49 protein-coding genes, 3 rRNA genes and 1 pseudogene (2 of these 53 only partly in view) are annotated in these 57,671 nt (G+C 68.0%); 18 read left to right on the top strand and 35 right to left on the bottom strand.

The annotated features are described in order from the left end of the window. Positions 1–772, top strand: partial view of a 3-phosphoshikimate 1-carboxyvinyltransferase gene (gene aroA / locus CVV72_RS03290; RefSeq protein WP_219150971.1) — the 3' portion only. It extends 515 nt beyond the left edge of the window; only the last 772 of its 1,287 coding nucleotides appear in the window; the start codon falls outside the window, past its left edge; it ends in the stop codon at positions 770–772. On the opposite strand, the gene CVV72_RS03285 is transcribed toward aroA, so the two are convergent. Beyond that, positions 769–1,704 carry an aminoglycoside phosphotransferase family protein gene (locus CVV72_RS03285; RefSeq protein WP_219150970.1) on the bottom strand — a complete coding sequence of 312 codons (936 nt, stop codon included), beginning with the start codon at positions 1,702–1,704 and terminating at the stop codon, positions 769–771. The genes aroA and CVV72_RS03285 overlap by 4 nt on opposite strands. A 23-nt stretch (positions 1,705–1,727) precedes the next feature. Beyond that, positions 1,728–2,405, bottom strand: a complete 678-nt coding sequence (locus tag CVV72_RS03280) for a GntR family transcriptional regulator (RefSeq protein WP_219150969.1) — start codon at positions 2,403–2,405, stop codon at positions 1,728–1,730. 148 nt (positions 2,406–2,553) lie between these two features. On the opposite strand from CVV72_RS03280, the gene CVV72_RS03275 reads away from it, so the two are divergent. Together CVV72_RS03275 and CVV72_RS03270 are read left to right on the top strand one after the other, a co-directional pair. Continuing rightward, positions 2,554–3,996: an NCS1 family nucleobase:cation symporter-1 gene (locus CVV72_RS03275; protein ID WP_219150968.1), complete on the top strand. Its 1,443-nt coding sequence runs from the start codon at positions 2,554–2,556 to the stop codon at positions 3,994–3,996. Further along, positions 3,996–4,739, top strand: coding sequence for an aspartate/glutamate racemase family protein (locus CVV72_RS03270; RefSeq protein WP_219150967.1), 744 nt, complete (start codon positions 3,996–3,998; stop codon positions 4,737–4,739). The genes CVV72_RS03275 and CVV72_RS03270 overlap by 1 nt, the downstream gene beginning before the upstream one ends. A gap of 20 nt (positions 4,740–4,759) precedes the next feature. On the opposite strand, the gene CVV72_RS03265 is transcribed toward CVV72_RS03270, so the two are convergent. The 13 genes from CVV72_RS03265 to CVV72_RS03205 all read right to left on the bottom strand — a co-directional run bounded on the left by CVV72_RS03265 (position 4,760) and on the right by CVV72_RS03205 (position 21,628). Then, a complete protein-coding gene (locus CVV72_RS03265) occupies positions 4,760–5,707 on the bottom strand; it encodes a copper transporter (protein ID WP_219150966.1) in 948 nt (315 codons plus the stop codon). After that, entirely contained in the window at positions 5,704–6,888 is a 1,185-nt protein-coding gene (gene steA / locus CVV72_RS03260; protein ID WP_034322271.1) for a putative cytokinetic ring protein SteA, read from the bottom strand. Before steA ends, CVV72_RS03265 begins: the two co-directional genes overlap by 4 nt. A gap of 263 nt (positions 6,889–7,151) precedes the next feature. Further along, positions 7,152–8,948: a DNA repair protein RecN gene (gene recN / locus CVV72_RS03255; RefSeq protein WP_219150965.1), complete on the bottom strand. Its 1,797-nt coding sequence runs from the start codon at positions 8,946–8,948 to the stop codon at positions 7,152–7,154. A gap of 104 nt (positions 8,949–9,052) precedes the next feature. After that, positions 9,053–9,964 carry an NAD kinase gene (locus tag CVV72_RS03250; RefSeq protein WP_219150964.1) on the bottom strand — a complete coding sequence of 304 codons (912 nt, stop codon included), beginning with the start codon at positions 9,962–9,964 and terminating at the stop codon, positions 9,053–9,055. Beyond that, the gene (locus tag CVV72_RS03245) at positions 9,961–10,776 is read right to left on the bottom strand and encodes a TlyA family RNA methyltransferase (RefSeq protein ID WP_219150963.1); all 816 of its coding nucleotides are present in this window, start codon (positions 10,774–10,776) and stop codon (positions 9,961–9,963) included. The genes CVV72_RS03250 and CVV72_RS03245 overlap by 4 nt, the downstream gene beginning before the upstream one ends. Before the next feature lie 4 nt (positions 10,777–10,780). Further along, on the bottom strand, positions 10,781–10,987 hold the full coding sequence (locus CVV72_RS03240) for a hypothetical protein (protein WP_370641947.1): 207 nt from the start codon (positions 10,985–10,987) through the stop codon (positions 10,781–10,783). A gap of 58 nt (positions 10,988–11,045) precedes the next feature. Beyond that, positions 11,046–12,035: an HAD-IIA family hydrolase gene (locus CVV72_RS03235; RefSeq protein WP_219150962.1), complete on the bottom strand. Its 990-nt coding sequence runs from the start codon at positions 12,033–12,035 to the stop codon at positions 11,046–11,048. Beyond that, positions 12,028–13,983, bottom strand: a complete 1,956-nt coding sequence (locus tag CVV72_RS03230; RefSeq protein ID WP_219150961.1) for a hypothetical protein — start codon at positions 13,981–13,983, stop codon at positions 12,028–12,030. The genes CVV72_RS03235 and CVV72_RS03230 overlap by 8 nt, the downstream gene beginning before the upstream one ends. Positions 13,984–14,146: 163 nt before the next feature. Then, a 5S ribosomal RNA gene (gene rrf, locus CVV72_RS03225) occupies positions 14,147–14,263 on the bottom strand. An 85-nt stretch (positions 14,264–14,348) separates the two neighbouring features. Next, positions 14,349–17,485: ribosomal RNA gene (locus tag CVV72_RS03220) — 23S ribosomal RNA — on the bottom strand. 318 nt (positions 17,486–17,803) lie between these two features. Next, positions 17,804–19,320 (bottom strand): 16S ribosomal RNA (locus tag CVV72_RS03215). Together the 16S, 23S and 5S rRNA genes form the textbook arrangement of a ribosomal RNA operon. A 365-nt stretch (positions 19,321–19,685) precedes the next feature. After that, positions 19,686–20,960, bottom strand: a complete 1,275-nt coding sequence (gene tyrS / locus CVV72_RS03210; protein WP_219150960.1) for a tyrosine--tRNA ligase — start codon at positions 20,958–20,960, stop codon at positions 19,686–19,688. 32 nt (positions 20,961–20,992) lie between these two features. Next, entirely contained in the window at positions 20,993–21,628 is a 636-nt protein-coding gene (locus CVV72_RS03205) for a DNA-3-methyladenine glycosylase (RefSeq protein ID WP_219150959.1), read from the bottom strand. Positions 21,629–21,687: 59 nt separating this feature from the next. On the opposite strand from CVV72_RS03205, the pseudogene CVV72_RS41475 reads away from it, so the two are divergent. Together CVV72_RS41475 and CVV72_RS03200 are read left to right on the top strand one after the other, a co-directional pair. Then, positions 21,688–21,738: pseudogene (locus tag CVV72_RS41475) on the top strand (hypothetical protein); the annotation flags it as partial. Positions 21,739–21,774: 36 nt separating this feature from the next. Then, positions 21,775–22,164, top strand: coding sequence for a hypothetical protein (locus CVV72_RS03200; RefSeq protein ID WP_255632487.1), 390 nt, complete (start codon positions 21,775–21,777; stop codon positions 22,162–22,164). Between the two features lie 50 nt (positions 22,165–22,214). Here CVV72_RS03200 and argH read toward each other — a convergent pair whose 3' ends face one another. From argH to argC, 8 genes are read right to left on the bottom strand one after another with little or no spacing between them, the layout of a single operon-like run. After that, positions 22,215–23,630 (bottom strand): argininosuccinate lyase, encoded by a 1,416-nt coding sequence (gene argH, locus CVV72_RS03195; RefSeq protein ID WP_219150958.1) that lies wholly within the window; start codon positions 23,628–23,630, stop codon positions 22,215–22,217. A 27-nt stretch (positions 23,631–23,657) separates the two neighbouring features. Then, the gene (locus CVV72_RS03190; protein WP_219150957.1) at positions 23,658–24,011 is read right to left on the bottom strand and encodes an argininosuccinate synthase domain-containing protein; all 354 of its coding nucleotides are present in this window, start codon (positions 24,009–24,011) and stop codon (positions 23,658–23,660) included. Further along, the gene (locus CVV72_RS03185) at positions 24,001–24,522 is read right to left on the bottom strand and encodes an arginine repressor (protein ID WP_034321647.1); all 522 of its coding nucleotides are present in this window, start codon (positions 24,520–24,522) and stop codon (positions 24,001–24,003) included. The genes CVV72_RS03190 and CVV72_RS03185 overlap by 11 nt, the downstream gene beginning before the upstream one ends. After that, a complete protein-coding gene (gene argF / locus CVV72_RS03180; RefSeq protein ID WP_219150956.1) occupies positions 24,519–25,445 on the bottom strand; it encodes an ornithine carbamoyltransferase in 927 nt (308 codons plus the stop codon). The genes CVV72_RS03185 and argF overlap by 4 nt, the downstream gene beginning before the upstream one ends. Positions 25,446–25,461: 16 nt before the next feature. Continuing rightward, positions 25,462–26,601: an acetylornithine transaminase gene (locus CVV72_RS03175; protein ID WP_255632751.1), complete on the bottom strand. Its 1,140-nt coding sequence runs from the start codon at positions 26,599–26,601 to the stop codon at positions 25,462–25,464. Positions 26,602–26,651: 50 nt separating this feature from the next. Then, a complete protein-coding gene (argB, locus tag CVV72_RS03170; protein WP_034321637.1) occupies positions 26,652–27,572 on the bottom strand; it encodes an acetylglutamate kinase in 921 nt (306 codons plus the stop codon). Continuing rightward, a complete protein-coding gene (gene argJ, locus CVV72_RS03165; RefSeq protein WP_219150954.1) occupies positions 27,569–28,729 on the bottom strand; it encodes a bifunctional glutamate N-acetyltransferase/amino-acid acetyltransferase ArgJ in 1,161 nt (386 codons plus the stop codon). Before argJ ends, argB begins: the two co-directional genes overlap by 4 nt. After that, entirely contained in the window at positions 28,726–29,754 is a 1,029-nt protein-coding gene (argC, locus tag CVV72_RS03160; RefSeq protein ID WP_219150953.1) for an N-acetyl-gamma-glutamyl-phosphate reductase, read from the bottom strand. Before argC ends, argJ begins: the two co-directional genes overlap by 4 nt. 166 nt (positions 29,755–29,920) lie before the next feature. Between argC and CVV72_RS03155 the strand changes: the two genes are divergently transcribed. Continuing rightward, positions 29,921–30,886, top strand: coding sequence for a YafY family protein (locus CVV72_RS03155; RefSeq protein ID WP_219150952.1), 966 nt, complete (start codon positions 29,921–29,923; stop codon positions 30,884–30,886). A gap of 42 nt (positions 30,887–30,928) precedes the next feature. Here CVV72_RS03155 and CVV72_RS03150 read toward each other — a convergent pair whose 3' ends face one another. Beyond that, positions 30,929–31,423 (bottom strand): helix-turn-helix domain containing protein, encoded by a 495-nt coding sequence (locus tag CVV72_RS03150; protein ID WP_219150951.1) that lies wholly within the window; start codon positions 31,421–31,423, stop codon positions 30,929–30,931. Between the two features lie 215 nt (positions 31,424–31,638). Here CVV72_RS03150 and CVV72_RS03145 point away from each other — a divergent pair, with 215 nt between their 5' ends. Beyond that, positions 31,639–32,088, top strand: coding sequence for a DUF6294 family protein (locus tag CVV72_RS03145; RefSeq protein WP_219150950.1), 450 nt, complete (start codon positions 31,639–31,641; stop codon positions 32,086–32,088). 251 nt (positions 32,089–32,339) lie between these two features. On the opposite strand, the gene CVV72_RS03140 is transcribed toward CVV72_RS03145, so the two are convergent. Further along, positions 32,340–33,926 (bottom strand): alpha/beta hydrolase, encoded by a 1,587-nt coding sequence (locus CVV72_RS03140; protein ID WP_219150949.1) that lies wholly within the window; start codon positions 33,924–33,926, stop codon positions 32,340–32,342. A gap of 195 nt (positions 33,927–34,121) precedes the next feature. Between CVV72_RS03140 and CVV72_RS03135 the strand changes: the two genes are divergently transcribed. Continuing rightward, positions 34,122–34,814, top strand: coding sequence for a DNA alkylation repair protein (locus CVV72_RS03135; RefSeq protein ID WP_219150948.1), 693 nt, complete (start codon positions 34,122–34,124; stop codon positions 34,812–34,814). Here the strand turns inward: CVV72_RS03135 and CVV72_RS03130 are convergent. The 7 genes from CVV72_RS03130 to infC form a co-directional block, all read right to left on the bottom strand. Continuing rightward, on the bottom strand, positions 34,795–38,166 hold the full coding sequence (locus CVV72_RS03130; protein ID WP_219150947.1) for a tetratricopeptide repeat protein: 3,372 nt from the start codon (positions 38,164–38,166) through the stop codon (positions 34,795–34,797). The two genes, CVV72_RS03135 and CVV72_RS03130, sit on opposite strands and share 20 nt — an antisense overlap. 88 nt (positions 38,167–38,254) lie before the next feature. After that, the gene (pheT, locus tag CVV72_RS03125; protein ID WP_219150946.1) at positions 38,255–40,822 is read right to left on the bottom strand and encodes a phenylalanine--tRNA ligase subunit beta; all 2,568 of its coding nucleotides are present in this window, start codon (positions 40,820–40,822) and stop codon (positions 38,255–38,257) included. Then, the gene (pheS, locus tag CVV72_RS03120) at positions 40,823–41,887 is read right to left on the bottom strand and encodes a phenylalanine--tRNA ligase subunit alpha (RefSeq protein ID WP_219150945.1); all 1,065 of its coding nucleotides are present in this window, start codon (positions 41,885–41,887) and stop codon (positions 40,823–40,825) included. It abuts the gene before it with no gap. Between the two features lie 237 nt (positions 41,888–42,124). Next, positions 42,125–42,787 carry an RNA methyltransferase gene (locus tag CVV72_RS03115; protein WP_255632486.1) on the bottom strand — a complete coding sequence of 221 codons (663 nt, stop codon included), beginning with the start codon at positions 42,785–42,787 and terminating at the stop codon, positions 42,125–42,127. Positions 42,788–42,954: 167 nt separating this feature from the next. Further along, complete coding sequence (gene rplT / locus CVV72_RS03110) at positions 42,955–43,332, bottom strand: 50S ribosomal protein L20 (protein ID WP_005163284.1); 378 nt, start codon at positions 43,330–43,332, stop codon at positions 42,955–42,957. 62 nt (positions 43,333–43,394) lie between these two features. Further along, complete coding sequence (rpmI, locus tag CVV72_RS03105; protein WP_007028043.1) at positions 43,395–43,589, bottom strand: 50S ribosomal protein L35; 195 nt, start codon at positions 43,587–43,589, stop codon at positions 43,395–43,397. A 70-nt stretch (positions 43,590–43,659) separates the two neighbouring features. Beyond that, on the bottom strand, positions 43,660–44,235 hold the full coding sequence (gene infC / locus CVV72_RS03100; protein ID WP_051071860.1) for a translation initiation factor IF-3: 576 nt from the start codon (positions 44,233–44,235) through the stop codon (positions 43,660–43,662). Positions 44,236–44,503: 268 nt separating this feature from the next. On the opposite strand from infC, the gene CVV72_RS03095 reads away from it, so the two are divergent. The 3 genes from CVV72_RS03095 (at position 44,504) to CVV72_RS03085 (ending at position 46,596) form a co-directional block, all read left to right on the top strand. Beyond that, positions 44,504–44,863, top strand: a complete 360-nt coding sequence (locus CVV72_RS03095) for a DUF1844 domain-containing protein (RefSeq protein ID WP_005163289.1) — start codon at positions 44,504–44,506, stop codon at positions 44,861–44,863. 102 nt (positions 44,864–44,965) lie between these two features. Then, complete coding sequence (locus CVV72_RS03090) at positions 44,966–45,604, top strand: GntR family transcriptional regulator (RefSeq protein ID WP_219153792.1); 639 nt, start codon at positions 44,966–44,968, stop codon at positions 45,602–45,604. Further along, a complete protein-coding gene (locus CVV72_RS03085) occupies positions 45,601–46,596 on the top strand; it encodes a 1-aminocyclopropane-1-carboxylate deaminase (protein ID WP_219150944.1) in 996 nt (331 codons plus the stop codon). Before CVV72_RS03090 ends, CVV72_RS03085 begins: the two co-directional genes overlap by 4 nt. Before the next feature lie 159 nt (positions 46,597–46,755). Here CVV72_RS03085 and CVV72_RS03080 read toward each other — a convergent pair whose 3' ends face one another. The 3 genes from CVV72_RS03080 to CVV72_RS03070 are packed head-to-tail and all read right to left on the bottom strand — an operon-like array spanning position 46,756 to position 48,838. Next, positions 46,756–47,139 (bottom strand): RidA family protein, encoded by a 384-nt coding sequence (locus CVV72_RS03080; RefSeq protein ID WP_034321592.1) that lies wholly within the window; start codon positions 47,137–47,139, stop codon positions 46,756–46,758. Beyond that, positions 47,136–47,900: an IclR family transcriptional regulator gene (locus tag CVV72_RS03075; RefSeq protein WP_034321589.1), complete on the bottom strand. Its 765-nt coding sequence runs from the start codon at positions 47,898–47,900 to the stop codon at positions 47,136–47,138. Before CVV72_RS03075 ends, CVV72_RS03080 begins: the two co-directional genes overlap by 4 nt. Continuing rightward, positions 47,897–48,838, bottom strand: a complete 942-nt coding sequence (locus CVV72_RS03070) for a sugar kinase (RefSeq protein WP_255632750.1) — start codon at positions 48,836–48,838, stop codon at positions 47,897–47,899. The genes CVV72_RS03075 and CVV72_RS03070 overlap by 4 nt, the downstream gene beginning before the upstream one ends. 150 nt (positions 48,839–48,988) lie before the next feature. Here CVV72_RS03070 and CVV72_RS03065 point away from each other — a divergent pair, with 150 nt between their 5' ends. The 7 genes from CVV72_RS03065 to CVV72_RS03035 form a co-directional block, all read left to right on the top strand. Then, positions 48,989–50,293, top strand: coding sequence for an amino acid deaminase (locus tag CVV72_RS03065; RefSeq protein ID WP_219150942.1), 1,305 nt, complete (start codon positions 48,989–48,991; stop codon positions 50,291–50,293). A gap of 210 nt (positions 50,294–50,503) precedes the next feature. Then, positions 50,504–52,099, top strand: a complete 1,596-nt coding sequence (locus CVV72_RS03060; RefSeq protein WP_219150941.1) for an amidohydrolase family protein — start codon at positions 50,504–50,506, stop codon at positions 52,097–52,099. Next, the gene (locus CVV72_RS03055; protein ID WP_219150940.1) at positions 52,096–53,484 is read left to right on the top strand and encodes a GntP family permease; all 1,389 of its coding nucleotides are present in this window, start codon (positions 52,096–52,098) and stop codon (positions 53,482–53,484) included. The genes CVV72_RS03060 and CVV72_RS03055 overlap by 4 nt, the downstream gene beginning before the upstream one ends. 27 nt (positions 53,485–53,511) lie before the next feature. Then, positions 53,512–54,642 (top strand): lactonase family protein, encoded by a 1,131-nt coding sequence (locus CVV72_RS03050; RefSeq protein ID WP_219150939.1) that lies wholly within the window; start codon positions 53,512–53,514, stop codon positions 54,640–54,642. 12 nt (positions 54,643–54,654) lie between these two features. Beyond that, entirely contained in the window at positions 54,655–55,938 is a 1,284-nt protein-coding gene (locus tag CVV72_RS03045) for an extracellular solute-binding protein (RefSeq protein WP_219150938.1), read from the top strand. Beyond that, a complete protein-coding gene (locus tag CVV72_RS03040) occupies positions 55,939–56,898 on the top strand; it encodes a carbohydrate ABC transporter permease (protein ID WP_219150937.1) in 960 nt (319 codons plus the stop codon). Then, positions 56,889–57,671, top strand: partial view of a carbohydrate ABC transporter permease gene (locus CVV72_RS03035; protein WP_219150936.1) — the 5' portion only. It continues 93 nt past the right edge of the window; 783 of the gene's 876 nt are visible here — the first part of the coding sequence; its start codon is at positions 56,889–56,891; its stop codon lies off the right edge, out of view. The genes CVV72_RS03040 and CVV72_RS03035 overlap by 10 nt, the downstream gene beginning before the upstream one ends.

The following is a 57,671-nucleotide window of genomic DNA, read 5'->3' as shown; positions in this document are numbered from 1 at the left end:
GGCGTCGAGCCAGTTCCTGTCCGCGCTGCTGCTCGCCGGGCCGTCGTTCCAGCAGGGTGTCACCGTGCGCCTCGTGGGCGGCCAGGTGCCGAGCGAGCCGCATATCGCGATGACCGTCGAGATGCTCCGCCGGTTCGGGGCCACTGTGGACCGGGAGGGCGCCGAGTTCCACGTCGCACCGACACGGCTTTCCTGCCCCGAGTACATCGTCGAGCCGGATCTTTCGACGGCGGCGCCGTTCGTCGCCGCCGCGATCGCGACCGGCGGCACGGTGCGCGTCGCGGGCTGGCCGCAGCGGACGACACAGCCCGGGGACTGGCTGCGCAGCCTGGCGCCCGTCCTGGGTGCCACCGCCGAACTCGACGCGGCGGGCCTGACGGTCACCGGCAGCGGCACGATTCCCGGCGTCGAGCTGGACCTGCACGACGTCGGCGAGCTGACGCCGGTGATCGCGGCGCTGCTGTGCTTCGCCGAGGGACCGTCGGTCATCTCCGGGGTGGCGCATCTTCGCGGCCACGAGACCGACCGGCTGACCGCGCTCGCCACCGAACTGTCGTCGCTGGGCGGCGACGTCCGCGAGACCGAGGACGGGCTGCGGATCACGCCTGCGCCGCTGCACGGCGGGAAGTTCCGCACCTACGACGACCACCGGCTGGTGATGGCCGCCGCGGTGCTCGGCCTGAAGGTCGAAGGGGTCGAGGTGGAGAACCCGGGGACGGTCGGGAAGACCTTCCCCGGATTCGCCGAAGCCTGGACCTCGATGCTCGGCTAAGCGAGCCCGCCCGCGAACGGGGTCGCCCGCCACTGGTCGATCATCGGTTTCATGCCGTCCACCAGCATCGGGAGTTCGGGCGCCATCGACAGGCACGCGACCACCTGAAGCAGGCCCAGCGCTTCGAAGGTTCGAAGGACGCCTTCGTCGACCTTGCGCAGTCCGAGTTCCGCGGCCGCGGCGTTGTAGGCCGCGACGCCTTCGGGACCGTTGAAGGCGAGGTCGCGTTCGATCGGACCGCGGTTGACGAGTTCGAAGTCGGAGTACAACTCGCCTTCGGTGGTGACGATCAGGTTGTAACCCGGCGCGTCACCGTGGACCGGCTGGACGGTGGCCCCGGGGAACGCCTCGGCGAACGCCTCTTCCGAGGCCAGCATCGGCCGGAAGATCTCCCATTCGCGGCGGGCGCGGTCGAGGTCGCCCGCGTCGAGCAGGTCCGGCCGCCTTTCGAGCTGGGCGAGGCCGTCGGGGATGAACGGGTCGAGACCGTTCAGGAACGCCAGGTCGCCGGGATAGTCACGGAGCGCGGCGTGCAGCTTCGCGACGAGCTTCGCCGAGTGCTCGACGGCGAGGTTCGCGTCCTCGACGAACTCGATGAGTTCCCAGAAGGTCATCGAGAAACCGTCGCGCTGCACGGGTTCCGCCGGCACCAGCGGGCTCGGCTTGACGACCGGAAGCCCCTTCTCGCCGAGCCAGACGGCGACGGCGAGTTCGCGTCGCTGGTCGGTCAGCTGCGTCTCCAGTGTGGTCGTGCGCGGCAGCACGGTCGGCACGCGCACGACGACCGGTGAAGGCGCCAGCCGCACGATGACGGAGAAAACGTCGTACAGGACCTCGGGTTCGGTGACGGCGATGCCGAGGTCGCGTCCCGCGGAAACCGCGGCGGCCACCGCCCGCGCGGTGCGGGCGGCCCGTTGTTCGTCGGTGATCATGCCGCGAGTCTGACATGTCCGCTTCACCCGGCGGAGCGTTCTCCGTCATCTTCGGGGAACAGCGCCTTCAGCGTGACCTCCCGGTTCACCCGCACATGCTCGACGGCGTGGGCCCGCGCGCGGTCGGCGTCGCCCGAGGCGATCGCGTCGTAGAGGCGGCGGTGCTCGTCGAGCAGTTCACCCCAGTGCTCGTTCTGGCTGGTCAGCCAGCGCAGCCTGCCCTCGAGCGGGCGGAGGATCTCGTGCAGCAACCCGTTGCCGGCGAGCGCGACGATCTGATCGTGGAAGCGGGTGTTGAGCGAGGTGATCCGGGCCGGGTCACCGCTTTCGGTCGCGCGGGCGGCTTCGGCGAGCAGCCGTTCGAGCGCGCGGAGCCCCGGTTTGCCCGCACGTTCGGCGGCCAGCCCGGCGGCGAGCCCTTCGAGCGCCTCGCGGACGTCGAACAGCTCCTCGACGTCGGCCTTGGCCAGCTGGCGCACGACGATGCGCCGCGGCGACTGGACGGCGAGGAACCCTTCGGCCTCCAGGCTGCGGATGGCCTCGCGCACCGGGACCCGCGAGACTCCGAGGTCCTCGGCGAGCTCGCGTTCGACCAGCCGGTCCCCTGGCTTCAGCCGTCCGGCGAGGATACGTTCACGCAGCTCGTCGCGGACCCGCTGCCGGGTCGCGGCCAGCGGCTGACGCGGTCCTTCCTCGGCCACCTGAGCCCCCTTCACCACCGCTGTAACAGCTTGTAACACCGAGTTTATCGGCAGAAACCTTGACGGCGGGCCACCGCGAGGTGATATTTGGGATGCCAAATTTTGGGATACCAAATCGACCGGACGTCCCCGTCGATCGGAGGCCCGCATGACCGCCGCCCCAGCAACCCGGTCCGAAGCGCCTACCACCGAGAACGCCGATCCCCGGCTCTGGAACGAAGATCTCGCCCCGGCGAAAGAACGCCGCTGGAAGGTCTACGACATCTTCGCGCTGTGGATGTCGGACGTGCACAACCTGGGCAACTACACCTTCGCGGCGGGCCTGTTCGTCCTCGGGCTCTCGGCCTGGCAGGTGTTCACCGCGCTGCTGACCGGTTTCGTGCTCATCTACTTCGGCATGAACCTGATGGGCCGGATCGGCCAGAAGACCGGCGTCCCCTTCCCCGTGGTCGCCCGCATCAGTTTTGGCACTTTCGGCGCGAACCTGCCGGCGTTGATTCGCGCGATCATCGCGATCTTCTGGTACGGCATCCAGACCTATCTCGCGTCCGTGGCCATCACGCTGCTTGTGCTCGCGATCGATCCGGGCCTGAAACCGTTGACAGAGGTGGGTTTCCTCGGCCTGCACGCCCTCGGCTGGATCTGCTTCCTCGCGTTGTGGCTCGCGCAGGCGCTCGTGCTCACCCGCGGCATGGAAGCCGTGCGCAAGTTCCAGGACTGGTGCGGTCCCGGTATCTGGGTCGTGATGATCGCGCTCGCGGTGTGGATCCTGGCCGCCGCCGACTGGAACATCTCCTTGACGAGCAACCCGAAGGCACTGTCCACAGGGGAGCAAGTGCGGCAGTGGTTCGGCGCCGTCGGCCTGATCCTGTCCATCTACGGCACCCTGATGCTCAACTTCTGCGACTTCTCCCGGTTCGCCCCCAACCAGAAAACGGTGCGGCGCGGCAACTTCTGGGGCCTGCCGATCAACTCGACGGCGTTCGCGCTGCTGTCGGTCCTGGTGACCGCGGGCAGTCTCCAGGTGTTCGGCGAAGCCATCACCGACCCGGCCGAACTGCTGGCCCGCATCGACAACACCCCCGTGTTGATCATCGGAGCGCTGACCTTCGCGATCGCCACCATGGGCGTGAACATCGTCGCGAACTTCGTTTCGCCCGCCTACGACCTGGCCAACATCTGGCCGAAACGGATCACCTTCACCATCGGCGGGATGATCAGCGCCGTCGCGGCGTTGTGCGTGCTGCCGTGGAAGCTGTACTCCTCCCCCGCGGTGGTCAACTACTTCCTCGGCGGCCTCGGGGCCTTCCTCGGCCCGCTGTTCGGCATCATGATCGTCGACTACTACCTGGTGAAACGCGGCCGGATCGACGTCGGCAAGCTGTTCGTCGCCGGACCCGATTCGCCGTACCACTACAAACGCGGGTTCAACCCGAAGGCGATGATCACCTTTCTGCCCACGGCGGCGTTGTCCGCGATCATCGCGCTGGTGCCGTTCTTCGCCCCCGCCGCGCCGTACTCGTGGTTCATCGGCACCGATTCGGCGGCGGCGCTGTACTTCGCCGTGACGCGGAAGCAGCGGGCCGCGTGATGCGGATCCTGGTCACCAACTGCAACACCACCGAGGCGATGACCAAGGAGATCGAGGCGGGCGCCCGCGCCGCGGCGAGCCCCGGCACCGAGATCCTGGCCAGAACCCCGTCGTGGGGCCCGGAATCCGCGGAAGGCTGGCTGGACAGCTTCCTCAGCGCCGCGGCCGTCCTCGACCTGCTCGACGGGCTGGACGAGCCGTTCGACGCGCTCGTGATGGCCGGTTTCGGCGAGCACGGCCGGGAAGGCGCCCGGGAACTGCTCGACGTCCCGGTCGTCGACATCACCGAGGCCGCCGCGCATCTGGCCTGTCTGCTGGGAAGACGCTACGGCGTCGTGACCACATTGGACCGGACGTGCGGGCTCATCGAAGACAGCCTGCACGCCGCGGGCGTCGCGCGGAACTGCGTCGGCGTCCTCGGTGCCGGGCTCGGCGTCCTCGAACTGTCCGATGAACGCCGGACGGAATCGGCGCTGCTGACCGCCGGACGGCGCGCCCGCGACGCGGGAGCGGAGGTCCTCGTCCTCGGCTGCGCGGGGATGACCGGCCTCGATCGCCGCATCTCGGCGATGCTGGACATCCCGGTGATCGACGGCGTCGCGGCGGCGGTCCGGCTGGCCGAATCCCTGGTCGCTCTCGGCCTCAAGACCAGCCGGGCCGGCTCCTACGCCCGCCCGCTTCCCAAAACCCGCCTCTGGCCCCGCAATTCGTCACCTACTTGCGATGGCCACGATCGCAAGTAGATGACGAATTGCGATGGAGGCTAGTTGCCGTCGGCCGCGATACCGGGGGCCGGAGCCTGGGCGTTACCCGCGATACCGTAGCGGCCCGCGCCGCCTTCGAGCTGTTCGCGCAGCGCCAAGATCGTGGTGACCCGGCCCGCCGCGGTCTCCGCATTGTCCACAGTAGACAGGATCGAGGTCGACGAGGTGTCGGCGCGGACGACGCCGATCGCGCCGGTGCCGTCGGCGGATCCCGCGTCACCGGCCAGGACGGTGCCCGCGCCGGAACGGTCCAGCTGCGCGGCGAACCGCGCGATGGTCGAGGCACGGTCACCGGCGCCGTCCCCGGTGTACTTGGTACCGGTGAGCACGATCGCGAGCTGCGCGGGCTTCACCTCCCCGCCGGTCTTGAGGAAACCGCCGTCGGTGAGCCCGCCGAGCGCGGCCGCCAGCTCCACCGGTGTGGACTGCGGCTGCGCGTTGTCCTTGTTCAGCAACGCCACCGAGCCGAGCAGAGCGCCCGCGAGGGTGCCCGGGTCGCCCGCGGTCGGGAACTGGACACCGGCGGGCTGGAGCCGGGAAACGACGTCGCGCAGCTGATCGGACCGCATCGGGTCGGAGAACGCCTCGGTCAGCTGGATCTCCCCGGTGACGGCGGCGCCGGCCTGACCGACGAGCTGCTTGAGCGCGTCGCGGTCCGCGGGCTTCGCGTCCTCGGTGGTCACCAGCACCACCGAACGCTTGTCCAGCTGCCCGGCGACGACCTTCGGCCCCATCGCGCCGGCGAACGCGTCCGCGTCACCGAGCCTGGCGTTGAGCGTGTTGCGCTGTGCCTCCAGATCCGCGACCTGGGAACCCAGATCCTCCTTCTGGCCGGCGAGACCGGAGAGCAGGGCACCGTTCAGCGCCGTGGACCCGAGCACCACTCCGAGGGCGAGCGCCAGGAAGCAGGCGGCGATGGAAACGATGTGGTACCGCAGTGAAATCACGTGAAGAGTCCCTTGCCCCAGGCGATGAACGAGTTCCAGGTGTCGCGGATCCAGTCGAGATAGACCGAACCCACGTCGGACACCAGCAGTGCGGCCGCTACGGCAACCAGGGTCGCGACGACCAGCAGGACGATGGCGCCGATGGACACCCGGCTGCGGTGCAGGGTCGCGACCGCCTTGCCGTCGACCAGTTTCGTGCCGAGCTTGAGCCGGGTGAGGAACGTCGACGGGTTCGAGCCGGACCGGCCGTGGTCGAGGAACTCCCGCAGCGTCGCCTGGAAACCGACGGTGACCACCAGGCTCGCCTCGTGCGCGTCGGCCAGCAGCAGCGCCAGGTCCTCGGCGTTGCCCGTCGCGGGGAAGGTGACCGCGCCGATCCCGAGGTCCTGGATGCGCTCGACACCCGGCGCGTGCCCGTCCGGTTGCGCCGGCACCACGACCTCACCACCGCTCCGCAGCGTCTCCGCGCCGATCCCGTGCGGGTCGCCGACGATGACGTCCGGCTGGTACCCCTGCGCGCGCAGGGTGTCGGCCCCGGCGTCGACACCGATCAGCACCGGCCGGTGCTCGCCGATGTACTTCTTCAGCTTCTTGAGGTCTTCGGCGTGCCCGTTGCCGCCCGCGACCACGAGGGCGTGCCGGTCCTTGAGCGGAACCCGGATCTCCGGGACACCGACACCGTCGAGGATGAGGCTGCGCTCCCGGCGGAGGAATTCGATCGTGTTCGCGGAGAACGCCTCGAGCTGGGTGGACATCCCGGCCTTGGCCTCGATCATCTGGTCCGCGACGCTCTCCCGCGTCTGCTGGACACCCGAGCCGAGCTGCCGCTCACCGATGTAGACGACGCCTTCGTGCAGGCGGAGTTTCGTGCCGTCCTTGACCTTGCGCAGCAGCTCGCCGCCGACCGAATCGACGAGCGGGATCCCGGCCTCCAGCAGGATCTCCGGGCCCAGATTGGGGAAACGGCCGGAGATCGACGGCGAGGCGTTCACCACCGCCGCGACTTCGGCCTCCACCAAGGCATCGGCCGTCGACCGGTCCAGGTCGAGCTGGTCGAGGACGACGATGTCGCCGGGGCTCAGCCGTCGGAGCAGCTCGCGCGTACGCCGGTCGACCCTGGCGACGCCGGTGATCCCGGGGAGGGTCTCTTGGTTACGCGAGAGCAAGCCGGTGAGCTTCATGCGACCGATAGTGACAAATTCGCGCGGCCTTCCGTGTCCGCCACGCCGATGGAAACACGCCGATTAACCCACACCGGTTCGGCCGCGGCCTCCCGCGACGAACGTTGCGAAAGCCACTTTCGCAACCCTCAGTGTTGCGAAAGTGGCTTTCGCAACACTCTTCCGAGTACCTCGCCCCGGCCAGAGCGAGAGAAGTAGTGAAGGCCTCCTTCACTACCCTGAAGGTAGGGAAGGAGGCCTTCACGGACTCACGCAGACGGAGCTTACTTCGCCTTCTTCCGCTTCCCCCCGCGACGGGCTTTGGGCTTGTCCGGCGCGCTCTTGTCGGCCTCGGCCACGGCGAGCAATTCCTCCGCGTGCGCCCGGCCGGTCTCGGTGCTTTCCATTCCGGCGAGCATGCGGGCGAGCTCGACGACACGCTCGGATTGTTCGAGCACGCGCACACCACTGCGCGTCACCCCGCCGCTGGTGCCCTTGTCCACCACCAGATGCTGGTCGGCGAACGCGGCCACCTGCGGCAGGTGCGTGACCACCAGGACCTGGTGACTGCGCGCGAGCCGCGCGAGCCGCCTGCCGATCTCGACCGCGGCCCGGCCGCCGACCCCGGCGTCGACCTCGTCGAACACCAGTGTCTGCACGGTGTCCGCGTGCGCGAGGACGACCTCGATCGCCAGCATCACGCGGGAAAGCTCACCACCGGAAGCGGCCTTGTGCACCGGAAGCGGCGGCGCGCCGTTGTGCGCCCGCAGCAGCAGCTCGACATCGTCGACACCGTCGGGCCCGGCGTGCACGAGCCTGCCGTCGACCTTCACCGCGTGCGTGTCGCTCTCTTCCACGGTGCGCCGCTCGACGGTGATCTCGATCTCGGCCTGCCCCATGGCGAGCCCGGACATCTCGGCGGTGATCGCCTCGGCGAGTTCGGCGGCGGCCTCGACCCGAGCCTCCGACAGCGTGAGCGCGTGTTCCGCCAGCTTGACGGCGAGTTCGTCGCGGCGCTTGGCCAGTTCGGCCAGCGCCTCTTCGGAGGTGTCCATCGTGGACATCCGGCGGCGGGCGTCTTCGGCCCACGCGAGCACACCGTCCACATCGGCCGCGTATTTGCGCGTGAGCCGCTTCAGATCCGCCTGGCGCGCGAGCACCTTCTCCAGGAGCGCCGGGTCGGCGTCGAGCGTTTCGAGGTAGCTGCCCAGCTCGGTGCCCACTTCGGACAGCAGCACCGAAGCCTCGTCCAGCCGCGGCCCGAGGTCACGCAGCACGGCGTCTTCGGAACCCGTCAGGTGGCGGCTCGCCTCCCCGATCAGCCCCAGCGCGCCGGGTACGTCCGGATCCCCGTCCGGTGAACCGGCGACGGCCGCGTGCGCCGCGCCGGCCGCCGACCGCAGCTCGTCGACCGCGGCGAGCCGTTTGATCTGTTCCGTGAGCTCCGTGTCCTCGCCGGGTTCCGGCGCGACGGCGTCGATCTCGGCGAGGCCGTGGCGCAACAGATCGGCCTGCTGCGCCATCTCGCGGGAACGGGTGGAGCGCTCGGTCAGTTCGGCGACGACGGCGAGCCACTCGTCCCGGACCGCGCGGTATCGCTCGAGCGGTTCGGTGACGGCCTCACCGGCGAACCGGTCGATCACCGCGCGCTGCTCGGCGGGCCGCAGCAGCCGCAGCTGATCGTTCTGCCCGTGGACGGCGATCAGTTGTTCGGACAGGTCGGCCAGTACCCCGACCGGCACCGACCGGCCACCGAGGTGGGCACGGGACCGGCCGTCGACCGAGACCGCGCGCAGCGCGATGACGCTGCCGTCCTCGTCGACCTCCGCCCCGGCGTCGGTGACGATCCGGGTGGCACCCTCGGCACCGCCCAGCTCGAATCGGCCTTCCACGAAGGCCTTCAGCATTCCCGTCCGCACCTTGGACACTTCGGCTCGGCCGCCGGAGAGCAGGTGCAACCCGCTGACGACCATGGTCTTGCCCGCACCCGTCTCACCGGTGACGACGGTGAAGCCCGCGTGCAGTTCCAGCAGGGCGTCCTCGATGACTCCGAGGCCCTGGATGCGCATCTCGGCCAGCACGACGCCCACCGTAGCGGCCCACCCCGACCATTCCCGCACCCGGCACGTCATGAAAGGGGCCTTGACGACGAAAGTTGTCTTCAAAGGCCCTTTCACGACATCCGTCAGCGGGCGTGTCGCTCCCGCCAGCCCTTGATCGGCAACGAGAACTTGTGCACCAGCCGGTCGGTGAACGGGCCTTCCCACAACCGGACCAGGCGCACCGGCACCCGGCCGCAGGTGACCCGCACGGCCGCGCCGGCGGGAAGATCGAAGGTCCGCGATCCGTCGCAGGTCAGGACGGCGGGCGAACCGTCCGGATCGATGGCGACGGTGATCTCCGAATCACGCGAGACGACCAGCGGCCGGGAGAACATCGCGTGCGCGTTGCTCGGGACCACCAGCAGGGCCTGGACGTCCGGCCAGATGATCGGCCCGCCCGCGGAGAACGCGTACGCCGTCGAGCCGGTCGGAGTGGCGCACAGGACGCCGTCGCAGCCGAAGGACGACACCGGCCTTCCGTCGACCTCGATGAGTGCGTCCAGGACGCGCTCACGTGAGCTCTTCTCGACACTGGCCTCGTTGAGCGCCCAGGTGTGGACGGTCTCCTCACCGTCGACGGTCACGACGACGTCGACGGTCATCCGCTCTTCGACCTGGTAGTCGCCGTCGACGGCACGCTGGACGGTGTCGGCGAGCTTGTCCGAATCGGCCTCCGCCAGGAAGCCGACCCGGCCGAGGTTCACGCCGAGGACCGGGACGCCGTTCGGCCTCGCCAGTTCCGCGGCCCGCAGCAGGGTGCCGTCGCCGCCGAGCACGAACACCAGCTCGGTGCCGGCGGCGGGGTCCTGCTCCGGTGCCATGACCGTGCAGGGCGCGCCGATCCCGCCATCGGCTTCCAGCATCTCCCGGACGTCTTCGTCGAGGACCCGAAGCCGTACACCCGCCTTGGCGAAACGGGCCGAAACCTCGCGTGCCGCGTCCCGGGTCGCGTCCCGGTCCGGGTGCACGACGAGCAGCACCTCGCGATCGCTCATTGGGGTCCCTCCAGGACTGCGGTCCGGACGAGCCGCTCGGCGTCGGTGCCGGCGGTCTCCCCCGCCCCGCGGGTAAGCCAGACGAAATATTCGACGTTGCCCGACGGCCCGGGAAGCGGGCTCGCCACGACACCGCGCAGGCTCAGGTCCAGCTTCTCGGCCTCGGCCAGCACACCGAGCACCGATTCGGCGCGCAGTTCCGGATCGCGGACGACGCCGCCGCTGCCGAGCCGGTCCTTACCGACCTCGAACTGCGGTTTCACCATCGGCACCAGATCCGCGCCGTCCCGCGCGCAGGCGGCCAGCGCGGGCAGCACGAGTTTGAGCGAGATGAACGAGAGGTCCCCGACCACGAGGTCGACCTGCCCGCCGAGGTCTTCCGGGGTCAGGTTGCGGACGTTCGTCTTGTCCAGGACGACCACCCGGTCGTCGGTGCGCAGGCGCCAGTCCAGCAGGCCGCGGCCGACGTCGGCCGCGATCACCGTGGCGGCGCCGTTGCGCAGCAGGACATCGGTGAAGCCACCGGTCGAGGCGCCCGCGTCGAGGCAGCGTTTTCCCTCGGTGGAAAGACCTTGCGGGGTGAAGGCTTCGAGCGCGCCGAGCAGTTTGTGCGCGCCGCGCGACGCCCAGCCCGGATCGTCGCCGTCGCGCACCACGATCGGCGCGCCGGACTCGACCCCGGTCGCGGGTTTGGTGGCCACCATGCCGCGCACGGTGACCTTGCCTTCGGCGATCAGCGCCGACGCCTGCTCCCGGGATCGGGCGAGTCCCCGCCGGACGAGCTCCGCGTCCAGACGGGCGCGTTTGGGCACGCGGTCAGACCTTGTCGATGGTGGACAGCGCCACCGTCAGCTCGGTGTGCACGGCCTCGAACCGGTCGACGTGCTCCGAGAGCGGAAGCGCGGCGAGGTCGTCGAGACCCGCCACGGCTTCGTCGATCCCGGCTCGGGGATCCGTGTCCTGCTGCGTGTACTGATCCGCATGGACCGCCGGAGGCCCGGGCACCGGCGGAGGGCCCGGCACCGGCGGTCGCGGCACGGGGTGGAAGTGGTCTTGCACCCCACCAAGTTAGCAGCGCTGGTCAGCCGAGGCGCAGCTCGGCGAGCGCGGCGCGGGCGGTGTCGCCCACACCACGGACCTCGGTGATCCCCGAGTCCCAGGCCGCCGCGCACAACGCGCGCAACAGGTCGAGGGAGTCGCCTTCACCATCGGCTTCGAGGACGTCACCCTGTGCGGTGACACGCCAGCCGTCCTTGAGCCCGATTTCGAGAAGATCCGCCCGGCTGCTCAGGCCGGACAGGTCCCACGCGAGGTAGCGCGGACGCTCCTCGGGCCTCGCCGAGATCAGGGACGCCGCGTCGGCGACGCCGGTCAGGACGCAGAGCGCGTCGATCCCGGCCGCGACCGCGCCCTCGATATCGGTGTCGAGCCGGTCGCCCACGACGAGGGCACGTTCCGCGCCCGCGTCCCGCGCCGCCGTCGTGAACAGCCCCGGCGCCGGCTTGCCCGCCACCAACGGCTCGACGCCGGTGGCGTGGCGCAACGCGGCCACCATCGATCCGTTGCCCGGCAGCAGACCACGTTCGCTGGGCAGGGTCGCGTCGACGTTCGTCGCCACCCAGAGCGCGCCCGCGCGGATGGCGAGACACGCCTCCGCGAGGGCCGCCCAGGTGTTCTGCGGCGAGTGCCCTTGCACCACCGCGGCCACGTCCGGACCGGCTTCCCGGACCGTCAGCAGGCCGGCGGACTCGACCTCGGCGGCCAGCGAATCCGTACCCACGACGAGGACCACCGCGCCCTGAGGCAACCGCTCACCCAGCAGGGCGGCGGCGGCCTGAGAGCTCGTGTGGACCTCTTCGGGGGTGGCGGGCAGTCCGAGTGCCTCCAGGTGCGCGGAGACCTCCGCGGGTGCCTTGGAGGCGTTGTTGGTCACCCACCGGACGGCCGTGCCGTGGTCCCGAAGCGCCCGAAGCGCTTCCGGTGCGCCCGGGACCACTTCGGTGCCGTGATAGACCGTGCCGTCGAGGTCGAACAGGACCGCGTCGTATCCGGCCGACAGGGCGTCAGCCATTCGTGAGCTCCGCGGCGCGCTCGGCGGCGTCGGTCTCGTCCTCCTCGTCGGCCTCTGCCGCGTTCAGGAACCAGCGGATCGCCTCGTCCTTGCGGTCGGCGGCGGCGAGGTTGTCGGCGTAGGCGTAGAACAGCCGGGCGCTCCAGGGGTCGCGCTTCTCCGCCTTGAGGTCGTCACCCTGCAGGGAGACGACGGCGGCGTCCAGCTGGCCGAGGTCACGTCGCGCGCCCGCCGCGACGATCGCGAGTTCGATCTGAGTCGCCTTGGACAGGCGCTCCTTGTCGACCTCCTTCGCGAGGTCGAGCGCGCGCTCCGGCCGGCCGATGGCGCGCTCGGCGTCGGCGATGATCGCGATGTGGTCGTCGGCCCGGGTCATCCGGCGGACGGCCCGCAGCTCGGACAGCGCCTCGGACCAGTTGCCCGCGTGGTAAGCGACCAGGCCGAGCGCCTCACGGACGATCGGGACCCGCGATGCCTTGGCCTTCGCGTACTTGGCGTGCTCCATCGCGGCTTCGGGATCCTCGTCGACGAGGCCACCGGCCGCGACCAGGTGCTTGCCGACGGTCTCCGCGAGTGCCTTGGGCAGGGTGCGGAGTTCCCGGCGGACCTCTTCGTCGAGGTCGGAGAACTCGATGCCTTCGGGCAGCTCGGGAGCCTCGAGCAGCTCGCGCGCCAAGGTCTCGTCGTCGACCGGCCTGTCCTCGGTACGCGGCGATGAGCGGAAGTCCTTGCGGCCTTCGGACCGGTCGCGCTGGGGACGGTCGTCGCGCTTGCGGTCGAATCCACCACGGGAGTCGCCGCGCTTGTCGTCGTAACGCTTCTCCGGGCGGTCGCCGGACGGGCGACGGTCCCCGCGGTTGTCACGGTCGCCGTAGGACTTGCGCTCGTAGCCACCACCGCTGGGACGACGGTCGCCCGAGGACGAGCCGCGCCGGTCACCGTTGTACCCGCCGGAACGGGAACCGCCACGATCGTCACGGTCGCGATAGGACTTGTCGCCGCCACGGTTGTCGCGGTCGCCGTGGGACGGACGCCGGTCGTCGCGGTCGCCGTAGGACTTGCCCTGGGGGCGTCCCTCGTAACGGTTGCCGGACGGGCGGTCGTCGGAACGGCCGCGGTTGTCCGAGCCGTAGCCGGAACGGGCCGGACGGCTGTCGGAGCGCTTCTCGTACCGGCCCTCGGAACGGTTGTCCGAGCGGTTGTCGTAACGGCGCTCAGGACGGCTGTCGGACGAGCGGTAGCCGCCCCTGTTCTCGGACCGGTAGCCACCGCGGTTGTCACTGCCGCGGTTGTCACTGCCGCGGTTGTCGTTGCCACGACTGTCACTGCCGCGGTTGTCCCGGTTGTCGCCGCCGCGGTAACCACCGCGATCGCCGCCACGGCTGTCGGACCGGTAACCGCCGCGGCTGTCGCCACCCCGGTTGTCCGAGCGGTAACCGCCGCGGCTGTCTCCGCCACGGTTGTCCCGGTTGTCACCACCGCGATATCCACCGCGGTCGCCGCCACGGCTGTCGCGGCTGTCCGAGCGGTAACCGCCGCGGTCACCGCCCTTGAAGTCGCGGTTGTCGCGCCGGTCGTCGGAGCGGAAGCCGCCACGACGGTCGTTGTCGCGGCCGCCGGACCGGTCGTCGCTGGTGTAGCGGGGGCGGTTCTCGTCGCGTCCCTGGCCTGCGAATCGGCTGCCACCGGGGCGCTGGTCACGGGGGCCGTCGCCGCTGCGCGCGGGTTTGCCGGAGTAGCTGCTCCCGGAACCGCGGGCTCCACGGTCGTCCCTGCGCGGGCGGCCCTGGTAGCCACCATCGCGGCCGCCCCGGTCCTGCCGTCCGCCGGCGGAACCGCGCCGGTCACCTCGCTGCGCGTCAGACCGGCCTCCGCGGGGACTGTCGTCCCGGCGACCCGACCGGCCGGACGCGCCATCATCTGAGTCACGTCGACCGAACTCGGACACCTGGCCTCCTGCCACTATTGAAAAGTTTCGACACTTGCGCCCACCCGTCAGGTGGGCCAACGGACCATTCTAGTCGGTCCATGGACATGAAAAGAGACAGGGCCCTGACCGGGGAGAACCTGTTGGGGTTCTCAACCCTGGTCAGGACCCTGTCCTGAAGTTAGTCCGGCGGTGTCCTACTCTCCCACAACCCTTCGGTTGCAGTACCATCGGCGCTGTCAGGCTTAGCTTCCGGGTTCGGAATGGGACCGGGCGTTTCCCTGACGCTATAACCACCGAAACACTATGAAACACCCACACACGCTCACACATTGTGTGTGGTTGTGTGGTGTTTCAGAGCTGCAGAGTGGATGCGTAACATCTTTGTGGGCAAGTCCTCGGCCTATTAGTACCAGTCAACTCGACAACACATTACTGTGCTTCCATTTCTGGCCTATCAACCCAATGGTCTGTTGGGGGCCTTAACCCACAAGGGGTGGGATACCTCATCTTGGAACAGGCTTCCCGCTTAGATGCCTTCAGCGGTTATCCCTTCCGAACGTGGCCAACCAGCCATGCCACTGGCGTGACAACTGGCATACCAGAGGTTCGTCCGTCCCGGTCCTCTCGTACTAGGGACAGCCTTCCTCAAGTATCCTACGCGCGCGGCGGATAGGGACCGAACTGTCTCACGACGTTCTAAACCCAGCTCGCGTGCCGCTTTAATGGGCGAACAGCCCAACCCTTGGGACCTACTCCGGCCCCAGGATGCGACGAGCCGACATCGAGGTGCCAAACCATGCCGTCGATATGGACTCTTGGGCAAGATCAGCCTGTTATCCCCGGGGTACCTTTTATCCGTTGAGCGACACCCCTTCCACCAGGTGGTGCCGGATCACTAGTCCCGACTTTCGTCCCTGCTCGACATGTCTGTCTCACAGTCAAGCTCCCTTGTGCACTTGCACTCAACACCTGATTGCCAACCAGGCTGAGGGAACCTTTGGGCGCCTCCGTTACTCTTTAGGAGGCAACCGCCCCAGTTAAACTACCCATCAGGCACTGTCCCTGAACCAGATCATGGTCCGAGGTTCAGATTCCCAATCCGACCAGAGTGGTATTTCAACAACGACTCCACCAACACTAGCGTGCCAGCTTCACAGTCTCCCACCTATCCTACACAAGCCGAACCGAAAACCAATACCAAACTATAGTAAAGGTCCCGGGGTCTTTCCGTCCTGCCGCGCGTAACGAGCATCTTTACTCGTAGTGCAATTTCGCCGGGCCTGTGGTTGAGACAGCCGGAAAGTCGTTACGCCATTCGTGCAGGTCGGAACTTACCCGACAAGGAATTTCGCTACCTTAGGATGGTTATAGTTACCACCGCCGTTTACTGGCGCTTAAATTCTCAGCTTCACCCCGAAGGGTTAACCGGTCCTCTTAACGTTCCAGCACCGGGCAGGCGTCAGTCCATATACATCGTCTTGCGACTTCGCATGGACCTGTGTTTTTAGTAAACAGTCGCTTTCCGCTGGTCTCTGCGGCCACCCACCCCTAGTCCGCAAGGGACTTCAGAGTGTTTGGCCCCCCTTCTCCCGAAGTTACGGGGGCATTTTGCCGAGTTCCTTAACCACAGTTCACCCGATCGCCTTAGTATTCTCTACCTGACCACCTGTGTTGGTTTGGGGTACGGGCCGTGCACGCACTCGCTAGAGGCTTTTCTCGGCAGCATAGGATCACTCTACTTCGCCTCAATCGGCTACGCATCACGTCTCAACCTTGATGAGCGGCGGATTTGCCTACCACTCGGTCTACACGCTTACACCAGTACTACCACTCACTGGCGGAGCTACCTTCCTGCGTCACCCCATCACTCGACTACTACGGAATCAGATCCCACGCTCCACACAGAAACCTCCGTCCGAAGACATCGGTAACCGGCTTTGGGTGGTTAGTATCAACCGCCTCATCCTGGGCGCACGTGCTCGGGTACGGGAATATCAACCCGTTATCCATCGACTACGCCTGTCGGCCTCGCCTTAGGTCCCGACTTACCCTGGGCGGATTAGCCTGGCCCAGGAACCCTTGGTCATCCGGCGGCAGAGTTTCTCACTCTGCATTCGCTACTCATGCCTGCATTCTCACTCCCACACCCTCCACGACTGGCTTCCGCCGCCGCTTCCCTGGATGCAGGACGCTCCCCTACCCATCCATACCACTGCATCACACTCTCAAGGAGGTGATGGATGTACATGTATGAATGACACAGCTTCGGCGGTGTGCTTAAGCCCCGCTACATTGTCGGCGCAGGACCACTTGACCAGTGAGCTATTACGCACTCTTTCAAGGGTGGCTGCTTCTAAGCCAACCTCCTGGTTGTCTGGGCAATCCCACATCCTTTCCCACTGAGCACACACTTAGGGGCCTTAGCTGGTGTTCTGGGCTGTTTCCCTCTCGACGACGAAGCTTATCCCCCGCCGTCTCACTGCCACACTCTCACACCACGGTATTCGGAGTTTGGTTGATTTCGGTAACCCGGTAAGGCCCCTAGACCATCCAGTAGCTCTACCCCCGTGGAGAAACATGTGACGCTGCACCTAAATGCATTTCGGGGAGAACCAGCTATCACGGAGTTTGATTGGCCTTTCACCCCTACCCACAGCTCATCCCCTCAGTTTTCAACCTAAGTGGGTTCGGCCCTCCACGTCGTCTTACCGACGCTTCAGCCTGGCCATGGGTAGATCACTCCGCTTCGGGTCTAGACCACGCGACTCAATCGCCCTATTCAGACTCGCTTTCGCTACGGCTACCCCACACGGGTTAACCTCGCCACGCAGCACTAACTCGCAGGCTCATTCTTCAAAAGGCACGCCATCACCTCAACATCACAAGGATGTGCTCGGGCTCTGACGGCTTGTAGGCACACGGTTTCAGGTACTCTTTCACTCCCCTCCCGGGGTACTTTTCATCTTTCCCTCACGGTACTAGTCCGCTATCGGTCTTCAGGAAGTATTTAGGCTTACCGGGTGGTCCCGGCAGATTCACAGCAAATTCCACGAGCTCGCTGCTACTCGGGAACACCAAACAAACAATCCACAACGTGTTTTCGCGTACGGGACTCTCACCCACTCCGGTCGCCCATCCCAAGACGTTCCACTAACACGCGCGATCATTCCGAGGACTGTCAGATCCTCGACGCTGGGTCCCACAACACCGCTCATACAACGCCTGACAGCTTGACATATAAACGGTTTAGCCTCTTCCGCTTTCGCTCGCCACTACTCACGGAATCACGGTTGTTTTCTCTTCCTACGGGTACTGAGATGTTTCACTTCCCCGCGTTCCCTCCACACACCCTATATATTCAGATGCGGGTAACACCACATAACTGGTGCTGGGTTTCCCCATTCGGAAATCCTCGGATCACAGCTCGGTTGACAGCTCCCCGAGGCATATCGCAGCCTCCCACGTCCTTCATCGGCTCCTGAAGCCAAGACATCCACCATGTGCCCTTAACAACTTGACCACAAAGATGCTCGCATCCACTCTACAGTTCTCAAACACCACACCAGAAACAAACGTCCCGGGGCGTAAGCCCCTCGGCGTGTTGCCTCAGGACCCAACAGCATGCCAGCGAACAATCCCTCCGACTCCCCAGAAGCACCCGTTCCACGCACCCGAAGATGCAGTACTTGAGCGTCCCAGCAGAAGCCGGCGACACCATAACCAGTAGTTCCACAATTCCTTGAGCAAGCCCGGCAACACCACATTCGGGTGTTGAGCCGTGCCCACTCCACCACCGTTGCTCCGGGTATCCCGGCGGGGTGGATGTGTTGCTCCTTAGAAAGGAGGTGATCCAGCCGCACCTTCCGGTACGGCTACCTTGTTACGACTTCGTCCCAATCGCCAGTCCCACCTTCGACCACTCCCTCTGCAAGCAGTTGGGCCATGGGCTTCGGGTGTTACCGACTTTCATGACGTGACGGGCGGTGTGTACAAGGCCCGGGAACGTATTCACCGCAGCGTTGCTGATCTGCGATTACTAGCGACTCCGACTTCACGCAGTCGAGTTGCAGACTGCGATCCGAACTGAGACCGGCTTTAAGGGATTCGCTCCACCTCGCGGTATCGCAGCCCTCTGTACCAGCCATTGTAGCATGTGTGAAGCCCTGGACATAAGGGGCATGATGACTTGACGTCATCCCCACCTTCCTCCGAGTTGACCCCGGCAGTCTCCCACGAGTCCCCGCCATCACGCGCTGGCAACGTAGGATAAGGGTTGCGCTCGTTGCGGGACTTAACCCAACATCTCACGACACGAGCTGACGACAGCCATGCACCACCTGTACACCAACCACAAGGGAAGCCCTATCTCTAGGGATGTCTGGCGCATGTCAAGCCCAGGTAAGGTTCTTCGCGTTGCATCGAATTAATCCACATGCTCCGCCGCTTGTGCGGGCCCCCGTCAATTCCTTTGAGTTTTAGCCTTGCGGCCGTACTCCCCAGGCGGGGCGCTTAATGCGTTAGCTACGGCACGGACAACGTGGATGTCGCCCACACCTAGCGCCCAACGTTTACAGCGTGGACTACCAGGGTATCTAATCCTGTTCGCTCCCCACGCTTTCGCTCCTCAGCGTCAGTATCGGCCCAGAGACCCGCCTTCGCCACCGGTGTTCCTCCTGATATCTGCGCATTTCACCGCTACACCAGGAATTCCAGTCTCCCCTACCGAACTCAAGTCTGCCCGTATCGCCCGCACGCTCCACGTTAAGCGTGGAGTTTTCACGAACGACGCGACAAACCGCCTACGAGCTCTTTACGCCCAATAATTCCGGACAACGCTCGCACCCTACGTATTACCGCGGCTGCTGGCACGTAGTTAGCCGGTGCTTCTTATCCAGGTACCGTCACTTGCGCTTCGTCCCTGGCGAAAGAGGTTTACAACCCGAAGGCCGTCATCCCTCACGCGGCGTCGCTGCATCAGGCTTGCGCCCATTGTGCAATATTCCCCACTGCTGCCTCCCGTAGGAGTCTGGGCCGTGTCTCAGTCCCAGTGTGGCCGGTCACCCTCTCAGGCCGGCTACCCGTCGTCGCCTTGGTAGGCCATTACCCCACCAACAAGCTGATAGGCCGCGGGCTCATCCTGTACCGCCGGAGCTTTCCACCAAACCCCATGCGAGGCCCGGTCATATCCGGTATTAGACCCAGTTTCCCAGGCTTATCCCAAAGTACAGGGCAGATTGCCCACGTGTTACTCACCCGTTCGCCACTAATCCACCCCGAAAGGCTTCATCGTTCGACTTGCATGTGTTAAGCACGCCGCCAGCGTTCGTCCTGAGCCAGGATCAAACTCTCCAACAATGTCAAATTTGATCGAGGCAAATTTACTTGCTCTCAAAGGAACCTCAAACGAGGTTCAAATACATAAGCTCTACTGGCTTAGTTCACTAGCACACTGTTGAGTTCTCAAGCAACACACCCCAGATCGCACCGCAGCTACACGGCCTTATCCGAAGCAGTCATTCCTAGCAGTTTTTGGTGGGACACCCACTCAATCGCACTGAGTCTTTCAACTCCGAGGCGAGAGCTTGGTTCGTGTCCCGGTCGGCCACCCGGTTTCCCTGGCGACTTGGAGAACTTTACACGCCCCGGAAGGGCCCGAAACAGGGGGGTACCTTAACTGCGTTTCCGCAGGTCAGGGGCCCTGTTTCGGGCCTGGGCCGCGATCAGCCCCCGACGCGCACGCCGGCGACGTTGCGCTTGCCCTTGCGAACCACGAGCCAGCGGCCGTGCAGAGCGTCGTCCGCGGACGGCTTCCACTCCTCGTCGGCGATCTTGGTGTTGTTGACGTACGCGCCGCCTTCCTTGACGGTGCGGCGCGCGGCGCCCTTGCTGTCGACGAGCCCGGCGGCGATCAGCAGGTCGACGATGGTCGACTCGCCGTTCGGGTCGACCTCGCCGTTGGGGACCTCGGCCATGGCGGCGTCGAGGGTCGCCGAGTCGAGCTCACGCAGCTCTCCCCTGCCGAACAGCGCCTGGCTCGCGGCGATGACCTGGCGGGTCGCCTCTTCGCCGTGCACCAGGGTCGTGAAGTCCTCCGCCAGCTTCCGCTGCGCGGACCGCAGGTGGGGACGCTGTTCGGTGTCCTCGGCCAGTGCCGCGATCTCCTCCTGCCCGAGGAAGGAGAACATCCGCAGGTAGCGGATGACGTCGGCGTCGGCGACGTTCACGAAGTACTGGAACCACGCGTACGGCGAGGTCATCTCCGGGTCGAGCCAGACACTGCCGCCACCGGTGGACTTGCCGAACTTGCGTCCTTCGGTGTCGGTGACCAGCGGTGCGGTCAGCGCGTGGGTGTGACCACCATCGGTCCGGCGGATCAGGTCGACGCCGCCGACGAGGTTTCCCCACTGGTCCGAGCCGCCGATCTGCAGCTTGCAGCCGTACTCGCGGTACAGGTGCAGGTAGTCCTGCGACTGCAGCAGCAGGTAGCTGAACTCGGTGTAGGACATGCCGTCGGCCTCGAGGCGGCGCTTCACCGTCTCGCGGTTCAGCATCATGTTGACCGGGAAGTGCTTGCCGACGTCGCGCAGGAACTCGACCACGGTCTGCTTGCCGGTCCAGTTCAGGTTGTTCTCGATGACCGCGCCGGTCGGCGAGTCGTCGAAGTCGACGAAGCGCTCCAGCTGCCCGCGGATCCGGTCCGCCCACTCGGCGACGGTGTCCAGCGTGTTGAGTGTGCGCTCACCGGTGTCGCGCGGGTCGCCGATCATCCCGGTCGCGACGCCCGCCAGCACGATCGGCCGGTGACCGGCCCGCTGGAAACGGGAGAGCATCAGCAGCGGGACCAGGTTGCCTGCGTGCAGGCTGGGCGCGGTCGGGTCGAATCCGCAATAGAGCGTGAGGGGTCCTTGGTCGAGGTCTCGCCGCAGTGCGTCGATGTCGGTGGATTGCGCGATCAGGCCGCGCCAGGTCAACTCGTCAAGGATGTGCTCGCTCACGCCTGTAGATCCTCCCGCACCAGGTCAACCGACTATCGGCCGGGGGCGGCGGCCCGTCGCTTGCCGCCGCGGCGGTAGGTGGAGACCGCGGGCGATCCGTCGATCCAGAACCGCCACGGCGTGTCCATCGCCATCGCGACGCCGACGCGTGGCCCGGTGCGGATGTCCGCTTCGGGAACGCGTTCGCCGGTGAACAACCGGACGGGTGATGCCGGGTCGGTCAGGTCGACGCCGTTCTCGGCCCGGTCGATGCCGAGTACCGAGGTGAGGATGGCCGGGCCTTTGGCGAGCTTGCCGTTGCCCCGTGCCGATGGCCTGCGCACCCTGGCGATGTCCGCGCCGGTCACCACCTCCCCGGCACGCAGCAGCACGGCGCCCGGTTGCCCGTCTTCCGTGCCGACGACGTTCGCGCAGAAATGCATGCCGTAGACGAAGTACACGTACAGGTGCCCCGCCGGTCCCCACATGACCGCGTTGCGCGGCGTCTTGCCGCGATAGCAGTGTGACGCGGGGTCGTCGAGCCCTCGATAGGCCTCGACCTCGACCAGCCGGACGGCGACCGTGCCGTCGGGGCCGGTCGCTTCGATCACCGCACCGAGCAGGAGTGTGGACAGCTCCACCGGATCCAGCGCCAACTCGCGCCGGGTGAACTGCCTGCCGGTCTCCATGTGCCGCACTCCCCTTAAGTCGCATTCTCCCTGGTCGACCTTAACGGGACGAGTGCGGGATCACCGCCGTTTCGGCCAGGACCGTCGCCACCGCGGCGGGCACCAATCAGGCGCTGATCTTCTACCACTTCGGCAGTGTCGAGGAATTGATCGCGCAGGCCTGCGTGACGGCGACCGAAGGCCTCGTCGCCCACTTCCGCGACCGGTTCGCCGAAGTCACCACGCTCGGCGGACGGCTGGCCGAGGCTACGCGGCAGGCGCTGGACAACTGGGTGCGCGAAGTCCGGGTCACCCTCGACCGTGTGCTGGCCGATTCGCCGGTGCTGGAGTTCGCGGAGACCGAGGGGCTCGCCCAAGCGGTCTCCGCCGGTTTTCTCGGCCTGACGTTGTTCGAGTCGGTGAATCCCGAGGGCAGCGAACAGGCACTGGCAGCGTTGGAGCAGCTCGCCGTCCTGGTCGACGTCTTCGAGGGGCTCGGACCGGTCGCGACCCGCGCGGTCCGTGCGAAGCTCCGGAAGGCCGCGAAGCGATCTTGAAGGTCCTCTTCCTTGCGTCAGGCGCAAGGAAGAGGACCTTCAAGTACTTCTCAGCCGAGCCAGGCGCGGTGTTCGGCGACCCGCGCGACCAGCCGGTCCCGCTGCTCGGCGACCCGCTCCGGAGCGGTACCGCCGCGAGCGTTGCGCGAACTCACGGAGCCCTCGACGGTCAGCACCTCGCGCACGGCGGGGGTCAGGACCGGGTTGATCTTCTCGAACTCTTCGTCGGTCAGTTCGTCCAGGCCGACTCCGCGGGCTTCGGCGACGCGGACGCTCTCCCCCGCCGCTTCGTGCGCGACACGGAACGGAACGCCCTGGCGCACCAGCCATTCGGCGATGTCCGTGGCGAGGGTGAAGCCGGCGGGCGCCAGTTCGGCGAGCCGGTCGGTGTGGAAGGTCAGCGTCTCGAGCATGCCCGCGATCGCCGGGAACAGCAGTTCCAGCTGCTCGACGGAGTCGAAGACCGGCTCCTTGTCCTCCTGCAGGTCACGGTTGTACGCGAGCGGCTGCGCCTTGAGCGTCGCGAGCAGACCGGTCAGGTTGCCGATGAGCCGCCCGGCCTTGCCGCGGGTCAGCTCGGCGACGTCGGGGTTCTTCTTCTGCGGCATGATCGAGCTGCCGGTCGCCCAGGCGTCGTCGAGGGTGACGTAGCCGAATTCGGCGGTGTTCCAGATGATCACCTCTTCGGCGATCCTGGACAGGTTGACCGCCAGCATCGCGACGTCGAAGGCGAACTCGGCGACGAAATCCCGCGAGGCGGTGCCGTCGATGGAGTTCTCGACACTGGTGTCGAAGCCCAACTCCTCGGCGACGGCCTCCGGGTCGAGACCGAGCGAGGACCCCGCCAGCGCGCCGGAGCCATAGGGCGACTCGGCGGTGCGAGCGTCCCAGTCACGCAGCCGGGTGACGTCGCGCAGCAGCGACTGGCCGTGCGCGAGCAGGTGGTGCGCCAGCAGGACTGGCTGGGCGTGCTGCAGGTGGGTGCGGCCGGGAAGGATCGCGTCCGGGTGCCGCTTCGCCTGCGAAACCAGCGCGTCCACGACACCGAGGGTGCCCGCGACCACACGACGGGCGGCGTCGCGCAGCCACATCCGGAACAGCGTCGCGACCTGGTCGTTGCGCGACCGGCCCGCCCGCAGCTTGCCGCCGAGTTCGGTGCCCGCCCGCTCCAGCAGACCGCGTTCGAGCGCGGTGTGGACGTCTTCGTCGGCGACGGTCGGGGTGAACGCGCCCGACTCGACGTCCTGCGCGAGGGTGTCCAGCGCGGCGAGCATGCCGGTCAGCTCGTCCTCGGTGAGCAGCCCCGCCTTCCGCAGCACCCGCGCGTGGGCCCGCGACCCGGCGATGTCGTACGGCGCCAGCCGCCAGTCGAAATGGGTCGACGCGCTCAGCGCCGCCATCGCCTCCGCCGGCCCGCTGGCGAACCGGCCACCCCACAGCTGCACCGGCTGCTCATTCCCGCTCACGACACTCCTCTGATTCCTTATGGTTCTTCAGGCGACTGACCGGTCGAAGGTAGCGCCTGTGGTGAAGTCGTACAGCGCGCGCTCGTCGCGCGCGGAGTTCACGACCGCGTTGCCGCGGTGCAGGATCAGCCGCACCTCGCCGGACACCGGCCCGGTACTGACCTTTTGCAGTTCCTCGTGCGCGGTGACCAGCGCGAGCGCGGCCGGTCCCTCGTAGATCTCGCGTCCTTTGAGCCCGAAGGCGCCGACACGGCGGTTCAGCTGCTGGAAGGCTTCCAGCAGCGTCACGGTCTCCCCGTCGATGGCCACCGGCACACCTTCGTCGAAGGTGATGACCAGCTTCTCCGGGTCATCCGGGAAGGCGAACCCGTCAGGCGTCACCTTCGGTCTCCTCACCGCCGTCCACTGTGGACGACCGTCGGGCCAGCGCCATGAAGCGCTCGGCCAGGTCTTTGCCGGACAACGGTTCCCTCGCGATCACCGCGACCGTGTCGTCGCCGGCGATCGAGCCGACGACCTCCTCCAGCGCCGCCCTGTCGATGGCGCTGGCGAGGAACTGCGCCGCCCCCGGCGGGGTGCGCAGCACCGTCAAGTTCCCGGACGAGTCCGCCGAAACGAGCAGTTCGGCGAGCAACCGCGAAAGCCGCGACGTGCCGCCCTGCACCCCGCGTACCGGGCTGCCGTCCTCCGGAATGACATACACCGGCGCGCCGGAATCGGCACCCCGGAGCTTCACCGCACCCAGTTCGTCGAGGTCCCGCGAAAGCGTCGCCTGCGTGACGTCGATACCTTCCGCCGCCAGGAGCTTCGCGAGCTCGGTCTGGCTGCGGATGGCCATCGTGGACACGAGTTCGGTGATCCGGGCCTGCCGGGTGACTCGGCTGCCGGTCATCGTCGCTTCTCGTCGAGCAGCCACACCAGCAACGCCTTCTGCGCGTGAAGCCGGTTTTCGGCCTCGTCCCAGACCGCGCTGGCCGGTCCGTCGATGACCTCGTCGGTGATCTCCCAGCCGCGATGCGCGGGCAGGCAGTGCAGCACGATCGCCTCGTCGGCGGCGCGGCGCATCAGCGCGGCGTTGACCTGCAGCTCACGGAACGGGCCGACGCGGTCGAGGCCGTCGTTCTCCTGGCCCATGGAGGTCCAGGTGTCGGTGACGACGACGTCCGCGCCTTCGACGGCCGCGTACGGATCGGTGAACACCGTGGTGCTGCCGCCGGTGTCCGACGAGCGGTGCTTCGCGTCGAGCATGACCTGCTGATCCGGCTGGAAGCCCTCCGGCGAGACCACGCGGACGTGCATTCCGGCCGTCGTCCCGCCCAGCAGCAGCGAATGCGCCATGTTGTTGGCGCCGTCGCCCAGGTACACGAGGGTGAGCCCGGCGAGCTTGCCCTTGCGCTCGCGGATGGTCATCAGGTCGGTGAGCACCTGGCACGGGTGGAACTCGTCGGTGAGCGCGTTGATCACCGGGATGCTCGCCGCCGAGGCCATCGCGTCGATGCGCTTCTGGGCGAAGGTCCGCCAGACGATCGCGTCCAGGTACCGCGAAAGCACCCGCGAGGTGTCCTCGATGGTCTCTTCGCGGCCGAGCTGCATGGAGCGGCCGTCGACGATGACCGGGTTCCCGCCGAGCTGGGCGATGCCCACCTCGAAGGAGAACCGGGTCCGGGTGGAGTTCTTCTCGAAGATCGCCGCGACGGACTTGCCCTCCAGCGCGCGGGAGCCGAGGGGCTCGGCCTTCAGCTGGTCGGCGAGGTCCAGGATCTCGGCCTGTTCGGCGGGGCTGAGATCGTCGTCACGGAGGAAGTTGCGGAGCATGCGTTTCGTCTCTGTCCTAGGTGGTGGTGGAATCGAGCGCCCCGGGAAGGGCTTCGAGGAATCCCGCGGCCTCTTCGGCGCTCAGGATCAGCGGCGGTGCCAGCCGGATGGTGTCGGGTGCGATCGGGTTGACCAGGTATCCCGCGTCCTGCGCGGCCTTGGCGACCGTCGCCGAGACCGGTTCGCGCAACGCGATGCCGAGCAGCAGCCCCGCACCGCGGACCCCGGACACCAGCGGGTGGCCGAGCTCCTCCACCCAGGAAGCGATGTCCTTGCCCAGCGCGGAAACGTGGTCGTTCAGGTTGTCCTTGGCGATGGTCTTGAGCACGGCGAGCCCGGCGGCGCAGCAGATCGGATTGCCGCCGAAGGTGGTCCCGTGCTGGCCCGGCTTCATCAGCTCCCCCGCCTCGCCGACGCCGATGACCGCGCCGATCGGCAGCCCGCCACCGAGGCCCTTGGCCAGCGTGATGACGTCCGGGACGATACCGGTGTGCTGGAAGGCGAACCACGCGCCGGTGCGGCCGATGCCGGTCTGTACCTCGTCCAGGACCAGCAGTGTCCCGGTCGCCTTGGTGATCTCCCGTGCGGCCTGGAGATAGCCGTCCGGCGCCGGGACGACGCCTGCCTCCCCAAGGATCGGCTCGAGGAACACCGCCGCCGTTTCGGTGTCCACGGCGGCGCGAAGCGCGGCGACGTCACCGTACGGAACGTGGGTGACGCCTGGGACCAGCGGCGCGAACGCGTCCCGCTTCGACGGCTGGCCGGTCAGCGAGAGCGCGCCCATGGTGCGCCCGTGGAAGGCTCCCTCGCAGGCGACGATCTTGGTCCGTCCGGTGAGCCTGCTGATCTTCAGCGCGGCTTCGTTGGCTTCCGCGCCGGAGTTGACGAACAGCACCTTCGCGTTGCCGGACAGGCCGGCGACGTCCAGAAGGGTTTCGGCCAGTTCGACGGCGACGGGGTTCACGTAGAGGTTCGAGGTGTGCCCGAGTTTCGCGACCTGTTCGGTGACCGCGGCGACCACGGCGGGATGCGCGTGGCCGAGCGCGTTCACCGCGATGCCGCCAAGCAGGTCGACGTACGGTTTGCCGTCGGCGTCCCAGACCTTCGCCCCCTCACCGCGGACCAGCGTCAGCGCCGGGGTGCCGTAGTTGTCCATGAGGGACGACTTCCAGTGCTCCTGGCCGTCTACATTGGACTTGTACGTGGTCACGGGAGCTCCGTTTCGGGGAAGACCATGGTACCGATGCCACGGGAGGTGAAGACCTCCAGCAACACCGAATGGGCGATGCGGCCGTCGATCACGTGCGCTCGGCGGACGCCGCCGCGGATGGCCCGCACGCAGGCCTCCATCTTCGGGATCATGCCGCTGGCGAGACCGGGCAGCAGGGTTTCGAGGCGGTCCACACGGATCCGGTCGACCAGGGAACCGCGGTCCGGCCAGTTGGCGTACAGGCCTTCGACGTCGGTGAGCACGACGAGTTTCTCCGCGCCGAGCGCCGCGGCCAGCGCACCGGCGGCGGTGTCGGCGTTGATGTTGTGCACGACGCCGTCGACGTCCGGGGCCACGGTGGACACCACCGGGATCCGGCCCGCGTTGACGATGTCGAGCACCGCGTCCGGGTTGACCTCGGAAACCTCGCCGACGAGCCCGATGTCGACCGGCACACCGTCCACTGTGGCCTGCTTGCGCTCGGCGGTGAACAGCCGCGCGTCCTCACCGGAGATGCCGACCGCGTACGGGCCGTGCGCGTTGATCAGGCCGACCAATTCCCGGCTGACCTGGCCGGTCAGCACCATGCGAACGATGTCCATCGTCTCGGGGGTGGTGACGCGCAGGCCGCCCTTGAACTCGCCCTCGACGCCCAGCCGGTTGAGCATCGCGGTGATCTGCGGGCCGCCGCCGTGCACCACCACCGGCCGCAGCCCGGCCATGCGCAGGAAGACCATGTCCTCGGCGAAGGCCTGCTTGAGGCTCTCGTCGATCATGGCGTTGCCGCCGTACTTGACCACGACGGTGGCGCCGTGGAAACGCTGCAGCCAGGGCAGGGCTTCGATGAGGATCGAGGCCTTTTCGGCGGCGGTCGCGAGCCGCTCGTCGGCGGGGACGGTGGATTCGGAAGGGCTCATGACGAGTACGCGCTGTTCTCTTCGACGTACGCGTGCGAGAGGTCGGTCGTGTAGATCGTCGCCCCGCCTTCGCCGAGACCGAGGTCGACGACGATCTGGATGTCCCGGCCCGAGAGATCGGCTTCGGAGCGGTCCGCCGCGGGCGTGCCGCCGGCGAACAGGGTGACACCGTTGATCGCGATGGCGACCTTCTCCGGGTCGATCTTCGCGGGCACCCGGCCCAGCGCCATGGCGATGCGGCCCCAGTTCGGGTCCGAACCGAACAGGGCGGTCTTGACCAGATTGTCCTCGGCGATGGTCCGGCCGACGGCGATGGCGTCGGCCTCGTTCGCCGCACCGGTGATCGTGACGTCGACGTGCTTGGTCGCGCCCTCGGAGTCCGCGCGCAGTTGCAGCACGAGGTCGAGACTGACGGCGGTGAGAAGCTCGGTGAGTTCGGCCTCGGTCGGCTCGACGCCGCTGGCGCCGGAAGCGAGGACGAGCACCGTGTCGTTGGTGGAAGTCCCGCCGTCGACGTCGAGCCGGTCGAAGGTCACGCCGGTGGCGGCGCGCAGGGCGTTGTCCAGGACTTCCGGCGTGACGACCGCGTCGGTGGTGAGGACGGAGAGCATCGTCGCGAGGTTCGGGGCGAGCATGCCCGCGCCCTTGGCGAATCCGCCGACGCTCCAGCCGCTGTCGTGCTGCGCGGCCGCCTGCTTCGGCTTGGTGTCGGTGGTCATGATCGCGGTCGCGGCGGCGAGATCGGCGTCGGTACCGGTGCCGAGGGCGGCGAAGGCGGTGTCCACGCCGGAAAGAAGCGCGTCCATCGGCAGCCGCTCGCCGATCAGCCCGGTCGAGCAGACCGCGACCTCGATCGCGCCCGCGTCGAGGAGTTCGGCGACCTTCTCCGCGGTCTTGTGGGTGTCCTGGAAACCGCCGGGGCCGGTGGCGGCGTTCGCGCCGCCGGAGTTGAGGACGACGGCCTTGAGCCGCTGCTGCTTGAGCACCTCCTGCGACCACAGGACGGGCGCGGCCTTGATCACGTTGCGCGTGAACACGCCGGCCGCGACCTGGAGCGGCCCGTCGTTGACGACGAGCGTGAGGTCGAGCTTGCCCTCGGCCTTGATCCCGGCGGCGACGCCCGCGGCACGGAATCCCTTCGGCTGGGTGACGGTCACGGAGCGACTCCTACGGTCGGTAGTCCGGTGGTTTCCGGGAGGCCCAGTGCGATGTTCATCGACTGGACGGCACCTCCGGCGGTGCCCTTGGTCAGGTTGTCGATGGCCGCGACCACGATCAGGCGCCGGGTGTCGGCGTCGACGGTGACCTGCAGCTGGACGTTGTTCGAGCCGACCACCGAAGCCGAAGACGGCCACCTGCCCTCGGGGAGCAGCTGGACGAACGGCTCGGTGGCGTACGCCTTTTCGTAGACGGCGCGGGCGCCATCGGCGTCGAGATCGGTTTTCAGCGCGGCGCTCGCGGTGGTGAGGATTCCGCGCGGCATCGGGGCCAGCACGGGGGTGAACGAGACCTTGACCCGCTCACCCGAGACCGCCGAGAGGTTCTGCGCGAACTCGGGAGTGTGCCGATGGGCACCACCGACGCCGTACGCGGTGGCCGAGCCCATCACCTCCGAACCGAGGAGGTTCGGCTTCAAGCTCTTGCCCGCGCCGGACGTCCCGGTGACGGCGACGACGTTGACCTCCGGCTCGACCAGGCCCGCGGCGAGCGCCGGGGCGAGGGCGATCGAACCGCCGGTCGGGAAGCAGCCGGGGACCGCGATGCGCTTGGTCCCGGCGAGACGTTCGCGGGCGCCGGGGAGTTCGGGGAGCCCGTACGGCCATTGCCCCGCGTGGTCACCGCCGTACCAGCGCTGCCAGTCGGCCGCGTCCGCGAGGCGGTGGTCCGCGCCGAGGTCGACCACCAGGACGTCCGGGCCCAGCTGTGCGGCGATGGCGCCGGAGTGACCATGCGGCAGGGCGAGGAAGACGACGTCGTGCCCGCCCAGGGTCTCCGGGGTCGTCTCCAGTAGGACACGGTCGGCCAGTGGCGCGAGGTGCGGCTGGTGCTGGACGAGCGGCGTCCCCGCGGAACTGGCCGCGGTGAGCGCGCCGATCTGGACTTCGGGATGGGTCAGCAGCAGGCGCAGGAGTTCGCCGCCCGCGTACCCGCTGGCTCCGGCCACCGCGATCTTCACCGTCATACGCATGATTATGCACTCCCATGCAAGTTCAATCAAACAAAGTCGTGTGGCTCACCCGATTCGGGACTCGGTGGTTGCCATCGGAAGTCCTCCGGGGGTATTCGGCGGATCCAGGTTTCCGCTGGACGTGCGGCCGCGAGGTCCTCGTACCGGCATCCTTGATCGCATGACCGACACGCCCGCCCGGCTGCTGAGCCTGCTGTCGCTCCTGCAAACCCCTCGCGAGTGGCCTGGCAGCGAGCTCGCCGAGCGGCTGGAGGTCAGTCCGCGGACCATCCGGCGCGACATCGACCGCTTGCGTGAGCTCGGTTACCCCGTGGAAGCGTCGCGAGGTTCCGAAGGCGGCTACCGGCTGGGTGCCGGCACGGCGATGCCGCCGCTGCTGCTCGACGACGAGGAGGCCGTCGCGATCGCGGTCGGTCTCCGGAGCGCCGCCGGCCAGGCGATCTCGGGGATCGAGGAGTCTTCGGTGCGGGCGCTGGCCAAGCTCGAGCAGGTGCTGCCGTCGCGGCTCCGGTACCGCGTCGGCGCGCTGGGCGCCGCGACCGTGCCGATCCCGGGTACCGGATCCGCGGTGGACCCGGAACACCTCACGGTCTTCGCCGGCGCGATCGCCAACACCGAACGGTCGCGGTTCACCTATCGCACCGGCGACGGGACCGAGTCCCGGCGGCACGTGGAACCGCACCGTCTCGTCTCCGCCGGACGCCGGTGGTACCTGCTCGGCTACGACCTCGACCGGGACGACTGGCGGATCTTCCGCGCGGACCGGATCTCGGAACCACGGGCGACCGGCGGCCGGGCGACGCCGAGACAGCCACCCGCGAGGGACGTGGCGGCCTATGTCACCGACAGGATGTACAGCCTCCTTCCCACCTACAGCGCACGCGTGACCCTGCACGCTCCGATCAGCCAGGTCTCCCCCGCGCTCGGCGAGGGATCCGGCGAGCTGGAACCGATCGACGACGAGAGCTGTGTCTTCCACGCCGGCACGGACACCCTGGACTGGCTCGCGTTCCGCATCCTCGGGCTCGGCTGCGAATTCACCGTGCACGAGCCGCCGGAACTGATCGCTCACCTCAGGGAGATGGCGGCCAGGGCCCGGCGCGGCACGAAGTCCACAGTGGACTGACGGCGGTCGCGAGGACTCGCCCGCCCTCGCGACCGCCCCGGTTCAGCCGAGTTCACCTACCTCTCGTCTGCTCGGCGGGATCGGGAGATACGCGCCCCGGCGCTCGGGATCGCAGCCGACCCTGGGCAACCGGGCCCGGATCCCGCCCGGTGTCCGCTCGAACCGCCGCGCGATCTCCTCGACGCTTTCCCCGGCCAGCCAACGGCTTTCCAGTTCCGCGTCCAGCTCGTCGGACCACGGCGAGCCCTGCTGGGCCGGGCGGTCCGCCGATCTTCGGCGGCCGTTCCTGCCGGTGCCCCGCCCGGCGAACGCCAGGAGGGTGTCGGAAAGGACGGTCGCCAAGGCCGGTACGGCTTCGGCGTCCATATCGAGCCTGCCTTCGGCGACAGGCTCCTCCTGCGGTCCGGCTCCGCCGACCATGACGGTCACCCAGCGGTCTTCCCCGGCCGCGCCGCCACCCTCACGGGCGGCGACCTCGATGCGATAAACGGTGTCCTGCACGCGGATCTCGGTCCGGTGCTCTTCGACGATGGTCATGCCGGGGACGGTAAGGGGCGGGCCCGACAGTTTCCCGGCGCGGTGAGGAGATTCGGCGCGTGACCGGAACTTTCATCGCATTCGGGGAGGAGAGGGTGCCGGTCACGCACTATCGGCCACCCCAGTTGCCGCACCTAAGTGATCCAGATCCCGGTCGCCCGCGAGTTAGCTTTGCCCACAGACCGGTACGGATCGACGATTTTCGGGGAGGAAACATGAAAACCACAGCACGCCGGATGTCGCTTTTCGTGACAATGCTCGTGCTCACGATCGGGACCGTCTTCGCCACGCCCGCCTCGGCCGGGACGACGGCGTCCACCACCGCGCAGGCCACCTGCACCGGAGCGGACTACTGCTGGTTCACCTGGGGGCGCATCCAGGCGGGCGACTGCACGATGGACAACGCGAAATGGACGCTCAGGCGCAACGGCAGCGCTTCGTTCGAAGCGACGATCGTCAGCAGCGACAGCAACGACGCTTGGCTGATGTGGGTGAACACCTTGGACAGCAACGGCATCGTCCTCGGGCCCATCCATCACGGCGGTGACACCAAGTTCGTCAAGGGCACCGTCAAGAACGTGTGGCACTGGTGGTTCGCCGAGGGGTCGTTCGACGCCGCGTTCTTCGACCGCATCCACAGCATGCGGATGACGAGCCACTGCTAAGGGGCTCAGTGTCCCCGATGTCGCATTGGGGACACTGAGCGTCTCCGCTGCGACATTGGGAACCTGACCGCCAAGGGCCCTCGACGGCCATGTCGCGACCACCGCCGCCGCACGTTGCGAAAGCCACTTTCGCAACGTTGAAGGTTGCGAAAGTGGCTTTCGCAACCATGCCGAGGAGCATCAGAGAGAGCGAGCGAGAGAAACGCCCCGGTCCGGAAACCCGGACCGGGGCGCTTCTGCGGCGAAAAGGCTCAGAAAGGCAGCGCCTGAGCCAGCGCCTCCTTCTTCACTTCGGTGACCGACGACGGCACGTCGGACTTGGCGGCCGCGGAAGCACCGGCGGGAACCGGCGCCGGAACCGGGGCGCACTGCACGTCCGAACCGTTGCCCGGCTTGCGCACCGGCAGCTTTCCGGTCAGCAGGTAGTCCGCGATCTTGTCGTCCACACAGGACACACCGGACAACGAGCCCGAATGCGTCGTGCCGCCCGGAGCGCTGATCAGGCTGGAGTTCGGGTAGCGCTTGCGGACCTCGATGCTGCCGGGATACGGCGTCGCGGCGTCGTTCTCCTCGTTGACCAGCAGGATGCCGGGGACCTTGCTCCCGTCGATCTCCACCGGCTTGCCCGGCTTGGCCGGCCAGTCGAGGCACGGCGCGTTGAACCAGGCGTTGCCCCAGGTTTCGAACGGCGCCCGGAAGTGCGTGACCCAGTTGTCGAACTTCCAGCGGGGCCAGCTCTGCGGCCACGCCACGTCAGTGCACTGGACGGCCGCGTACACCGCGTAGCCGTTGTCCTGGCCCGGCGGGTTGGAGTTGTCGTACAGGCCCTTCAAGGTCTGCCAGTCACCCTTGTGCACCCAGCCGGCGAACGCGTTCGCGATGTCTTCCCAGCCGAACACGTAGTAGCCGGCCTGCAGGAAGATGTCCGTCCACTCGGACCCGCCGATGACGCCGCCCGCGGGCTTGTCGTACAGCTTCTTCTGCTCGGCGTACCACAGCTTCTCGACCGCGGCCGCGGTCTTGCCGAGGTGGTAGACGTCGTCGTACTTCGCGATCCAGCCGAAGTAGGTCTTGATGTTCTTGTCGAAGGCGATGTCCTGGTTCAGGTTCGCCTTGTACCAGACGTCGCGGGGGTCGACGGTGCCGTCGAACACCATCCGCCGCACGTTCTGCGGGAACAGCGTGCTGTAGACCTGGCCGAGGTAGGTGCCGTAGGAGAAGCCGTAGTAGTTGATCTGCTTCTCGCCCAGCGCCTTGCGCAGGCTGTCGACGTCCTTGGCCACATCGATGGTCTTGATGTGGTCGAGGATGGCGCCGTTCTTGGCGCACGCCTTCGCGTAGCCCTTCGCCTTCTCGCGCCACGCCGTCTCGATGGCGCGCGTGGTCGGCACGTACTGCGGGCGGTTGTAGGAGGCGTAGTTCCCATCGCAGGTCAGGGACGGCTTGCTCTCCCCGACGCCGCGCGGGTCAAAGCCGATCCAGTCGTACTCCTCACCGGCCTTCTTGGGGACTGCCCTGCCGAGGGTCGAGAGGCCGAGGCCGGAGCCGCCGGGTCCGCCCGGGTTGACCAGCATGACCCCCTGCGACTTGGCGGCCTTGTGCTTCACGCGCGAGACGGCGATCGAGATCTTCTCACCGCCGGGCTTCGCGTAATCCAACGGAACCTCGAGGAAACCGCATTCCGCGCCGGCCTTGACCAGGCTCGGGCGGGTACAGGCTCCCCAGGAGATGGGCTTCGGATCGAAGTCCGACGCCGAGGCGGCCGTGGCGGAGGGAGCGAGCGCCATGGTTCCGACGCCGATCCCCGCGACCGCCAGGGCGGCAACGAATTTCTTCACTGTGTTCCTTTTCGTCCGCGTTCGACCCGGTCGGGCCGAAGCTACCGAGAACCGGCTTCAATCTCGCTGACCGACACGTTGACCGCCATCCCTCTTTAGTCGGTATCCGGGCCGAGAACGCGGTTCGATCCGGGCATATCCGTCTTGTCGGTCCCCTGTCGTACGCTCGCGGCGCCACTGGGGAAAGGAGAACGCGTGGACGAGGTGAAAAGCCTGGTTTCGGCGGTTCGCAACGGTTTGGCCGGGCTGGCCGATCCGGAAAAGGCTCCGTCGATGCGGGCGTACATGAAGTCGGAGATGCCGTTCCTCGGTGTGGCGTCCCCGCCTCGGACGGCCTTGTTGAAGCGGGTTTACGCCGAACATCCGCTACCCGATCGAGTGAGTTTCTCGACGGCAGTTCTCACCTTGTGGCGTGAAGCGGAATTCCGTGAAGAGCGCTATGCGGCGATCGCGCTGTCCGGCCACCGCGCCTACGCCCGGTGGCAGGACGGCGATCTGCTCGGCCTGTACGAGGAGATGATCGTGACGGGTGCTTGGTGGGACTATGTGGACGAAGTCGCGATCCGCCGGGTGGGGCCGATCCTCCGGGCGGAGCCGGAGACGGTGACCACGCGGATGCTGACCTGGGCGTACGACGAGGACAGGTGGCGTCGCCGTACGTCGGTCATCTGTCAGATCGGCGCCAAGGGCGTAACGGACACCGACCTGCTCACCCGCGCGGTCGAAGCCAACCTCGACGACAAGGACTTCTTCCTGCGCAAAGGGATCGGCTGGGCCCTGCGCGAGTACGCGAAGACCGAGCCGGACTGGGTGCACGCCTTCGTCACCGCGCATCCGGCACTGTCGCCGCTGTCGAGGAAGGAGGCGCTCAAGCACCTGGGCGAGTGAGCACCGGCCGGGGCACCAGGGCCATGAGTTTCTCGATCTCTTGGCCGAGTTCGGGCACCAACTCGCGAAGGTCTTTCAGGTCACGGAGCAGGACGAGTCGCGTCTCGCGGGGCGGATCCTTCTCCAGCAAGGCCCTGAGCTCGCGTGTCGCGTCGGCGTGACGTCCGAGGGCGAGGAGATAGAAGAGCGGCTGCACTTCGTCTTCCCAGTCCAGATCGCCTGCCGCGTTCCGCGTGACCGCTTCGTCGAGGCCGGCGGCGAGGGACTGATGAGCTTCCTCGGTTCTTCCGGTCTTCAGCAAGGCGATCGCGAGAAGATCGCGGGCCCAGACGGACTCCGGCGCAAGCGGGCGCAGGATCTCCATCGCCTCGTCCGTCTCCCCGGCGAACAGCAAGGCCTCCCCCAGGTTCTCGCGGTGGTCGGTGTCCTCGGGCTCCGAGACGACCAGTTCGCGCAACTCCCGGACGGCTTCGCCGTACTCTCCCGACTGACGGAGGATCTCCGCGCGCAAGGCGTGGCTCTCGCCCTGGCCGGCGGCCAGTGCGCTGTCCACATCGGACAACGCGCCCGCGAAATCCCCGAAGGTCAGCCGGTGGCGGGCGCGCCGGTAGAAGGCGTATCCGCCGTCCTGCCCAAGCCGGACCCCCTCGTCCAACGCGGCGCGGGCTTCGTCGTGCCGGTCGAGACCTCTGAGGATGTCTCCCCGGGTGGTGTGGAAGAAGGCCACCTCCGGGTTCGCCGCGATCGCGGCCTCGATGTCGATCAGGGCTGCCTGATACTCGCCGGACCGCTGATGCGTCATCGCGCGCCAGGTGTACGCCCACTCGTTGCCGGGATCGAGTTCGATCGCGCGGCTCAAGGATTCCACCGCTTCGCCGTACTTCTCCAGTTGGCAGAGCTTGCTCCCCCGCTGGAGGTGGTTCTCGGGGTCTTCGGGGGCCAGCTCGATGGCACGCTCGTAGTCGGCGAGCGCTGCCAGGCGATCCTCCAGGCCGTCGTACGCCTGGCCACGCATGTAATACGCCCACTCGTAATCCGGGTCCAGCCGGAGTGCCGCGGTGAAGCCGTCGACGGCGACCCGGTGCCGCTCGCCGCGGTGGTGGAACGCCGCCCGGATCGCGTGGGACCTCGCGCTTCCCGCATCCGCCGCGACGATCGCGTCGAAGGTCGCCGACGCGGCGTCCGTGTCTCCGGTCTGCTCGAGGAAGGACGCGAGCTCGATCAGGTAGAACACGTCCTTCGGGCGAAGGGCGACGGCAGCGCGGTGACCGGCGAGCGCCTCTTCCTTGTCCCCGAGCTCAGCGAACAGCGTCGCCCGATAGTGGACGGCCCAGGCGTAGTCGGGATCGAGCCGGATCGCGATGTCGATCTCGTCGATCGCCTTCCGGATATCGCCGCGTTTGAAGTGCACCTCGCTCCGGACGGTGTAGGCCCATCGGTGATCGGGCTGGAGGCGGACGGCCTCGTCGAGATCCGCCATCGCACCCTCGAGGTCGCCGAGCTCGGCCCTGGCCGAACCGCGCCCACGCCACGAGTAGGCGTAGGTGGGGTCGAGTTCGATCGCCCGGTCCAGATCCGAGAGTGCCCGTTCCCAGTCGCCCTCGTTGTGGAACAGGTTGCCCCGATCGCTCCACGCGTAGGAGTCGGCGGGATTCAGATCGACGGCCCGGTCGAAGTCCCGTTTCGCCGCGGCGACGTCTTCCCGCCCTTCGTAGGCCCACGCGCGGCGCCGGAGCACCGTGGAAAGCCGGGCGGCGTCGAGTTCGCCCGCACCGGCGAGCAGATCGAGCACCGGGATCTCACCTTCGCCGACCGCGGCGCCCAGGCGCTGTCCCCAGCCCAGTACGGCGGGCGCGTCCGCGTCGGCACCCGCCTGCTCCATCATGCGTGCCCACGCGCGCATGGCCGCGACCCCGGTGGTGATCATCTCGGCGGCGCCGAGCAACGCGTCCGGCAGCGCCTCGGCCGGGTCGCCGCAGAGCCGGTGGTAGGTCTGTTCGAGCTTCCGCTTCTGCCAGCGCTCGTCGTTCCACGCGTCACGGTGGCGGCTGAAGCCGAGTTCGGCGCACCGGCCTTCGTAGTACTCGCCGAGCCTGAGATGACGTTCGGCGAACTCGGCCGGCGAACGGCCGCGCTCCATGCGCACCATCGGGCCGCGGACCACCGGGTGATACCGCACCGGGAGCTCACGGCGCCCGACGAACGGCAGTTCCCGCAGCCAGCGGAAGATCTCCCCCGCGCTTTCCTTGCCGGTCAGCACGCCGAGGACGTCCTCGTCCAAGAACCGGGGCAACGACGCCGTGGCGGCGATGTCCTTCCTGGCCTTTTCGGGAACCCAGTGCAGGAACCGCTTGACCGCGTCGTCACTGGGATCGCCGACGGCGTCCGCTTCGGCGGGGTTCCCGCGGGCCAGCATGGCGACCAGGACGGGCAGGCCTTCGGTCAGCCGCAGCACGATCTCGACGACCTTTTCATCGGTGATGCCGTGCTCGGCGAGCAGGCGACGCGCCTCCGGCTCGGTGAACGGCCGGAGTTCGATCTCGCGCACCAGCGGCACGTGCCGGTTCCATTTCGCCTCGTCCAGCGGGAACTGGCCCGCGACGGTGAGCACCAGGTTCTGCGGGAGATCGCCGTACAGTCCGCTGAACAGGTCGAGCAGCCAGGTCTCCAGTACCGGCGAGGTCCGCTCGAAGGTGTCGAAGAACAGCGCGATCTGCCGGGTTTCCGGAATACGCCAGAGATCTTCGACGAACGGTTTGGTCAGCTCCTCCGCCGGTTCCAGGAGCAGCTGGACATCGGCCTTCCGCTTGAACTTCGCCGCGAGGTAGGCCTGCAACTGCTCCAGCTGTTTCGCCGTCGCGTCCGCGTCGATCGCGTCGGCGGCGATGCTCCCGCCGGGCAGCGTCTTCGCCACGCCGAGGCCGGCCTTGACCACGGTCTTCGTCACGAGCTCACGGCCTGCCGCCGGAGCCTGCGGATCATTGTGGAGCCGTTCCCTCGCCTTGAGGTAGGACTCGTGGCGTTTCTCGAACCGGCGCATCTCGTGCCCGCCGCGAGCGAGGTCCTTCGCCAGTTTGACCAGTGTCGCGGGCAGATCCTGCTGTCGGTCGTCCGCGAACCCCACGGCGGCGCGGGTTTCCTCGGCGATACCGCGAAGCTGGTCGAGCAGGAAGGACTTTCCCACCCCGGCGAGACCGTGCACCGCGTACAGATACCGGCGGCGGCGGTCGCTCCCGGGCAACCCCAGGTTGCCCCGGAAGTCCTCGCGTTCCCCGACCCTGCCGACGAAACCGTCGCTCAGCCGGGCGCGGGCGATGTCTTGGATACTGGACCGACCGTCTGGACGTGACACAAGTCCTCACTTTGCCACACCTGAAGCGCGTGAAGGCCCCCTTCCCTCGGCTGAGCCGAGGAAAGGGGGCCTTCACGGGACTTCCGGGTCAGGCCCGCAGGCTCGCGCCGAAGCGTTCGCCGGCGACCGCGACGGCGGCGTCACGGGCCTTGGTGGCCTCGTCGACGGTCAGCGTGCGGTCCGCGGCACGGAACCGCAGTTTGTACGCCACCGAACGCTTGCCCTCGCCCAGCTGCTCACCCTGATACGAGTCGAACAGGGTGATGTCCTCGAGCAGTTCGCCCGCGCCTTCGCGCAGCGCCTCGGCGAGGTCGGCCGACGGGACGCTCGCCTCGGCGACGAGGGCGACGTCGAGCAGCACCGGCGGGTACGCCGAGATCCGCGGCGCCGGACGGCCGTCCGGGATCGGGATCGCGTCCAGGTCGAGTTCCATCGCGACGGTGCGCGGCGGCAACCCGAGCGCCTCGACGACCTTCGGGTGCAGCTCACCGGCGTAGCCGACGGGCCACTGCCCCACCCGCAGCTGCGCGCAGCGGCCGGGGTGCCACGGCGGCTGGTCCGCCGCGGCCGTGGTCAGCTCGGCACCGGCGGCCTGCGCCACCAGCCGGGCGGCCTGCACCGCGTCGGCCCAGTTCGCCTGCTCGCCCGCACCCCACCAGCCGGCCCGGGCACGCTGGCCCGCGAGCACGACGGCGACATGCAGCGGCTGCGGCGGGACAGCCGCCTCCAGTACCGCGAGCTCCTCGTCGGTCGGGCGCCGGTCCACCCCCAGCGAAGGCATCGGGATCGGGTTCGGCCCTGGCAGCACGACCTGCCCGATGTGGAACAGCGAGACATCCTTGAACCCACGGGAAATGTTGCGCTGCAGGGTCTCCAGCAGCCCCGGCAGCAAGGTGCTCGCCATCCGGTCCTTGTCCGCCTCCAGCGGGTTGCGGACCTTCACGGTGCTGCGGCGGACGTCGTCCTCGGGCAGCCCGAACGCGTCCCAGACCGAGTCCGAGATGAACGGGAAGGGCAGCACCTCGACGTAGCCGTTCTCCGCCAGCGCACGCGCGACCGAACGACGGCGACGCTGCGTGTCGGTGAGGCCGCGGCCCGCCGGGGCGTCGGGCAGCACCGACGGGATGCTGTCGTAACCCTCCAGCCGGAGCACCTCCTCGACGAGGTCGGCGGGCTGCACCAGGTCACCGCGCCAGCTCGGCGGAACGGCGGTCACCAGCGCGGTGCCGTCCTCGGAGGTGCCGACGTTGACCTTGCAGCCGATCTGCGAGAGCCGCTTGACCGTGACACCGCGCTCGTACCGCACCCCGGCCACCTGGTCGGGCAGGCTGATCGGCATGGTCACCGGCGGGTTCGGCTCGACGCCGCCCTCGTCGGTGCGGCCGGGCAGGATCGACCCCTCGCCGTACTGACGCAGCAGGCGCGCGGCGAGCTCGACGGCCACCGCGCACAGCTGCGGGTCGGTGTAGCGCTCGAACCGCTTGGCCGCCTCGGAGAACAGCTTGTGCCGGCGGGCCGTCCGGCTGATCGACGACGGGTCCCAGTGCGCCGCCTCGAGCAGCACGTCGGTGCTCTCCGGCGTGATCTCGGTCGACGCGCCACCCATCGTGCCCGCCAGCGAGATGACCCCGCTGTCGTCGGCGATCACCACGTCGTCCGCGTCGAGCGTGCGCTCGACATCGTCCAAAGTGGTCAGTTTCTCGCCCGGCTTCGCCTTGCGCACCACCAGATCGCCCTTGACCGAACCGGTCGCGAAGGCGTGCAGCGGGTGCCCGAGCTCGAGCATGACGTAGTTGGTCACGTCGACCGCGAGCGAGATCGAGCGGATCCCCGCCAGCATCAGGCGGCGGCGCATCCACCACGGTGTCGGCGCGGTCGCGTCGAGGTTCTTGACCCGGCGCAGCACGAACCGCTTGCAGCCCTCGGTGTCTTCGAGGTGCACCGGCCAGACGTCGCTCTCGGCCTCGGGGACCTCGATGGACGCCGGGTCGCCGAAGGGCACGTCGAGCGCGTTGGACAGCTCGCGCGCCAGGCCGCGGACCGACAGGGTGTACCCGCGGTCCGGGGTCGGCGTCACCTCGAGGACGGTGTCTTCGAGGCCGAGCAGCTTGTTCGCGTCCTCGCCCGGGCTGGCCGTGCTCGGCGGCAGCACGAGGATGCCGGAGTGGTCGTCGCCGATGCCGAGTTCGCTCGCGGAGCAGATCATGCCGTCGCTCAGGCGGCCGTAGGTCTTGCGCGCGCCGATCTCGAAACCACCGGGCAGCACGGTGCCGGGCAGCGCGACGACCACCAGGTCGCCCTCGGCGAAGTTCGAGGCACCGCAGATGATCCCGCGGGTCTTGATCCCCGTGGGGCCGTCGTCCTCGAAAGGTCCTTCGTCGTCGTCCTCGTCTTCGTCGAGGTTCTCGTCGGGCTTGTCGGTGTCGTCATTCGATTCGCCGACGTCGACCCGGCAGAACCGGACCGGCTTCTTGAACTCCGTGAGTTCCTCGATCTCGGCGACACGACCGACCACGAGCGGGCCGGTGACCGGTTCGAGCTTCCGGACGTCGTCGACCTCGATGCCGATGCGCACGAAGGCGTCGGCCAGATCCTGGGCCGTGACCTCCTCGTCGACGTCGAGGTGTTCGGTCAGCCAGCTGGCTGGGACCTTCACTCAGGCCTCCGTTCCGAAGGGCAGGGTGAACCTGATGTCGCCCTCCACCATGTCGCGCATGTCCGGGATTCCGTTGCGGAACTGCAGGGTGCGCTCGATACCCATGCCGAAGGCGAAACCCGAGTAGACCTCGGGGTCGACGCCACAGGCACGCAGGACGTTGGGGTTGACCATGCCGCAGCCACCCCACTCGACCCAGCCGGGTCCGCCCTTCTTCTCCTCGAACCAGACGTCGACCTCGGCCGACGGCTCGGTGAACGGGAAGAAGTGCGGGCGCAGACGGGTCTTCGAGTTACCGCCGAACATCGCGCGGGCGAAGGCGTCGAGGGTGCCCTTGAGGTGCGCCATCGTCAGGCCCTTGTCCACCGCGAGTCCCTCGACCTGCGAGAACACCGGGGTGTGCGTGGCGTCGAGCTCGTCGGTCCGGTAGGTGCGGCCGGGGCAGACGACGTACACGGGCAGGTCACGGTGCAGCAGCGTGCGGGCCTGCACCGGCGAGGTGTGCGTCCGCAGCACCAGGCCGGAGTCCTCCTCGCCGAGGTAGAACGTGTCCTGCAGCTGGCGCGCGGGGTGGTCCTTGCCGAAGTTCAGCGCGTCGAAGTTGAACCATTCGGCTTCGAGCTCCGGGCCTTCGGCGATCTCGTAGCCCATCGCGATGAACGCGTCGGCGATCCGATCCGACAGGGTCGCGATCGGGTGCCGGGCGCCACGGGGCACGCGGTCCCACGGGAGCGTGACGTCGACGGCCTCCTCTCGGAGCACCTTTTCGTCGCGTTCCGCTTGGAGTACGGCACGGCGGGCATCGAAGGCGGCCTGGATGCCCTGGCGCGCTTCGTTGACCCGCTTGCCGGCCTCGGCCTTTTCCTGCTTCGGCAGGGCGCCGATCTCGCGGCGGGCGAGCAGCAGCGGAGACTGGTCCCCGAGGTGGGCGGGCTTGACCGCGGCCAGCGCGTCGAGATCCGCCGCGGCCGCGAAATCGGTCTCGGCCTGTTTGACGGCGGCCGTCAACGTTTCCGGCGCGAGCGTTCCCGCCTGGGGGTCCTGCTTGTCGTTGGCTTCGGACATAACTCCTCGGCGTCCGCTGGGACTGGTCCGGTGCACGCGAGCGCACACATGGGTTTAGCAGCTGCTGAATTCTATGGGACAGCGAACGGCGGCCCCCGATCACCCTCGGGCTGGGCACACCGTCACTCGGAAGTGCGAAAAACGCGCTCTACGCCGTAAACAAGGTGCTGGAACGAACACTGCGTTCCATGAGAGCTCCCTTGGTGTCGTGCTGCGACGGCGTTGCTGCCCGCGACTCTACGTGGTCGCGGCCCGGGAGGCCATCGCATTCGTGTACACGCAGATCGCGGCGGCCGTCGCGAGGTTGAGACTCTCCGCGCGGCCGTACATCGGGATCTTGACCGCGAGATCGACCGACTCCAGGACCGCTTGCGGCAGTCCGTGCGCCTCGTTGCCGAAGACCCACGCGGTGGGCTCGGCGAAGGTCACCTGATCGAGCTCGGTGTCGGCGTAGCCGTGCGCGCCGAAAGTGCGGAGTCCGGCGGCGGAGCAGGCCTTCAAGGCCGCGTCGACGTCCCGGATCCGGGTGATGGCGGGGTGGAACAGGCTGCCGGCGGCCGCGCGGACGCATTTGCCGTTGTGCGGGTCGACACTGTCCCCGGCGAGGACGACCGCGTCGGCACCGGCGGCGTCCGCGACCCGGATCACGGTGCCCGCGTTACCGGGGTCCGCGACGTCGACGAGGACGACGACGAGCTTCGCGCCCGGCTTGAGAACGGTCTCTTGTGGACGGTCGACGTGCGCGCAGACCGCGACGATGCCTTGCGGCGTCACGGTCTCGGACAGCCCGTCGGCGGCGCGATCGGTGATCGGCGAGACGGGGACGCCCGCCTCACGCGCGGCGATGACCAGGCGCTGGTGCTGCGCGGCGGCGCGTTCGGTGACGAACAGCTCGTGCACCGTGCCGCCGTGTTCGAGCGCGGCTTCGACCGCGTTCGCGCCCTCGGCGAGGAACCGGCCCGTCTTCTCACGCTCGGCCCGGCGGGTGAGCTTGCGCGCAGCAACGACCCGGGGTGTCCGTTCGGTGAACGGAGCAGCCCCGGGCCGGTGAAGAGCGCTGTCGCCGGTCAGGCCGACTTCTTCTCTTCGGTGTTCACGTTCGCCTTGGCCAGCTCGGCCAGCGCGGTGAACGCGGCGGCGTCATTGACGGCGAGGTCCGCGAGGATCTTGCGGTCGACCTCGACACCCGCGGCCTTGAGGCCCTGGATGAACCGGTTGTAGGTCACGCCGTTGGCGCGGGCGGCCGCGTTGATGCGGGTGATCCACAGCTGGCGGAAGTCACCCTTGCGGGCACGACGGTCCCGGTAGGCGTAGTTCAGCGAGTGAAGCGTCTGCTCCTTCGCCTTGCGGTACAGCCGCGAACGCTGGCCGCGGTAGCCGCTGGCGAGCTCGAGAGTCGCGCGACGCTTCTTCTGGGCGTTTACAGCCCTCTTGACGCGTGCCACTGGGGTCCATCCTGTCGATCTGGGGCGCGCTGGCGCGCCCGGCGTTTACAAAGTGCGGGGTGTCAGCGGCCGAGAAGGCGCTTGACGCGGCCGACGTCGTTCTTGGCGATCTCGGTCGTGCCTTCGAGGCGACGGGTGAGCCTGTTGGACTTCTTCTCCATCAGGTGGCGGCGGCCGGCCTTCTGGCGGCGCAGCTTGCCCGAACCCGTGACGCGGACACGCTTGGACGTCCCGCTGTGCGTCTTCATCTTCGGCATTACGTTGTCCTCTTCCGTGCGGCGGCACACCGGTTGTTCCCGGTGTGCCGCTGACATGTGCTGGTCGGCGCTACGCGTCCGCGGGCGGCTCGGACGACTCGTCCTTCGCTGCCTTCGCGGCCTTCTGCGGCTTCACGTTCTTGTGCGGGGCCAACACCATGATCATGTTGCGACCGTCCTGCTTCGGCGACGACTCGACGAAACCGAGCTCGGTCACCTCGTCGGCGAGCTTCTGCAGCAGGCGGAACCCGAGTTCCGGCCGGGACTGCTCGCGACCGCGGAACATGATCGTGACCTTGACCTTGTTGCCGGCGGCCAGGAACCGCGACACGTGACCCTTCTTGGTCTCGTAGTCGTGCTGGTCGATCTTCGGCCGCAGCTTCTGCTCTTTGATGACGGTGAGCTGCTGGTTGCGGCGGGACTCGCGGGCCTTCTGCGCGCTCTCGTACTTGAACTTGCCGAAGTCCATGAGCTTGCATACGGGCGGGCGTGCCTGCGGGGCGACCTCGACGAGATCGAGATCGTTCTCCTGTGCCAGCCGCAGCGCATCTTCGATCCGGACGATGCCGACCTGTTCACCGGCCGGCCCGACGAGGCGGACCTCCGGTACCCGGATTCGGTCGTTGATGCGTGTCTCGGAGCTGATGGGGCCTCCCTGGTTCGAGGTAAATTCTTCTACCGTTTCGACCTGGTGCCCACATACCTAAGGCCCCGGTACCGTGCGGTACGCGGGGCCCACTCTTTCCGATCGTGTTCGATCTCCAGAACCGAACACACCGCCTCGACGCCCGAAATCGTCTTGGCGAGACCGGACCCGGACACCTGGTGTTGCGGCGGTGACACGGGTGGGAGCGGGGCTCCACTTGCCGCCCCCGATCGCTCGGGGGCTGGTCGCTCGTGGAAGGGTACCAGACGTGTCAGATGAACCCGTTCAGCAGCCCCCGTATTCCCCGGACGTCCGCGACCTGGAGGACATCCCGAGCGTCGAGGTGATCAGCAGGGCGGCCGTCATGCTGCTCTCCGCCGGCGCCGAACGTCTCGGCCTCGCGGACGAGGACCCGGCCAGCTCACCCCACCGCGACCTCGACGAGGCCCGCCGCCTGATCACCGCCCTCGCCGGACTGGTCACCGCTTCCGCAGAGTACCTCGGCCTCCACGCGGGGCCGTTGCGCGACGGCCTCCAGTCGCTGCAGAAGGCTTTCCGTGAGGCTTCGGCCGTGCCGGACGCGCCGGGCCAGGGCCCGGGCGAGAAGTACACGGGGCCGGTTTACTAGCCCCGAAGTACATGAAGGCCCCCTTCCTTACGTCTAGGTACAGGAAGGGGGCCTTCATGTACTTCCGCTTCTCCGTCAACTAACATTTCAGATGTGAGCGGGTTGGCGAAGGTGCCGAGGTCCCTCCTGAGGGACGAGGCCTACGAGAGCATCCGGCGGGCGATCATCGACGGGACGCTGCCGCCGGGGACGAACCTCCGCGACGGCGACCTCGCCGATCAGCTGGGGCTTTCCCGGGCTCCGGTGCGCCAAGCGCTGCTGAGGCTCGTCGAGGACGGTCTCGTCGAGTCGAAGCCACAGAGCTACACGCGCGTCGCGGGGTTCGTCCCCGACGACGTCCGTGACGCCCTGCAGCTCGTGCGCGCGCTGCACGAGTTCGCCGTCCGGGCGGGTGCGCCCCGGATGGGGCCGGCGGAGGTCGCGGCGATGCGCGCGGCCAACACCCGGTTCGCCGACGCGATCGCCGCCGGGGACATCGAGGCCGCGATCACCGCCGACGACGAACTCCACGACGTCCCCGTGGCCGCCGCACGCAACCGGGCGATCGCCGCGACGCTGGCCCGCTACACGCCCCTGCTGCGGCGTCTCGAATACGCCCGCTTCGGCTCCCTGCCCGCCCACCGATCGGTCCAGCGCCACGCGGAACTGGCCGACGCCCTCGAAGCGGGCGACGTCGACGCGGCCTGCGCGATCACCGCCACGATCTGGACCGAGCTCGAAGACCTCCTGGAGACGCCATGACCCTCGCCGATTTCCCGCGCTACCCACTGCTGTTCGGCCCCTCCCCCGTCCATCCGCTGGAGCGGCTCACCGCTCATCTCGGCGGCGCGAAGGTCTGGGCGAAACGCGAGGACGTCAACTCCGGGATCGCGTTCGGCGGCAACAAGACCCGGAAGCTCGAATACCTGGTCGCCGACGCGCTGGCCCAGGGCGCGGACACGCTGATCTCGATCGGCGGCGTGCAGTCGAACCACACCCGCCAGGTCGCCGCGGCCGCCGCGCGGGCCGGGCTCAAGGCCGTGCTGGTGCAGGAGAGCTGGGTCGACTGGAACGACCCGACGTACGACAAGGTCGGCAACATCCAGCTCTCGCGCATCCTCGGCGCGGACATCCGGATGGTCGAGGCCGGGTTCGGCGTCGGCTTCAAGGAGAGCTGGGAGAACGCGGTCAAGGAGATCGAAGCCGGCGGCGGGAAGCCGTACGCGATCCCGGCGGGCGGCTCGGACCACCGGCTCGGCGGGCTCGGTTTCGCGAACTGGATGGTCGAACTCGAAGCGCAGGAGGCGGAACTCGGCGTCTTCTTCGACACGGTGATCGTCTGTTCGGTGACCGGCAGCACGCAGGCCGGGATGGTCGCCGGGGCCGCGCTTTCCGAGAAGCCGCGCCGGATCCTCGGCGTCGACGGGTCGGCGAAACCGGCCGAGACCCGCGATCAGATCACCCGCATCGCCCGGGCGACCGCGGAACTGATCGGCGCAGGCGAGATCGGCGAGGTCGAACTGGACGAGCGCTACCACGCCGGGATCTACGGCATCCCGGACGAGTCCACGCTGGACGCGATCCGGACGCTGGCGCGGCTGGAGGGCGTGCTCACCGATCCGGTGTACGAGGGCAAGTCCATGGCGGGGCTGATCGACCTCGTCGCGCGGGGCGAGATCGCGCGGGACTCGAACGTGCTCTTCGCGCATCTGGGCGGGCAGCCCGCGCTGAACGGCTACACGAGCGTGCTCTAGCCCTCGTGCCAGCGGTGACTTGGACAACTCCGTGGGCGCGGTTGATCCCAACCCAAGTCCGTGAAGGCCTCCTTGAGGGACCCAGGGTCCCTCAAGGAGGCCTTCACGGACTCGATGTCGCCACAAGCACCAGCAGTCACCCGCGCGTCTCCGCGGGGATCAGTCCGTGACGGCCAGGACGTCGATCTCCACCAGCAGCCCGGCGGGCAGGCCGACGTACACGGTGGTGCGGGCCGGGTGCGGCGCCTCGCCGATCAGCTTGTTGTAGACCTCGTTGAACGCGCCGAAGTGGTCGACGTCGGTCAGGTACACGCGCACCATCATCGCGTCGGCCAGGCTCGAACCGGCGGCCTCGAGCACCGCCTCGATGTTCTTGAAGGTCTGCTCGGTCTGCTCACCGACGGTCTCGCCGACGATGGCGCCGGTGGCCGGGTCGAAGGCGACCTGGCCGGCCACCTGCAGGATGTTGCCCTTGCGGACCGCCTGCGAGAACGCGGCCACCGGCTTCGGCGCGTTCTCCGTGCTGATCGCGGTCTTGCTCATTCCAACTTCCCCTTTCGGTTCCCCGTCCATCCACTGTGGACGGAAGCTTCTTCGGCGGCGGCGATCAGCTCCGGCACGAGCGCCATCAGGCCGTCGTAGTCCAGCAGCACCTTCGGCACCGAGACGGACGCGGCGGCGAGCACCACGCCGCCCGGGCCGCGGACCGGCGCGGCGACGCAGTGGATGAAGTCCTCGTGCTCGGCGTTGTCCACCGCGTAGCCGCGGTCGGCGACGAGCGCGAGTTCCTTCTCGTAGGCCTCGGGCGTGGTGATCGTGTTCGGCGTCCGGACGAAGAAGTCGATCCTCGACACCACGTCCGCCTGCTTCTCCGGCGTCATCGCCGCGACGAGCACCTTGCCGACGGCGGTGCAGTGCAGGGGCGCGCGTTTCCCGATGCGGGAGTACATCCGCACCGAGTGCCTGCCCTCGAACTTGTCGATGTAGACGACCTCTCCGTCCTCATAGGAGGCGAGGTGCACGGTGTGCCCGGTGCGCGCGTTGAGCCCGGCGAGCGCGGATTGCGCGGTGCGGCGGACGTCGCGATCCTCCAGCGCCTGCTGTGCGAGGTCGAAGAGCGCACTGCCCAGCCGGTAGTACCGCTGCCCTTCCCGGCGCACGAAGTGGTGCGTCTCCAGGGTGCGCAGCAGGCGCAGCACGGTCGACTTGTGCACGCCGATCTCCTCGGCGAGCTGGTCCAGTGTCTTCGGCTCGCGGGCCAGCCCGCTCAGCAGCGTGAGCGCCCTGTCCAGGCTCTGGCTCATCCGCCCACCATTCCCTTGTCCGTCAGCTTGGCCGCCGCCCATGCTGCCTCATCCGCCGCCAGGAGCGTTTCGACGACGGATTCGGGCAGCGGCGTGCCCACGTCGTCGTGGGTCAGCAAGGTGGCCGCGGCCTGCAGATGACCGCGCCGCAGCCGGGTCGCGGGGTCGTCACCGCGCAGAGTGGCGGCGAGGAAACCGGCGGCGAACGCGTCGCCGGCACCGACCGGCTCCACGACGTCGACCTGGAGCGCGGGCGAGAAAAGCGGTGCTTCGTCGCCGTCGATCAGGGTCACGCCGCGTGCCCCGTGCTTGACGACCAGCGTCTTCGGTCCGGGCACCGCGGCGCGCAGCCGTGCCGGGTCGCCGGTCCCCCACACCCGCTCGGCCTCGTCCTCACCAGCGAGCACGATGTCGGCGCGGGCGGCCAGCCCGGCCAGCACCGACGGGTCGCGTCCGGTCCACAGCGCGGGCCGGAAGTTCACGTCGAACGACACCAGCGTGTCGCCACGCGGTCGTTCCATCAGCGCGCGCACCAGGTCCAGGCAGCCGTCCGACAGCGCGGGCGTGATCCCGGAAAGGTGGATGACGCGCACCCCGTCGAGTTCGAGCTTCCCCAGGAGCCCGGCGTCCATTCCGGACGCGGCGGAGCCCTTGCGGTAGTAGCGAACGGGGCTGCCGTCCGCGCCGCTTTCCTTGATGTAGAGCCCGGTCGGGCGCGTCGGATCGACCACGACCCCGCTGACGTCCACCCCCGCCGCGCCGATCTCGCGCACCAGCGCGCGGCCGAACGGATCGTCGCCGACGGCGCTCACCCAGGCGCTGGTGAAACCCAGCGCGGGGAGATGGCAGGCGACGTTCGATTCGGCCCCGCCGATGCTCCGCACCCACTTGCGTACCTCGTCGGGCGGCCCGGATTCGGCCGGCACGAACAAGGCCATCGACTCCCCGATGCACAGAACGTGGGGCGCGCTTGTCACCTTCGCGTCTCCTAGTCGTCACGCCGTTGACCTCCAGCGGACCGGATGCTACACCTATCCCACGCAATATGCGCAACGTCCGTTGCAACATACGCAACCGAGGTGAACCTCATGTTCGAAGCCGGCACCATCGATTCCGCCGCGGTCGCGGCCGTCCGGGAGGAGCGCGTCGACTGGCGCTTCCGCTCGGTCGCGCCTTCGCTGTCCGGTCTCACGATCGGCGAGGCCGCCGCCCGCGGCGCCAAGCTGTTCGACGACGGCTTCCTCGGCCCGTTCGTCGTTCTCGACGAAGAGGCCGTCGAGCACAACCTCCGCACGATGGCGGACTGGTGCGCCGAACGCGGGGTCGCGCTGGCCCCGCACGGCAAGACGACGATGGCGCCGCAGCTGTTCGAGCGGCAGCTGAAGCACGGCTCGTGGGGTATCACCTGCGCGAACGCCGGCCACCTGCGGATCTACCGCGCGTTCGGCGTTTCCCGGATCCTGCTGGCGAACCAGCTCCTCGACCCGTCCGGGTTGAAGTGGCTCGCCGCCGAGCTGGACGCCGACGACGACTTCGAGTTCGTCTGCTGGGTCGACTCGGTCCGCGGCGTCGAGCTGATGACCGAAGCCCTGCGCGGCGCCCGCCGCAAGGTGGACGTGCTGGTCGAACTCGGCGCCGAGGGCGGCCGCACCGGTGTCCGCGACACCGAGACCGCGCTCGCCGTCGCCGAGGCCGCGCACGCGAGCCCCGCTCTGCGGCTGCGTGGGTCCGGCGGCTACGAAGGCGCGCTTTCCCACCACACCGACGAGAAGTCGCTCCAGCTGATCAGCTCCTATGTGGACGGTCTGCGGGAACTCGTCTTCGCCTTCCACGCCAAGGGCCTGCTCGACGACGCCGGCCAGATCATCGTCACCGGCGGCGGCAGCGCGTACTTCGACCGCGTCGCCGACGAGCTCACCAAGGACTGGGGCGGCCTGGACGTCCTGCCGATCCTGCGCAGTGGCGCCTACGTGACCCACGACGACGGCTTCTACCGGGTGATCTCGCCACTGGGCGAACACCCGCGCATCGGGGGCGTCGCCTCGTTCCGGTCCGCGCTGCGCGCCTGGGCCCAGGTGACGTCGAAGCCGACGGACGAGCTCGCGCTGCTCACCATCGGCAAACGGGACGCTTCGTTCGACGAGGGCATGCCCGAGCCGCGCCTGATCCGCAAGGGCGACGGACCACCGTCCGCGCTCGAAGGTCATTCCATCCAGAAGATGAACGACCAGCACGCCTTTCTCACGCTGCCCGCGTCGTCGCCCGTCGAGGTCGGCGACTGGGTCGCCCTCGGCCTGTCGCATCCGTGCACCGTTTTCGACAAATGGCCCCTGATCCCGGTCGTCGGCCCCGACGGCGAGACCGTGCTCGATTTCGTCCGCACCCATTTCTGACTATCCGCTGGTGAACCCGCGACCGCGATCGACGTCGACAGGGCGCCGCCTGGTCATCCACGTCGCGGATGCGAATAAGGCGCCCTGCCACCGCGATAGCGGGGCCTTCGGCCGGGGCGGGTTCACACGTTCGGTCACCTATAAAGGTCGATCTTCAGCTCCGCCGACAATTTCTGATCCGTCCTCCACCGCCGCAGAGGAAGAATCACCATGGACATCGTTGTCCGTTCCGCACTGGTCGCCGACGGCACCGGGGATCCGCTCACCAGGCACGACGTGGGCATCACCGACGGCCGGATCGCCAGTGTCGCCGAACCCGGCTCGCTCGCGGGCCGCCGCACCATCGACGCCGAAGGACTCGTGCTCGCGCCCGGGTTCATCGACATGCATTCGCATTCCGATCTTCAGCTGCTCGCCAATCCGGATCACCTCGCGAAGCTCTCCCAGGGCGTCACGACCGAGGTGCTCGGGCAGGACGGGCTCTCCTACGCGCCCGTGAACGACGAGGTCCTCGCGGCGCTGCGCCAGCAGCTCGCCGGCTGGAACGACGATCCGGCGGGCTTCGACTGGAACTGGCGTTCCGTCGGCGAGTACCTCGACCGGCTCGACGCGGGGGTCGCGGTCAACGCGGCCTACCTGGTGCCGCAGGGCACCGTCCGCATGCTCACCGTCGGCTGGGAGGACCGGCCCGCGACCGAAGCCGAGATGATCGCGATGAAGGAACTCATCGCGACCGGGCTGGCCGAGGGCGCGATGGGCATGTCGTCCGGGCTCACCTACACACCGGGCATGTACGCGACCACCGAGGAACTCGTCGAGCTGTGCCGGGTCGTCGGGGAGAACGGCGGCTTCTACAGCCCGCACCACCGCAGCTACGGCAAGGGCGCGCTCGAGGCGTTCGGCGAGATGGTCGACGTCTCCCGCCGTTCGGGGTGCCCGCTGCACCTCGCGCACGCCACGATGAACTTCTCGGTGAACAAGGGCAAGGCGCCGGATCTGCTGGAGCTGCTCGATCGGGCGCTCGACGACGGCTGCGACATCACGCTGGACACCTATCCCTATCTCCCGGGCGCCACGTATCTTTCCGCGCTGTTGCCGAGCTGGGCCACCGAAGGCGGGCTCGACGCCACATTGGCCCGGTTGTCCGATGTGGACACCCGCGAGCGGATCCGCGCCGAGATCGAGGAGACCGGCTCCGACGGCGCCCACGGAGTGCCGATCGACTGGGAGGCCATCGAGATCAACGGTGTCCGCCGGGACGAGAACGCCCATCTCGTCGGGCATTCCGTCGCCGCGTCGGCGACGCGTGCCGGGAAACCGGCCGCGGAGCTGTACTTCGACGTCCTGCTTTCGGAAAAGCTCGGCACCTCGTGCCTGATGCACGTCGGGCACGAAGAGAACGTCCAGGCGATCATGCGGCACCGCACGCACACCGGCGGCAGCGACGGCCTGCTCGTCGGCGCGCGGCCGCATCCCCGCGCCTGGGGCACGTTCCCGCGTTACCTCGCGCGCTATGTCCGCGAACTCGGCGTCCTCGGCCTCGCCGAATGCGTCGCCCACCTCACCGGCCGCGCGGCACAGCGCCTGCGGCTGACCGACCGGGGTCTCGTCCGCGCCGGATACGCGGCGGACCTCGTGCTGTTCGACCCGGAAACCGTCGCCGACACCGCCACGTTCGACGAGCCGCGGCAGCAGGCCGCCGGTATCCCCTATGTCTTCGTCAACGGTGTCGCCGCCATCGACGATGGTCAACCGACCGGCGCCCTCGCCGGCCATTCACTGCGGAACCCCGGGAGTGCCCGATGATCGACTGGCTCCAACACACGACGGGAGGTCTCCTGACCCTCGCCGCCGTCTCGATCGCGGTGTTGTTGTTCCTCATCATCAAAGTCAAACTCGAGCCCTTCATCGCGCTGATCGTGGTCGGCCTGCTGACCGCGCTGGCCGCGGGCCTGCCGGTCGGCCAGATCGTCGGATCGGCACAGAAGGCGTCGGATTCCCTGCTGGAAAAGGGGTTCGGCGGAATCCTCGGCCATATCGCCGCGATCATCGGGCTCGGCACCATCCTCGGGTCCATTTTGGAGCGTTCCGGCGGAGCGAGGGTGCTCACCGGCGCGCTGCTGCGGGCCATCGGTGAGAAACGGGCCCCATTGGCGATGGGTCTCGCGGGTTTCGTCTTCGGTATCCCGGTCTTCTTCGACATCGGCATCTTCGTGCTGGCGCCGCTGGTCTACGTGGCCGCCAAACAGGGCGGTCGTTCACTCGTGCTGTACGCGCTGCCGCTGCTCGCCGGACTTTCGATCACCCACGCGTTCCTCCCGCCGCACCCCGGCCCGGTCGCCGCGGCGGGCCTGCTGCACGTGGAACTCGGCTGGATCATCCTGATGGGCCTGGTCTGCGGTATCCCGGCGTTCCTCGTCGGCGGCGTCGCGTACTCGACCTGGATCGGCAAACGCGTCGACGTGGAGGTTCCCGCGGAATTCCTGGTCGCCGAGGAAGAGGGCGAAAAGGAAACGAACCCGCCGTCGCTCGGTCTGGTGCTGGCGATCATCGCCGTCCCGCTGGTGCTGATCCTCGCCGGAACCTTCGGCAGCATCTGGCTTCCCAAGAATTCGGCGTCCGCCGGTGTCGCCGCGTTCATCGGGACCCCGGCGGTCGCGCTGACGATCTCGGTCCTGCTCGCGTCCTGGCTGCTCGGCCTGCGCCGCGGCCTCACCGGCAAGGACCTGAGCGAGCTTTCGGCGAAATCGCTCCGCCCGGTCGCGATGATCCTGCTGGTGGTCGGCGCGGGCGCGTTCTTCGGCGCCGTGCTGTCCGCCACGGGGATCGGCAAGGCCGTCGCGGGTTCGCTGGACAACGCCGGTCTCCCGGTCATCCTCGCCGCATACGTGATCAGCTGTGGAATGCGGATCGCGCAGGGTTCGGCGACCGTCGCGATCGTGACCACGAGCGGTATCGTCGCACCGACGGTGGCGACGCTGGGCTATTCGCAGATGCAGCTCGCGCTGCTGGTCGTCGCGATTTCGGCGGGTTCGATCATCGCCTCCCACGTGAACGACGGCGGTTTCTGGATCATCTCGCGGTACTTCAACATGACCGTGCCGCAGACCCTGAAAACGTGGACCGTATTGGAAACCGTCCTTTCCGTTTCCGGTTTCGGCGTGGCAGCATTGCTCATGGCAGTGGTTTAAACCACCCGACGACTGGGAGAGATCACGATGACCGGACTGGATCGACGCACCTTCCTCGGCGCCGTCGGAGCGGCTGGACTCACCACCGTTCTCGGTTCCCATCTCGCGAACGCCTCCGAACAGACCTGCGGACCGAAGGGAACCGGGGCCATCTACGTCAGCAGCTACACCAGTTCCGGGCACGGACTCGATGTCGCTCACCGGGACGCGGCGACCAACGCGCTCGTCGTCGACCGCACGATCCCGGGAGTCAGCAACGCTTCCTGGTTCGACATCAGCGCCGACCGCAAAACGCTCTACGTGACCAACGAGGACGAGAACGGCCAGATCTCCTCGTTCAGCCTTGCCGATCCGGCGAAACCCAAGCTGCTCAACAAGAAATCGGCCAAGGGCCAGCACCCGACCCATCTGAGCGTCCACTCGAGCCAGAAGTACGTGCTGGCCGCGAACTACAGCAGCGGCAGCGTCGTCGTCCTCCCGATCCTCGCGGGCGGGAAACTCGGCGACGTCGTCGATCTGGCCCAGCACAAGGGTGCCGAACGCCAGGCACACGCGCACCAGGTCGTCAACGACCCCACCGGCAAGTGGGTGCTCGCGGTCGACCTCGGCGCGGATTCGGTCTACGTCTACAAACTCGACGCCGCCACCGGGAAACTGAAGCTGAACCAGCAGTTGAAGCTCCCGTCCGGCGCCGGTCCCCGGCATCTGGCGTTCCACCCGAACGGCAAGTACGCGTACATCCTCGGCGAGCTGCGTGCCGAGGTGACCGTCGCGGCGTGGAACCCGGCCACCGGGAAACTCACCGCCGGACAGGTCGTCCCGGCCGTTCCCGCGGGCACACCCGGCGCGCAGTACCCGGGTGAGATCACCACGTCCAAGGACGGGAAGTTCGTCTACGCCTCCGTGCGCGGTTCCGACACGATCGCGTCGTTCGGCGCCGGCGAGGACGGGAAGTCCTTGAAGCTGCTGAACAACGCGCCCGTCGGCGGTGTCTACCCGCGGCACTTCACGCTCGACCCGACCGAGCGCTGGTTCTACGTCTCGAGCGACAAGTCCGGCACGCTCAGCTGGCTGCCGCGCGATCCCGGTACCGGTCTTCCGGGAGCCGTCGCCGGGAAACTGGCGCTCCCCCAGGTCAATTCCGTCTTTTTCGCCTAAGGAGAAAATCCCATGAGAACTCGCGTCCTCATCGCGGGCCTCGCGGCCGTCGGCCTCGTGGCCGGCTGCGCGCCGGCCCAGAACACCCCTGCCGCGAGCGGCGGTGACGAGAAGACCGGCACGATCCGCGTCTGGCTGTTCGACGAGGCCAACCGCGCGCCCAAGGAGGCGGCGGTCAAGGAGGCGATCGCCGAGTTCAAGGCGGCGCATTCGGGCGTCGAGGTCGACGTCCAGTGGGTCCCGGTGGAGGGCCGCGCGGACAAGTTCTCCGGCGCCTTCAACGATCCGGCGAGCGCGCCGGACGTCGCCGAGTTCGGCAACACCGACGTGTCCAGCTACGCCGCCACCGGCGCGCTGGCCGACCTGAGCGGCGATCTCTCGTCGTGGAAGGAAGGGGCCGACATCCTGCCCGCGGTACTGGAGACCGCGAAGTCCGGCGGCAAGACCTACGGGCTGCCGTGGTTCACCGGCATCCGCGCGTTGTACTACCGGACGGACCTCTTCGCCGAACTCGGCCTGAAGCCGCCGACGACACTGGCGGAACTGACCGAGACCGCGAAGACCATCCGCGCCAAGAAGCCCGAGCTCTACGGCATCTCGGTCGGCGGCAAGTACACCTACGCGATGCTGCCGTTCCTGTGGGCACACGGTGGCGAGATCGCCAAGCAGGACGGCGACAAGTGGAAGTCCACTGTGGACTCCGAGCAGGCCAAGGCCGGGGTCGCGGCGTACGCGAACCTGCTGAAGGCGGACATCTGCCCGCCCGAGCAGTGCGCCAACCTCACCGGGACGCAGAGCATCACGGCGTTCGCCGGTGGCAAGGCCGGGATGTCCATCGGTGGTGACTTCAACCGCAAGGCCGTCGAAGCGGGCCAGGTGAAGGGCAAGTACGCGATCATCCCGATCCCCGGCACCGAGGCGGGCAAGATCGCCCCGGCGTTCGCGGGCGGCAACCTGCTCGGCGTGTTCAACGCGACCAAGCGCAAGAGCCTCGCGGTCGAGTTCACGCAGCTGCTCGGTGGTGCGAAGTACCAGGAGAAGATGTACGTCGCCATGGGCAACCTGCCGACTCTCGGCAGCGTCCAGCAGAAGGTCGCCGCGAGCGACCCGTCGGTCAAGCCGTTCGTCGACACGCTCACCGCGGGCACGAAGTTCGTCCCCGCCACCGCGGCGTGGTCGAAGATCGACGCGCAGAACGTCCTGCCCACCGCGATCCAGCAGATCGCGACCGGCGGCAAGGACCCCGCGACGGCGCTGACCGCCGCGGCCGCCGAGATGAACAAGGCGTTCGGCTAAGTGGTCACGAAAGAAATCCCCCGCACCACGGCTCCGGCCGTCCCGGCACGGCGGTCACCCCGCCGTCGCCGGGACGGGCGGGCGGCCCTGCTCTACCTGGCGCCCGGTGGCATCCTGCTGCTGGCGATGCTGGTGTACCCGATCTACCAGCTCGTCCTGATCTCGTTCTACGACTACGGCCAGCCGCAGGCGGTCGGCAACGCCCCGCTGGTGTTCCTCGGCTTCGGCAACTACGTCGAACTGCTGGAGAACCTCCAGTTCTGGGAGGTGCTGGCCAAGACCCTCGGCTTCACCGCGGTCTGTGTCGTCGGCAGCCTCGCGCTCGGGACAGGGCTCGCCGTGCTGGCGACCCGGGTCCGCTCGTGGGCGCGCGTCCCGCTGTTCCTGGCGGCGCTCGCCGCGTGGGCGACGCCGGCGATGGCGGGCTCGTACGTCTGGCTGTTCCTGTTCGACGCGGACTTCGGCTTGGTGAACGAGGTGCTCTCGGGTATCGGGTTCACCGGGATGGCCAACCACTCCTGGACGTTCGACACCTACAGCACGTTCGGGCTGGTGGCGGCCGAGGTCATCTGGTGCTCGTTCCCGTTCGTCATGGTGACGATGTACGCGGGGCTCAAAGGGGTGCCGGAGGAGGTCGTCGAGGCCGCGTACCTCGACGGCGCGTCGACCTGGCGCACCACGTGGTCGATCACGCTGCCGATGGTGCGGCCGCTGCTGACCATCGCCACGATCCAGTCGATCATCTGGGACTTCAAGATCTTCACGCAGATCTACGTGATGACCAACGGCGGCGGTGTGGCCGGGCGCAACCTCGTGCTCAACGTCTTCGCCTATCAACAGGCCTTCGCCGGACAGGAATACGGTCTCGGCGCGGCGCTCGGAGTCGTGATGACCTTGCTGCTGCTGTCCATCACCGGGCTGTACGTCCGGTCGCAACGCCGGAGCGCGGGATGGGTGTGACGACGGCGCCGAAGAACCGCCGGGTGAAGCGCCCTGGCAGGCTGATCGCCGAGATCATCTGCGTGGTGATCGCGGGGATGGTCGCTTTCCCGGTGTACTGGATGGTGCTCTCGGCTTTCAAACCCACCGGGCAGATCCAGGCGGAGAACCCCCGGCCGTGGACGCTCACGCCGACGCTCGAGCACTTCGAACGGGTGCTGAGCGGCGAAGGCTTCGCGCTGTTCTTCCTGAACAGTGTGATCGTGGCCGTCGTCGTGGTGGCGTTGTCCCTGCTGCTGTCGTTCCTTTCGGCGGTGGCGCTGACCCGGTTCAACTTCAAGGGCCGGACCGTGCTGCTGGTGATGGTGCTGGTGGCGCAGATGGTGCCGGTCGAGGCGCTGACCATCCCGCTGTTCTTCCTGATGCGGTCGGTCGGCGACGTCGCACCGGCGTTCGGCACCAACCACCTCGGCTCGCTGATCCTGGTGCACCTGGCGTTCAGCCTGCCGTTCGCGATCTGGATGCTGCGCGGCTTCGTCGCCGCGGTGCCACAGGAACTGGAAGAAGCGTCGAAGATCGACGGGGCGAGCCGGATGCGGTTCACCTGGCAGATCCTCTTCCCGCTGGTGGCCCCCGGGCTGGTGGCGATCAGCGTGCTGGCGTTCATCCACGCCTGGAACGACTTCCTGTTCGCGAAGACGTTCATCATCTCCAACACCGAGAACCAGACGCTCCCGCTGGCGATCCTGGTGTTCTTCAAACCGGAGGACACCGACTGGGGCGCAGTGATGGCG

This window comes from Amycolatopsis sp. TNS106 (assembly GCF_019330265.1).
GTDB lineage: Bacteria > Actinomycetota > Actinomycetes > Mycobacteriales > Pseudonocardiaceae > Amycolatopsis > Amycolatopsis lurida.
This window is presented reverse-complemented; position numbering and strand designations above follow the sequence as displayed.

Coding starts and splice junctions, on each gene's coding strand:
- CVV72_RS03250 (WP_219150964.1), bottom strand. CDS start 9,964: ATGAGCGATCGCGAGGTGCTGCTCGTCGTGCACCCGGACCGGGACGCG.
- CVV72_RS03205 (WP_219150959.1), bottom strand. CDS start 21,628: ATGGAGACCGGCAGGCAGTTCACCCGGCGCGAGTTGGCGCTGGATCCG.
- CVV72_RS03235 (WP_219150962.1), bottom strand. CDS start 12,035: ATGGCTGACGCCCTGTCGGCCGGATACGACGCGGTCCTGTTCGACCTC.
- CVV72_RS03085 (WP_219150944.1), top strand. CDS start 45,601: ATGACCCTCGCCGATTTCCCGCGCTACCCACTGCTGTTCGGCCCCTCC.
- argF (WP_219150956.1), bottom strand. CDS start 25,445: ATGCTCCGCAACTTCCTCCGTGACGACGATCTCAGCCCCGCCGAACAG.
- CVV72_RS03060 (WP_219150941.1), top strand. CDS start 50,504: ATGGACATCGTTGTCCGTTCCGCACTGGTCGCCGACGGCACCGGGGAT.
- argB (WP_034321637.1), bottom strand. CDS start 27,572: ATGAGCCCTTCCGAATCCACCGTCCCCGCCGACGAGCGGCTCGCGACC.
- CVV72_RS03055 (WP_219150940.1), top strand. CDS start 52,096: ATGATCGACTGGCTCCAACACACGACGGGAGGTCTCCTGACCCTCGCC.
- steA (WP_034322271.1), bottom strand. CDS start 6,888: ATGAAGCTCACCGGCTTGCTCTCGCGTAACCAAGAGACCCTCCCCGGG.
- CVV72_RS03285 (WP_219150970.1), bottom strand. CDS start 1,704: ATGATCACCGACGAACAACGGGCCGCCCGCACCGCGCGGGCGGTGGCC.
- CVV72_RS03145 (WP_219150950.1), top strand. CDS start 31,639: ATGAAAACCACAGCACGCCGGATGTCGCTTTTCGTGACAATGCTCGTG.
- CVV72_RS03045 (WP_219150938.1), top strand. CDS start 54,655: ATGAGAACTCGCGTCCTCATCGCGGGCCTCGCGGCCGTCGGCCTCGTG.
- CVV72_RS03155 (WP_219150952.1), top strand. CDS start 29,921: ATGACCGACACGCCCGCCCGGCTGCTGAGCCTGCTGTCGCTCCTGCAA.
- CVV72_RS03075 (WP_034321589.1), bottom strand. CDS start 47,900: ATGAGCCAGAGCCTGGACAGGGCGCTCACGCTGCTGAGCGGGCTGGCC.
- CVV72_RS03275 (WP_219150968.1), top strand. CDS start 2,554: ATGACCGCCGCCCCAGCAACCCGGTCCGAAGCGCCTACCACCGAGAAC.
- CVV72_RS03070 (WP_255632750.1), bottom strand. CDS start 48,838: ATGGCCTTGTTCGTGCCGGCCGAATCCGGGCCGCCCGACGAGGTACGC.
- pheS (WP_219150945.1), bottom strand. CDS start 41,887: ATGTCCGAAGCCAACGACAAGCAGGACCCCCAGGCGGGAACGCTCGCG.
- CVV72_RS03175 (WP_255632751.1), bottom strand. CDS start 26,601: ATGGACAACTACGGCACCCCGGCGCTGACGCTGGTCCGCGGTGAGGGG.
- CVV72_RS03270 (WP_219150967.1), top strand. CDS start 3,996: ATGCGGATCCTGGTCACCAACTGCAACACCACCGAGGCGATGACCAAG.
- CVV72_RS03150 (WP_219150951.1), bottom strand. CDS start 31,423: ATGACCATCGTCGAAGAGCACCGGACCGAGATCCGCGTGCAGGACACC.
- CVV72_RS03185 (WP_034321647.1), bottom strand. CDS start 24,522: ATGACCGGCAGCCGAGTCACCCGGCAGGCCCGGATCACCGAACTCGTG.
- rpmI (WP_007028043.1), bottom strand. CDS start 43,589: ATGCCGAAGATGAAGACGCACAGCGGGACGTCCAAGCGTGTCCGCGTC.
- CVV72_RS03065 (WP_219150942.1), top strand. CDS start 48,989: ATGTTCGAAGCCGGCACCATCGATTCCGCCGCGGTCGCGGCCGTCCGG.
- CVV72_RS03050 (WP_219150939.1), top strand. CDS start 53,512: ATGACCGGACTGGATCGACGCACCTTCCTCGGCGCCGTCGGAGCGGCT.
- CVV72_RS03080 (WP_034321592.1), bottom strand. CDS start 47,139: ATGAGCAAGACCGCGATCAGCACGGAGAACGCGCCGAAGCCGGTGGCC.
- argC (WP_219150953.1), bottom strand. CDS start 29,754: ATGACGGTGAAGATCGCGGTGGCCGGAGCCAGCGGGTACGCGGGCGGC.